This is a genomic window from Shewanella sp. DW31 (genome assembly GCF_015767295.1).
Lineage (GTDB): Bacteria > Pseudomonadota > Gammaproteobacteria > Enterobacterales > Shewanellaceae > Shewanella > Shewanella oncorhynchi.
Window position 1 is genome coordinate 1 of the sequence record NZ_JADWMP020000003.1, and the last position, 57,671, is coordinate 57,671.

The window sequence follows — 57,671 nt, forward strand, 5'->3', positions numbered from 1 at the left end:
TATGAGTTGACCGCCAAAGAGCCTTGGGCACTGGTGACTAACTTGACCATGGAAGCCATGTCGCCTCAAAAACTGGTTAATATTTACCAAAAGCGGATGCAAATAGAAGAAACCTTTAGAGATTTAAAAAGTCCCGCTTATGGCTTTGGTTTACGTCATAGCAGAACACGTTACGCGGCGAGGATGGATATACTGCTATTGATAGCATTATTGGTGCAACTGGCATTTTGGTGGGTAGGATTATACGGGGAAACACAGCAATTACAGCGGCACTTCCAAGCAAACACGATAAAGAAAAGGAATGTGCTATCAACAATCAGGATGGGCAAAGAACTGCTGCGGCGACGGCATGATTACCCCATATCAGCAGATAATTTGCTTTGTGCTGCGAAGAAACTAGCTGAACTCTCATTAATTCATGGTTGTTGGGGTTATGAATTATGAGGGGATCCTACAGCGTCGAGCCCTCATGGATGAGTTCACGGCGAGTCACTGGAATGATAGTGCTTAATGTCTAACTTGGAATAACGTCAACAGCCCAATAAACCCTGTCTTGCTTTGTATAACTGCTTTCTGTTGTTTAAAGAAACGAAGCTATTTCCCCATGCACTCTGCTAACAGTTTGACGAAAAAGTCGCTGCCTTTGCGTTCGCAAAAGGCGATATTGCGCTCTGGGATGGTTTCGGGATCGTTGTAGTTAGCAAGGGCTAACTCCATGCTGGCTTCGCGGATGATGTGCAGGGTTGGGTAGGGCGCGCGGTTGGTGAAGTTGGCTGCCCCGTCCTGTGGTTCGCCATCGAAACAATAGTCTGGGTGGAAGGTGGCGAGTTGGTAAGTGCCTTCGTACTCGTGTTCGATAAGCGTATCGGTTGCCATGTCGATAAGGTCGAGATAAGCATAAAACCCCTCAAAACCACGGGGTAGAATAAACAGTGTGGTTTCGGCTTCGGGGTGGGCGTCGAGGTATTGGCATTCTTCAATCAATGCCTTGAGTACGAGTTTGGCTTTAGTTTGTTCCACCACCAAATACCGAATACTGCCGCGTTCGACTTCTTGTCTGGCGAAGGGGCAAATATTGTATTTCATGATCACTTTTTTCACCCAGTCGTCGGTTTGTTGAGTGATCATGTCAATTTCGTTCATGGCGGTCGTTTGCTCGTGCTTAAAAATTAGGGGGCGATCATAGGGATGATAGACGCCACAAGCAAGAGCGCCATGCTGATATTAAAAATCTTCTGTTGGCGCTCATTTTTTAAAATGCGTTTAAGGGCCACACCAAAGCCGAGCCAGACGATAGCGCAGGGAAAGGCGACGCACAAAAATACCGTTGCGATAGTGATGACCTGCGGGGTCAAATCCTGCTGTACTGACGTGAACGTCGCAATCGCGCCCACGGCCATGATCCAGCCCTTAGGGTTGACCCATTGAAAGGCCGCGGCTTGGATAAAACTGAAGGGTTTAGCAATGGCTTTGCCTTCCATCTTGCTACTGCTGTTGGCAATCAACCAAGACAGATACAAAAGGTAACCTATGCCGACGACTTTAATCACTTGATGGATGATAGGATAGCTTTGGAATAGGGCGCTCAAGCCCAAACCTATCGCGAGGATCATAGTCGGGAAGCCAAGGCTTATTCCCATAAGATGCGGAATACTGCGTTTTACGCCAAAGTTTACCCCTGAGGTCATCAGCATAATATTGTTAGGCCCTGGGGTGATCCCCGATGAAAAGGCAAACAACGCGATAGCGAGTATTAACTCCATAGATAGATCCACACCTTTTATTTTAGTTTTATGGCATTGTGATTATTTGCCGCATTGAGCCTGCGATTTACTCATCTGACGTTACGCAATACTGTGTTGCTATTATTTATAATTGCGACATTTGATTGCAACGCAGGCGAGGCATTCTAGCGATTAAATGTTGCCGCGCCTATACGACATAGTGAGTTTATAAACTAAAAAGAATAACAAAATATGTACATGCCTCGATGGGATTAATGGCGTGAGAATAGGGCTAGCGCAGTTTGATGGTTTTCTGTGTTAGTACGAAAATCAAGATATATTGGAATATGCTGATTTAACACTATGATGGATATCAGCTTTCAGTTTTAGTAATAGCAACTATCCTTAGACAGCATTTTATAGATTGAGGTAACAGGGCATGATGAATCCATCATTAAATAGTGAGCTAAGTGGAGTGCTAAATCGACAGTTCAGTCGAGTTCCTTGCTGGGCTCCCGACCGAGTGTTAAGTCGGTATTTGAGAGTGTTAATACTGCTTTTTAGCAGCGTTTTAGGTCTTACTGGGTGCGTAACTGTGACGGATAACGCGGCGCAGCCGTTGCGAACCACAATCGTGATGTCTGGTGATCTCAGTGAATTACCGTCAACGGCAATGACATTCACTTGGCATCCTAAATTTCAAAAAATCATCACAGATAAACGCTTAGATCCGCAGCCAGTGTTGCAACACATGCAAGCCGTATTAAAGCAAACTTTGCAGAGTAAGGGATATCGCTGGGTTGAAGATCCACTACTGGCGGATTTTCAGGTTGGCTTTGGCGTCGCTATGGGAACTGAAATGAGCGATGAACAAATTTTGGCAGTGACAGGGTTAGTCGCTGGGCTGTCAACCGACGGTGTGAATACCCAAAAGTATGACAAAGGTACCGTGGTGATAGCGCTCTTTAAACCCACTAAAATACAGGGCGTTGATGAGCCAATTTGGCGAGTGCTTGCCCAAGGTTTTGGCAACATTAAAAAGATGGATGAGCTAACCGAAAATTTCGACAGTCTCATTGCCAGTATGTTGGCCAATATGCCGTCGGTTAATGTGGCTCCTTAGCCAGCGTTTGAGCTTTAGTTCAGTTCTAAGTGAATTGAGTCAGCATTTTGGTTGGAGCATTCGCCAGATAAACGGGATTAGTGCTTAATTGAGGTGTCTTGGTCCCATGTTTGTGGTGCTAGCTCCCATTTTTGAACTGTGGGACATGGTACTTTAGTGACAGCCATCTCAATAAAGGGCGCGGCAGTGAAAACTGCCGCGCTTTTTCATTTTAATGGAGGGAAGTTCCATTTTGATTTCAGACTGTTTCAGTCGTGCTCGACTGTGATCTCGTAGGATGAAAACTTACGAATGTTAATCACGCCCGTATCAAACATTAAATACTGCCCTTTGATCCCCTGCAAAATTCCGCTGACGACCACATCTTTATCGAAATTGTGCGAAGTGATCTTCTTCGGAAAGGTGTCAATTGGATAATGAATTGGCTGAATCGTTTCGTGCAAACGCTCGATACTGTAATCGCCTTTTTGCATGCCGATTTCGTGTAACTTAGCCTCAATTTGTGGGATCAGTTCCGAAGCCTTAGCATTTAAATCAATATCGTCGGCATGGCCTTTTAACATGGCTTGCCAATGGGTTTTATCATTAACCAGTTTTGCCAATTCTACTTCGACTAAGCCTGAGAGCTGCCTTGCTGAGACTTTAAAAATCGGTAAACCTTGGGTAGCACCTTGGTCAATCCAACGGGTGGGCAGTTGAGTGTGGCGGGTAATGCCGACTTTAACGCCCGAGGTATTTGACAAGTAGACATAATGCGGCACAAAACAGTGGCTCTGGGCCCACTCTGGTTCGCGGCAAGTGCCTTGGTCGTAATGACAAGTTTCCGGCTTCATGATGCACATATCGCAACTCGCCAACTTTTGCATACAGACAAAACAATGGCCCTGCGAGTAACTCTTCTTGCTCTTTTTACCACAGTTGCAGCAGAAGATATTACCCGTGTGGGTCAAGGTTAATTGCTTGCCTATCAATGGATTGAGCGGGAGTAACTCATCACCAACAACGAGTTGATATTGCACTTGTTGCGCGTCATCTAACTGCACGCGCATCTTTTTTAGCGTTCCTAACATGGTCATCCTAATGTGTTGCGTTCTGGTGCAGCTTAGTCGCTCATTATGCGTTCTAGTGCACGCTTTCGTTATATCGTCATTGCGTGGCCGTCAGTATACAAGATTATCCAAGTCAGTTTAGATAGGAATTTTTGCTAAGTGAGTCGATTGACTGAGTGCACCTAAACCTCTTTTGTTTTACTTAACCATTTGTACACTAAGGCAATAATACCGAAAGTAAGCAAGGCTACTGGTAAGTAAATGATTATGCTCATAAATTGTGTTTGGTATTTTGTTGCTAATTGGGTATGGCTAATGAGATACCCAAAACCAACAACGGAAAAAATCCACACCATTGAACTGATGAAGTTAATGAGTAAAAAACGACGGGAAGAAATACCCGTTGCACCTAAAATATAGGGGTAAACGGTACGAACAAAAGGAATATAACGTGCGAGTAGCAGGGTTATCACTCCATAGTTATCAATTAGGTGGGTCGCTTTTTTCTGATGTTTGATATCAATATTCGACAGCAGTTTTTGGTAAATTTGGGTATGCCCTAAAAATCGACCCTGTAAATAACCTATAGCTGTACCTGTAAAGGTTGCTAGAACCAATAACGGCATAATACCGATATGAAGAATATCTTGATAAATCAGCACTCCAGTGAGAAAGAGTAGGCTATCTCCGGGTAAAAATGCGGTGGGAATAAAGCCATTTTCTAACACTAAAAAGCCACAAATTAATGCGCTGACCATGAGGGCGATTTTAGGATTGGCTAAAACCGCCAGATCATTGTGTATCATGGCTTGGGCCAGTTCGTATAACTGCTCCATACGTACTACTCCCTAAAATAATTGATAAAACATAAAGATGGTAAAGCTCGAAAGCGGCAATTTTGAACCTGAGCTATGGTGTTTCGTGGGTTATTCTACCAAGGGAGCATGAATCGAAAGGCAGTTACAACATTAAATTTTGTTGGTGTTAGTGTGTTTATGGTTCAGTAATCGGGTTTTGTGGGCTTTTTATAGTAAAAATATTAAGCATTATTATAGGGTTAATAAATTTTAAATGATGACATCAACTTACAAACCCACTTGCCAGATTCCTATGCGCATTCCAACTATCCAGTATTGATTGCACTGGCTTAACTTAATTTGAACACCTTTCCGCGAATGTCGGTTTTTAAGCATTGTTTTTAAGCGCACTTTAAGTGCTGTTTGAAAGTGCTATTGCGAGTGCGCTCTCTAAATATATTGGTGTGCTAAGTGTTAGCTCGCCGTAAAAGTAAACAAGATTAACGGCTTAATCTATCGAGCACGAGATCATCCCCAAGAGCATAGAGGGATTCTACCAGTTGATCTTCTTGGGCGAGATCTGTGAGTCCAAGGCCAATGGTTGCCCGAAACAAAGCTATGCCTGTGTGGCCTGCGGTTTCATATTGACTACTAAACTGCTCGACATTGATGCCAATTGCATTGATTTTATTGGATATATCGAGCACGAGTCCGGGTCTGTCATAGGCCACTAGGTTGTAACTTAAGCGTTTGATGGGCTTAAGAGCGACCGAGGTTTTGGAGTAGGTGAGGGACAGGCTATCGATGCATTCTAGGGCCTCAATGAGCTCGTCCATGCGCAGTGACGGCACTTCGAGTAACAATATCGCGGCAAAGACACCGTCAATATGGCGTAATTCTGAGTCGAGCCAGTTGCCGCCATGACGACTCACAGCATGGGCGATTTGTTCTACTAATCCTTTTCTATCAGGTGCTTGTAATGTGATTAAGTATCGTAGCATAGTGACTGACTCCTATTTTTTGTAAAAGGCACCTGTTTTAAAACGGGGTGTAACACAACTGTCATCTTTGCGTCATATAATCCAACGCACTTAGAATAAAGGATGTTGTTATTGCTCAGTTTACGTTCAAACAGTGTAAGCATAGCACTCGGCAAATCCTAGCGAAAAAACTCGCTAGCTATTAATAATAGAGGTTCTTAATGGAAAGTCAGGTCACTCAACCTGGTTCTGCATCGCACAGTATGCTTAAAGGCGGACGCTCGAATCGCAGGGCATTTAAGGATAAAGCGGCGCAAATCAGCGTCACTATCGGCGGCACTATGGTATTTGTCGCCTTATTGTTGATCTTCTTTTATCTGTTGTATGTGATTAAACCCATTTTCGACAGTGCTGATGTCACACCCGTTAAGAGTGTGAGCTATCAACACGCGGATGTGCCGACCTTAATGGTGGGTGCTGAAGAGCAAAATGAGGTGATGTACCGTGTGAGTGTTCATGGTCAAGTGGACTTCTATACTGTTGCCGACGGTAGCTTACTTTCTAGCTTTACCCCGACGTTACCAGCGGGTGTTACCGTCACCAGCGCCGCCGTTGCTGTACCGAGCGAACAACGTTTTGCGCTGGGATTAAGTAATGGTCAGGTCATAGTGGCGGGCCTAGAGTTTGGTTTAACGTACCCCAATAACAAACGTTTAATCACACCTAAACTGCGTTATCCCGCAGGTGAAACCCCCATTACCGTCGATGAGACGGGCAGCGCGATTCATAAGCTGACCTTCACTTATAGCTCAGACAAAATGAGTTTTGCTTATCAAGATGAAAGTGGTGTTTGGCGCCTCACTCGTCTCGAAGGGCAAGAGAACATGATGACTGAAGAAGTGGAGTGGGTTTCTACGACGTCACAAATTCAAGATGCGCCGAAGAAAGTCTCCCATGAGCTGATGACGCCCGATCAACGTCAATTGATGTTGCAAACTGGCAATAAAATTTTCGTGTATGACATCCGTGATACTGACAGCTTAGATCTGCTGCAGGTGATTGATGTTGAACGTGCTAAGGCACAAGTCAATAACGTGGCTTTGCTGGCGGGAGCGAGTTCATTACTGGTCAGTTATGACACAGGTATTGTGGCGCAGTACTTCCAAGTTAATGGTGAAAAAGGGCGTTTATATCAAGAGATTCGTCAGTTTGATGACTTACCGCCCATTAGTTCGATTGCCTCTGAGTTTTATCGTAAGAGTTTCGCGACAGTGAGCCCTGAGGGTGAGCTAACACTACTCTATACCACGAGTCATCGTGAACTGTTTGATGCAAAGTTTGACCTTAAAAACCCCGGTAAAATGGGCTTTACCCCACGCTCAAATGGCATAGTCGTTGAGGCGGACAAAAAGCTGCATATCTTCAGTGTGGAAAACTCCCACCCAGAAGTGTCATGGAGCGCTATGTGGGACAAAGTGTGGTATGAAGGTTATCCAGAGCCTAAATATGTATGGCAATCGACCTCAGGTTCTGACGATTTCGAAGCTAAGCTGAGCTTAATGCCATTGGCCTACGGCACAATGAAAGCGGCATTTTATGCCATGTTATTTGCCGTGCCTTTATCCGTTGCTGGTGCGATTTACACTGCTTACTTTATGTCGCCTAAAGTGCGCGGTTTCGTGAAACCGACCATTGAAATCATGGAAGCTTTACCAACGGTGATTTTAGGTTTCTTGGCGGGTCTGTGGTTAGCGCCACTGATTGAAGAGCATCTCCCCGGCATTTTAATTCTACTGATCTTATTGCCGACCTCGATACTCACATCTGCCTATGGCTGGAGTAGGTTGCCGGGTAAGTGGAAACAACGTTTACCCGAAGTGTACCAAGAGCTGATGTTGATCCCTGTGGTCTGTTTCGTGGGGTGGTTCTCTTTTGCGGTCAGCCCAATCATCGAAGTGGCGCTGTTTGATGGTAATACCCGTCAATTCATCACTAACGAACTGGGGATCACCTTCGACCAACGTAACGCGCTGGTGGTCGGTATTGCCATGGGCTTTGCGGTGATCCCAACGATTTTCTCCATCGCTGAAGATGCCATTTTCTCTGTACCGCGTCATTTATCTAACGGCAGCTTAGCCTTAGGTGCGACGCCTTGGCAGACATTGACACGCGTGGTGTTGTTAACCGCCAGTCCGGGAATTTTCTCGGCCATTATGATGGGCCTTGGCCGCGCCGTTGGCGAGACCATGATCGTACTGATGGCCACTGGTAACACTGCCATCATGGAATGGAGTGTGTTCGAAGGGATGCGAACCTTGGCGGCAAACATTGCGGTTGAAATGCCTGAATCGGCTATCGGTAGCTCGCATTATCGTGTGCTCTTCCTTGCTGCGTTCGTACTATTCATCTTTACATTCTTCTTTAACACCATTGCAGAAGTGGTGAGACAGCGTCTACGTGAACGCTATAGCTCGCTGTAACGGGGATAAGACAATGACATTAAATACTATTTCGCCAGTGACCTTGAGAGGTTTGTGCAATGGGTAAGTGGGTAAAATCAGGCTCGCCATGGATATGGATGACGGGCGGTGCCGTGAGCATCAGTTTGATTGCCGTCTTAGGCTTATTATTGTTAATCGCATGGCGCGGCTTAAGTTACTTTTGGCCTGCAACCGTTTACCAGTGGGAGCTTGAAGATAACACGGGTGTACGTTCGACCTTAATTGGTGAGGTTTACGATAGGGAAGAAGTACCGACTGAGCGTTTGATTGCTGCTGGACACGTGTTTAAGCAACATCCGGGCGAGTTTGTGACCCGTTACTTAGTGAAAACCGGTAACCGTGAATTTGTGGGTTTGGATTTCCGCTGGATATTAGGTACGGACATTGTTAGCCGTTCTGTGCCAAGCGAGGTCGCACTGATCGAGCGGGCTAAAAACGGTAACTTCTACGGTTATCCGATAGCTGTGATTGAAAATGGCAAGCGTCTCGATTTAGTGAATGATGCGATTGAATCTTCCTTAATGGAGCATATCGAACGCGCAGTTGCCTTATCGGACAAAGCGGTCGATTTGCAGAAGCAAGATATTGGCTCGATTAACTACGCCATTGAAAAATTGCGTTTGCAGGAGCGTCGTTTCGAGCTGGATGGGGAACTGACCGACAGTATTAAAGCTGAGTTGGTCGCCAAGAGAGCTCAACTGCAAGAAGATTACTTAGTGCTTGAAAAAGCGTTATTTGCCCTGCGTGATGATGCGGCGCGTGACTCGGTTATTGTCCGAGATATGCGCGGCGAAGAAGTTGAACTGAAGCTCGATACCGTTCTTGATGTGACCTATGTGAATCACTTAGGACTCATAGGCAAAATTGGTAAGTGGTTTGTCGGTATTGGACGCTTTATGAGTGACGATCCGCGTGAAGCCAACACTGAGGGCGGCGTGTTCCCCGCGATTTTCGGCACTGTATTTATGGTGATGTTGATGGCGGTTATCGTGACGCCATTTGGCGTGGTTGCGGCGGTTTATCTACATGAATATGCTAAGAAAGGCCCTATTACTAAGATGATCCGTATTGCGGTAATCAACTTAGCGGGTGTGCCCTCGATTGTGTATGGTGTATTCGGTTTAGGTTTCTTCGTGTACATGATGGGCGGTTCCATCGATCAATTGTTTTACGCTGAAGCTTTGCCTGCTCCTACCTTTGGTTCGCCAGGGGTGATTTGGTCGGCATTAACCCTCGCGATTTTGACGCTGCCTGTGGTTATTGTGTCGACTGAAGAAGGGTTAAGTCGTATTCCAAGCGCAGTACGTCAAGGTAGTTTGGCATTGGGCGCGACTAAGGCTGAAACCCTGTGGCGGATTGTGATCCCGATGGCGAGTCCAGCGATCATGACAGGTTTGATTTTAGCGGTCGCTCGTGCTGCCGGTGAAGTGGCACCACTGATGTTGGTGGGTGTCGTGAAATTAGCGCCAACATTACCACTGGACTTTAACTTCCCGTTTGTGCATTTAGAACGTAAGTTCATGCACTTAGGGTTCCATATATATGATGTGGGCTTCCAGAGTCCTAACGTTGAAGCGGCACGTCCTCTGGTGTATGCGACCTCTTTCTTGCTGGTGTCTGTGATTGTGGCACTCAACTTGACGGCCATTAGCGTGCGTAACCACTTACGTGAAAAATATCGTTCGCTTGAGCACTAATCAGCGATTATCCTGAAAGTATTAGGACTAAATATGATTTCTATAGATTCGACAGCAATGAAAACCAATAACTTTGATTTAGCTAACTTAAGCCAGAACGACACCGCGCTGGAGATCCGTAACTTAGATTTGCGCTATGGTGATAAGCAAGCGCTGTTTAATGTATCGATGAAGATCCCCAAGAAGCAAGTCACTGCCTTTATCGGCCCCAGTGGTTGTGGTAAATCGACACTATTGCGCTGTATTAACCGCATGAATGACTTAGTTGATAATTGTCATATTGGCGGCGAGATCTTGCTGCACGGCCAGAATATTTACGACAAGAAAATCGACGTCGCGGCCCTGCGCCGTAATGTCGGTATGGTGTTCCAACGCCCAAATCCTTTCCCTAAGTCGATTTACGAAAACGTTGTTTATGGCTTGAGATTGCAAGGGCTGAATAACCGTCGTGAACTCGACGAAGCGGCTGAGCGTTCATTGCGCGGCGCGGCGATTTGGGACGAAGTTAAAGACAGATTGCACGATAACGCCTTTGGTTTATCTGGCGGTCAACAGCAACGTCTGGTGATTGCCCGGGCGATAGCCATTGAGCCAGAAGTGTTATTACTCGACGAACCAACATCGGCACTCGATCCGATTTCGACGCTGACGATTGAAGAGTTAATCACTGAGCTTAAGACGAAATACACTGTGGTTATCGTGACTCACAACATGCAACAGGCGGCGCGGGTATCGGATCAAACGGCCTTTATGTATATGGGTGAATTAGTTGAATATGCTGATACTAATACGATTTTCACCACGCCGAAAAAACGTAAGACTGAAGATTACATCACAGGACGTTACGGTTAATCGCTTGAGTATCGGATAAGGCCACCACGGCTTGGTATGGGTCAACAGTTAAGTAACAGGTTGGAACGCAATGGAAAACATGAATTTAAGTAAGCACATTTCGGGTCAGTTCACCGCTGAGCTGGATGATATCCGTAATCGAGTGCTCGCCATGGGTGGCTTGGTTGAACGTCAGCTAGAGCAAGCGATTGATGCCTTAAGTGCCCTCGATGCCGAGTTAGCTCAGCGGGTGATTGCAGGCGATCATAAAGTCAATGCGATGGAAGTCTCCATTGACGAAGAATGCACGCGTATTATTGCTAAGCGTCAACCTGCGGCCAGTGATTTACGCTTGATTATCGCTATTTCAAAAACTATCGCCGATCTTGAGCGTATTGGTGATGCCTGTGTGCGGATTGCAAAAGCGGCATTAGATAAACGTTTGAATAATCAGCAGCCTTTGTTAGTTAGCATTGAAAATATGGGGCGTCATGCGACTCGGATGTTGCATGCGACTTTAGATGCCTTGGCCCGTATGGATGCCGATACCGCGTTAGAGCTGCATAAAGAAGATGCTAAGCTTGACCGTGAATATGAAGGCATTATTCGCCAGTTAATGACCTATATGATGGAAGATCCGCGTTCAATCCCAGACATACTCGACGTATTATGGGCTGCACGCGCAGTTGAGCGTGTCGGTGACCGCTGTAAAAATATTTGTGAATACATTATCTACTACGTGAAAGGCAAAGACGTTCGCCATACTTCCTACGAAGATATGGAAAAGGACATGAAAGGCTAACACAAGTATTAATCTGCTATTGTAATGCCATTCGCTGAATACAACGCTCCGCAGTCTCTGTGGAGCGTTTTGCTTTTAGGGCTTTTAAATGCGGCTTAATAAATGCCGACTGCTTTTATAGACTGATTTGACAGTACTAATAGCAATGATGAGTCAATTCGATTTGGTAAAAACGCATTGGGAAATTCTGCAGGCTAGTATAGCTGAGTGAACTGTCATTTTAGTTGCTAGGCGTTGGCTGGTATCCACACATACAGGCTTGCCATGGTACTTACTCACCGACACGGTGAATAGAAACCTAGGGTTTCTGAGCTTATGAACGAGAGCCATGGACGGCGAACTGGCTGTTAAATAGGGATGTTGTTCAAGTCCGTCCTTGGATGCTCGACCGCCCCGTCCATGGGGCGGACGGTCGTCTCGCTAATCACCATGGCTCACCTTTTGTGCATTCGTGTAATCTGTAGATTTAAAAGACATACGCAACATGCTTTTGGATATTTCCGAGTTAGACTTTTAGATCTAATTCGTGAGTTTCGGATTAGAATTTCTATGGATTAACGTTTGGTTAAGGGACGGACTTTAGCCCGTCCCAGTGAGCGCAGCTAGTGGTTTGAACCAGTTATTAGGCCTTGTCGTAGGCCCTATGAATTTCAGCCAGCGAGAATGGACGAGAGATTCGCTCTTCATCAAAGGCATCAGCTTGTTCAAATGTATCGTGGGATGACCCGCGTAGAGTCCTTGTTACACCATTCGGGAATATCACCTGATAGTTTGGCATGATGCCTTGTCCTGTTTTACCAAAACGTACTGTTGATTTGGAATGTCCGCGCATGTGATCAATCACATGTCGAAGAAATACCCTGCCAAGGGTTGGCACGGTTTCTTCATTCCACTCGATTCCTGACATAGTTACTCCATATTGTTTAGGGCAGTTTTAGGCGTCTGCGTGGAGCCGTTTGTTAGAGTTTAATACCATCTTAGGTTGGTCAATATCTCTTTTTGATAAAGTTCGGCTACCTCTTCATACCTTTCGTATTGACCTCCGAACATCCCAGCTTTTATAGGTCCCCAATCATTTCTATGCTGAGCCGCCTCATTTCTCAACTTTTGAAAAGGAGAAATACGACCCCTGCGATTTTTCCAACCAAACCTACCTATTGGCCCCCAAAAATGGCTGTCTTCTTGTTTCCTGAGGTCAGCCACAACTAACGCGAAAAGGACCTCGAATTCGTCAAAGACATCCTCATACCCCTTACCAAGGAAAAGCATGTCGTCTAGTTCTGGCTGGACTAACTTATACAGGTATTCACTCAAGGGGGTGTATTGGCGTTCGTGATCAGGAATTTTTTTGAATGCATCTGCCAAATCACCTGCGGCATTGCCGGCCTTGTGTACAAAATATGAAGCGCTGCTGTCGTAATCAGTTGACCCCAGCTTTGTAAAAAAAATTGAAGCTAAGCTTTTGTAATTTTTTCCCTCTAAAGCAGCAATTCCAGCATGGTACATTACTAAAAGAAGTGGATACCACCTTAGGTTTACCCAAATCACCAATCCCCCGCGGCTCTCTAATAAGCGGTCGCAAGATCTAGAAATAATCTTTGTCAGTGAGTTTAATTGGATCTCGTTTGCCCAGTGTGAGAGACAAGCCACTATCATGGAGAGATCTTTCGAATAAAGCTCATAAGATGATATACGCTCCAAAAACTCTTCTTGAGAGAATTGGCCACTAGTAGCAAAGCTATCTTCACTAGTGGCAGATAAGAAGCGACGAACTTCTTCTATTGCAAAGTCATGGAGTTTAATTTGTGAATTATTTGAAGATATAAGTTCTTTAACGTATCCCACTTTTTCTTCAGTTGTTTTTGAAGATCTAACTTCATCTACGTACTGAATGGTGATTAGCTCATCGGTATCTTTCGTTCCATCATTTTCAACAGTTTCTTTTACTGGTACTGAAATTATAAAATCACCGTCACCATCAAACTGGCCGTAATGCGGTGTTTGATCTGAATTTATGTCATTTGACACTTTTGAATAAACGTAAGCCATTAAACCACTCGCAGTGATAACGCCGTATTCGTTTGAAGCTTTACCTCTAATTCCTTCGATAAAATGGCCCGTAAAGACCGAATGGTTAGGCAGCGGACCACCAGCATCGGCGACAACTTCATTAGCCTTTCCAGCGGTAATTACCTGCCTTGAAAATCTTTGATACATATCCCTTAGGAATCTGCTGCTGCCTGGCCGCAGATCCCTGTGAACGGCGAGACCGCCATAGCATGCATCCATTACGAATAAGATATGCTTTGCCCGAACTAACTCGGCGTTTCTAGTTAATTCGTCCCAGCGAATAAATGTAGAATAGTCAGCCATATCAGCGTCATAGGGAACTAGGTAGCCAACTTCACCCTTTACTCCTGATCTTGTGTGGCCGTGGCCTGCAAAGAAGACAAATAATCGGTCATCTACTTTTACATCGTCGTTTGAAAACCGTAGAAATGATTTAAGTATGTTAGATTTTGTTGCATTTTGGTCTACAAGGTATGTGACATTATTCTGTTCGAAGCCAAGTTCTTCTACAAGAATCTCACTGACTTCACGAGCATCATTTACTGCATAACTCAAAGGCGAAACACTCTTGTATTGGTTTATGCCAATAACTAACGCTCTACTTGTTTCATACTTTTGTTGAAGTATAAATTTCAAATCACGCACTGAGTTTATTCCTTATGTACTCTAACGTCTTAGTATTTATGCGTTGCGCTGTTTGCAGGGCATAAATCACTTCTTGGCTCAATCTCAAATATGGCCGCTGCCACATCCATGTCAAATGGTATAAATGATGCTATAGGAATTTGCTTTTTTGCGGTAGCGGTTTTTTATACAGTTTGATGGGTAATCACTTGATATTGTTTTAGCTTTCTTATTTCGCTTGCTTACTTTTTTGCTGATTAATTGCGTTCTAATGACTCAAAATCCCAAGGAATACGCCATCCCCTCGGAGTGCCGCAGGGCGAATAGAGCTCTTGATTAAAAAATTAAAATGAAGTTTTGAAAGCTTAACGTCGATATTCCTCGTACTCGCTAGAACTATATAGAAACTAAACTTTAATAAAAATGAAGTTTTTAACTTCGCTTACCCAGTGCAGGCGGGCAGATATTCTGATAACTCAAGCAGGTTATAATCTGGGTCGCGGATATAGACAGAGTTTATCCGGCCTGTGGCACCGGTTCGTAGCACTGGTCCTTCAATGATTTCAATCTGAAGTGCGTTTAAATGCGCGATCACTTCTTCTATGTTGTGGCTGACCACAAAACACAGATCGGCACTGCCGGGCTTGGCTGCTGCGGCTTTAGGTTCAAATTCTGCCCCCGCTTGATGCAAGTTAATCTTTTGGTCGCCAAAACTTAACGCAATACGCTGATTGCCAAATACCACTTTTTTCATCCCGAGCACGGTTTGATAAAATTCGACGCTGACGGCGATGTCTTTTACGGTTAAGACCAAATGATCTAAGCGGGTTACGCGCATTTTACTTTCCTTAGAATGGCTCAGAGTGGGCTCTGAATTTGAACGCTATCTCTATGCTTGAGACTATTACTGTCAGATACCTTACATCATGTGCTGGTGCAAAAGTGACTCTGTGGTAGCATTTGTGGCGTTTTTTTGCGTAAATATTTTATGCCTTCTGTATCCCTATGACTGAATGAGAGTGTGATGAAAAAAACCTTAGCCCGCGGCTTAATGAATCTATTACCTATGGCCTTGAGTTTGTGGCTGTTTTGGTCGTTGTTTGTATCGTTAGATGGTTTAGGAATTGTAATTTTAGAGTTGGTAGGGATAAACCAACACTTTGTCGGCGCGGGATTTATGCTGGTGGTGGCATTAGTTTTTGCCGTGGGCCTGCTGTTTTCGGTCAGCCCGATTGTGTGGCTTTATGGTTGGCTTGAGCGCCAGTTGATGCGTTTCCCATTGTTTAAATCGGTTTATGGCAGTATCCGTGATATCGCCTCTTTGATGAATCGTGATGGTAAGCCAACAAGCCAAAAGACAGTGTTAGTGAAACAGGCGAATGGCAGTTTTGTGGTGGGCTTTATTATGACGGATACGCCGCCACAGCCCTTGTTAGATGCGCTACCAGAGGGCGATTGGGTGCCTGTGTTGTTCCAATTGAGCTATCAAATGGCGGGCGTGACGAGCTTAGTTAAGCGGGATGATTTAATTATGGTTGATTGGTCGTTTGAGGAGGCGATGCGCTTCAATTTAACTGCTGGTATCTCGCAGTCACCGACTAAGTAATCCGATGAAGGTTTGTGCGTTTTAGCGTTTAAAATTAAATTTGATGATTTTTGTGGTATAATTTTTTGGCGACCAATATGGTCGCCATTTTTTATGCTGAATATTCTAGTAATATATTTGTTTTATGCTAAAGGTGGGTGTTAGCTGCCTTAGTGGTGTTAATTCTGTTTATCCATCAATCATTGGCTTAAAAAAGTCGAGTGTTGTTAATCCCGTTGTTCAGATCCTGTCGCGTTTAGCCATAGCGAGTCGTTGCCATGATCTTTGGGATTTCCCCCATACTGGTCATAGATGAGCCACGCAGTATTAACCAAATTTTAAGTATAAGTTTTGTCCTATCTCGCCGTTGGTATGTTGAGATATTTGGAGTGTGAACCCGCTAGAAATAGGGAGAGTCAATGTCAATCAAGTCTAGTATTAATCCGCCGGTATTTTATTCGTCGGTCTTTTTCATCATCTTGATGGTGATGATTTGCGCAGTATGGCCCACAGAGGCAAACACCTTTTTTAGATCAATGCAGTCATGGATAGAAATGAAAGCCGGTTGGCTTTACATTCTAAGTGTGGCGTTTTTCCTGATTTTTATCATATTTGTCATGGTCAGTCGCTTCGGCGATATCAAACTAGGACCAGATCATTCAGTGCCTGACTATAGCTATAAAAGCTGGATCGCCATGTTGTTTTCGGCGGGTATGGGCATAGGTTTGATGTTTTTTGGGGTCGCTGAACCTGTTATGCACTATCTGGCGCCGCCGGATGCAACCCCTGAGAGTCTTATTGCCGCAAAAGAGGCAATGAAGATCACTTTCTTCCATTGGGGACTGCATGCTTGGGCGATTTACGCTGTGGTGGCATTGAGTCTGGCCTATTTCTCTTATCGACATAAGTTACCGCTACTGCCGCGAAGTGCGCTTTATCCCTTAATTGGTGAACGCATTTATGGTCCTATTGGCCATACAGTGGATACCTTTGCTGTGCTTGGCACTATGTTTGGGGTGGCGACATCACTGGGCTTTGGGGTGTTGCAGGTCAATTCTGGGTTGAGTTATTTATTCGAAGGCTTACCCAATAATGCTGTGGTGCAGGTGTGTTTGATTATCGGCATTACTTTATTGGCGACATTATCGGTATTTTCTGGTCTCGATAAAGGCGTGAAACGCTTAAGCGAACTCAATCTGGGTCTCGCGATTATTTTATTGCTTATCGTCTTGATCCTTGGCCCTACGGTTATGCTGTTGCAGGCTTTTGTGCAGAACACCGGTAGTTACTTAAGTGATTTAGTCGGCAAAACCTTTAACTTGTACGCTTATGAACATAAGGAAGATTGGCTCGGCGGCTGGACCTTGCTCTATTGGGGCTGGTGGATTTCTTGGTCACCTTTTGTCGGTACCTTTATTGCGCGCGTGAGCCGCGGCCGTACCATCCGTGAGTTTTTGATAGGTGTGTTATTTGTGCCATCGGCGCTGACCTTTCTGTGGATGACGGTATTTGGTAATACGGCGATTGATTCGATTATGAATCACGGCGCGACCTATCTTGCCGAGGCGGTGAATACCGATGTGTCAGTGGCCTTGTTTGTGTTTTTCGAGCACATGCCGTTTCCTACATTACTTTCTGGGATTGCGATTTGTTTAGTTGTTACTTTCTTTGTGACCTCGTCGGATTCGGGATCCTTAGTGATTGATAATCTAACCTCGGGTGGTGATAACAATGCCCCCGTATGGCAGAGGATCTTTTGGGCACTGTTGCAAGGGGTCGTTGCTTCGGTATTGTTGTTAGCGGGTGGGTTACAGGCGCTGCAAACGGCGGCAATCGCCAGTGCTATGCCGTTTTTAGTGGTGATGCTATTCATGTGTCTGGGCCTATTTAAAGCCCTGAAAAATGATTGGCTGAAGATTAATAGCGTGCAGTTACACAATACTAGTGTGCAATACGCCAAAACTAATATGAGCTGGGAAGAGCGTATTGGGGTTTTAGTCTCGCATCCTACCCATGAAGAAGCGCAAGTGTTCTTGAATAATGTGGCTACGCCCGCTTTATCTAAGGTGTGTCAACACTTTATGGCTAAAGGCATAGTGGCCGATCTTGAATACTTAGATGGCCGCGTGCGACTAGTGATCAGCAATGAGGTGAATTTGCCCTTTGTTTACGGTGTACGAACGCGTTGTTTTGACATCACTAACCCAATAGGGACTGAAATCGAGCAGGGCAATACCTTGTATTACCGCGCCGAAGTGTACCTTGAACAAGGTGGTCAGCATTACGATGTGATGGGTTATACCGAAGAGCAAATCCTCGCGGATGTGGTGACTCAGTATGAAAAATACTTACATTATTTGCATCTGTCGAATGCCGATCATGCCCACGTAAGCTAAGTAACGTAAGTTAAGTAAACTAAGCCAGTAACCTAGGTCGGCTTAACCATTTACGTCTACAAATCGCGCACCATTAACCCGCAAAGTGCGGGAGATATTGCCCCAAGTGATAACTCGGATTATCCTTGGGGCAATTTTTTTAGGGTTTGTTTTAGGGATTACACTATGTCATCAGTGCCAGGCCAGAGTAAGTTAGATAAAGTATTAGCCGATGCGCGGGAGTACAAAGCTAAGCGTGAGAGCGGTTACCGTGAGCAAGCGTTAAAACTCTATCCTTGGGTGTGTGGCCGCTGTACCCGCGAATTTACCCCAAAAAACTTAAGTGAACTGACTGTACATCATAGGGATCATAACCACGATAACAACCCGTCAGACGGTTCAAACTGGGAATTATTATGTCTTTATTGCCATGACAACGAACATTCTCGCTTTGAAGAATTGATCCGTTACGGTAGCACCACAGAAACCAAGCAAGCGGCGGCGACCTACAATCCCTTTGCTGACTTGAAATCAATGCTGAAAAAATAGTCTTGCAGGCTTTGGCTGAATAAGATTGCGCAGAGGGTGGCGTTAGCGGATGGGGTTTAGTCCTTGTCGGTTAAACGCGCCTCGGCAGCTAACCATTTATCACGACTTAAAATATGCTGATTTTCACTGCCTTCAAATAAAGCTTTACGGGCGGGAAGTTGCTGACAAATGGCTGCTTGTTGTGCTTCGCTGCTCGTACGCCAACTGACGATTTCATCGATATGTCGAAAGCAGCCCATGCAGTAGTCTTCGTCATTTAAACCGCAGCGTGCGACGCAAGGTGAAAGCATAGGTGTCCTTTGGAGCCTTATGGCTAGTTAACCGATGCTAGTTAATAGAAGCTAGTTAACCGAAGCCAGTTAACCGAAGCCAGTTAATCAAAGTTCGTTAACCTATGCTCGCTAACGCGTGTATTCAGTTAACGATATGGTTGAGTGTTTAAAGGCCGCGATACTAACATTTTTTCGCATAAAGTCATCTTTAGGGCGCATTCCCTTGGCCTAAGGTGAGACAAGTATTTTTTACACTGGGCATGACGTGAACCAAGATAACCTGCAGCGACAACTTACTTACTCACAGCGATTTAGCGAAATTAATCAACTGCTTGAGCAGAGTGCAGCCCTGTGGCAAGTGCGTGCATTTGAAGTGAACGCTTTACCTTGGGCACAGGATTTTCCGCAGTTGGCCGAAGCTGTGTGGGCGCTGGCTGATGATGAGCTTGATGGACTCGATGCCGAACAATCTTTGCTGGTCAAGGCACTGTCACCGGCATTAAGTCACGATCTTAGGGCATTAGGCCAATATTGGGACTTGTCATTGCTCACCACTGCCATTGCTGATATTGGGATTACCGATACCACAAAGGTAGATAAAGCGCAGGACCGCGGTTTGTCCTTTGATGATGAGGCGCACTTTAGTGCTCACATTAAAGGCCGAAAATGGCAGCAAATTACCGCCTTTGTGCAGCATTTACCGCAGCTTAATTTACCTGTGCTGGAATGGTGTGCGGGTAAAGGGCATTTGGGCCGCTTGATCGCTAAAGCTCGCGGCGCCGAAGTGGTGAGTTTAGAATGGCAAGCGCCGCTGTGTGAAGCAGGGCAGGCCTTTGCTGATAAGTGGCAGTTATCGCAGACTTTTATTTGCGCCGATGCCTTTGCTATTGGCGCTGAGCACAGGGCTATAGCCACTGTCGAAACACCAGTTGAACATCCCTCAGCAGCGAATCCGTTAACAACTAACCCCTTAACCGCTCAGCAGCAAGCGGTTGCTTTGCATGCCTGCGGAGATTTGCATGTTCGGCTGTTAACGCTAGCAGCCGAGGCGGGCACGCAGGCATTGGCGATTTCTCCCTGCTGTTATCATTTAATTCAAGCGAGCCATTATCAGCCGTTATCCATTCTTGCTCAGCAGAGCAGCCTAAAGCTCAGTCGCCATGATTTACAGTTACCGCTGCAGCAGAGTGTGATCGCTAATCCCAAACAGCAGGCGCTACGCCATCAAGAAATCGCGTGGCGTTTAGGCTTTGATGCACTGCAACGTGAATGTCGACAAATAGACGAATATTTGCCTTTACCCTCGTTAAAACAGAGTCAATTGAGCGGCAGTTTTACGGATTTTTGCCTGTGGGCGGCCGAGACTAAGGCCGTTAATCTTGCGAAAAACAGGGATTTTGAAGCTTGGCTTGACGTTGGGCGACAAAGACAACAATTAACTCGCCGTATCGATTTAGTCGCGCATTTATTCCGCAGCGCACTGGAGCAGTGGCTCATCTTAGATCGCGCTTGTTTTTTGCAGGAACAAGGATATGGTGTTTGCGTGGGTGAATTTTGTGCAAACAGCGTTACACCAAGAAATACGCTGATTTTAGCGCAAAAAATGGCGGTATAATTTTGCGCGTCTAAAAATATGCTGTACTGTGATGTTTTTTATGAATTATTTCTATATTAGCGCATTTAAGTTTAGTGATAGTGAATTCAGGGCCGTCGTGTTTGGAACCTGCGCTGTGAGACAAGTCTTACACTCAAGATGGTTTTTTATTGAATCATCGGGCTTTTCTTGTTCAAATGTCGCATTAATGACGAATAACAACTGAAAGCTGACCTGCTGGTCAGTCATTCTAGTGAGCGAATAAAACAGTTTCATGAAATATTCCCGCGTATTTATTAATAGCCTGGCCTATGAACTGGCGCCTGTTGTGGTTTCCAGTAGTGAGCTAGAGTCTCGTCTTGCTCCTTTGTATCAAAAGTTCCGTATTCCTATGGGACAGCTTGCCGCATTGACTGGGATTACCGAACGCCGCTGGTGGCCAAAAGGACATCAATTGTCCGACGGTGCGATTAAAGCTGCCCGTAAAGCCATGGTTGAAACTGGGATTGATGTCGCCGATTTAGGTGCTGTTGTCTATACCGGCGTGTGCCGAGATCAACATGAGCCCGCGACCGCGTGTCGTATTGCTGCCGAATTGGGGGTGTCAAAAGACACTGCGATTTACGATATCAGCAATGCTTGCCTTGGGGTGTTATCGGGCATTTTAGATATCGCAAACCGTATTGAGTTGGGTCAAATCAAGGCGGGTATGGTGGTGTCCTGTGAGTCGGCGCGGGATATTGTCGATGTCACTATCGATAACATGTTGGCCGATCCGACCATGCAGAATTTTGCCCAGTCACTGGCGACCTTAACCGGTGGCTCTGGTGCCGTGGCGGTGATCCTTACCGATGGCAGCTTGCCGCTGACAAATGTGCGTCAGCATCAATTGTTGGGTGCATCGCACTTATCGGCGCCTGAGCATCATCAGTTGTGTCAATGGGGTCTGCAGGAAGTGGGGCACAATCTGTATCGCGAGTTTATGCGTACCGATGCGGTGACGCTTCTCAAAGAAGGCGTTGAGCTGGCTAAACACACTTGGGAGCATTTCCTTGAACAGCGTAATTGGCTGGTGGAGCAAGTGGACAAAGTAATTTGCCATCAAGTGGGCGCCTCAAACCGTAAGCAAGTGCTTAGCGCGCTCAATATTCCCCCCGAAAAAGAATTTCCAACGTATCAGCTACTGGGCAATATGGGCACAGTGTCGTTACCTGTGACCGCTGCGATGGCGCACGATCAAGGCTTTTTACAAGCGGGCGATCAAGTGAGCTTTTTAGGCATAGGCAGTGGATTGAATTGCATGATGTTAGGTATTAAGTGGTAGGGTGCAGTGCACCTTTTCACGCCTTTGCTTGATGGCTGGCATACATTCGAGTCAACCCAGTAAGTCCATGATTCAGTTGATAGCTCAGTCTTTAGTTCAGTCGATAAGCTAAGCCAGCTGTACATAACCCGTTATTCGCTCTCATAAAGAATCAAGATAGGAAGCGTCATGTTAGACACTCTGTTGCCTTTTAAACGTCATTTTCTTAGCCGTAATGGCAACAAGCTACATTATATCAACGAGGGTCAAGGTGAACCTGTGGTGATGGTTCACGGCAATCCTAGCTGGTCGTTTTACTACCGCAATCTTGTTAGCGCCTTAAAAGACACTCACCAATGCATAGTGCCGGATCATATCGGCTGTGGCCTGTCGGATAAGCCAGACGACAGTGGTTATGACTATACCCTTAAGAACCGTATCGATGATCTCGAAGCCCTGCTCGATAGCCTGAATGTGAAAGAAAACATTACCTTAGTCGTACACGACTGGGGTGGCATGATAGGTATGGGTTATGCGGCGCGTTATCCTGAGCGCATTAAACGCCTAGTGATATTGAACACGGGCGCTTTCCATTTGCCCGAGACTAAACCATTCCCTTGGCCGCTGTGGATTTGTCGTAATACCCTGTTAGGCACAGTGTTGGTACGCGGTTTTAATGCCTTTTCGTCTATTGCTTCCTATGTGGGTGTTAAGCGCCAGCCGATGTCGAAATACATTCGCGAGGCGTATGTCGCGCCGTTTAACTCTTGGGCCAATCGCATTTCGACGCTGCGTTTTGTGCAGGATATTCCACTGCGTGAAGGCGATAGAAATTATCAATTAGTCTCTGATATTGCTGCGAGTTTACCTAAATTTGCTAAAGTGCCGACCCTGATTTGCTGGGGTCTCAAGGACTTTGTATTCGATAAGCACTTTTTAGCAAAATGGCGTCAGCACATGCCCCATGCGACAGTGCACGAATTTGCCGATTGTGGTCACTACATTTTGGAAGATGCCAGCGATGAAGTGATTGCCCATATCAAAGATTTTATGGCTGACGACCACGTAGAATCGGCGCCGTCCGAACAGGCCGCAGGTTAATGTCGACCTTGCTTGAGACTGAAGTGGCTCCTTTGGTTGCTCCTTTAGTGACGCCGTTGGAAACGTCACTTTTAACGGGCACTTCTGCGTCAGCAACGGTCAATGATGCCAATATTTGTCGTCATCTCAAGCAAGCCGCCCATGCCATTCCCCATCATCTTGCGGTAGCAGTACAAAGCGCTCAGGGCGCTTCTGTGGCGAATTTGCGTTACAGCGAGTTGGACTTTCTTAATCTAGATAGACAAAGCGATGCGATAGCCTTTGCGCTGAACGCCCATGGCATTAAGCGCGGCATGAAGGCTGTGCTTATGGTCACGCCGAGTTTGGATTTTTTTGCACTTACTTTTGCGCTGTTTAAAGCGGGGATTATTCCTATCCTAGTTGATCCCGGCATGGGGATCCGCAATCTTAAACAGTGTTTTGCTGAAGCCGCGCCCGATGCCTTTATCGGTATTCCCAAGGCTCATATTGCTAGACGTCTATTTGGTTGGGGAAAGGGCAGTATTAAGTCATTACTCAATGTTGATGACGACAAAACAGGCTTAGCGGCAAAGTTAATCCGTATCGGTACTGGTGCGATAAGTTTATCGACTCTGCTGCAAAGCACCTCAGTACAATCTTCTGCTTCAAAGTCTGAATATCCCATGGTGATGCTTAAATCTGATGAGATAGCGGCGATTTTATTTACCAGTGGCAGCACTGGCACGCCTAAGGGGGTGGTGTATAGCCATGGTATGTTTGAGGCACAAATTCAAGCGCTAAAAAACGATTATGGCATTTGCCATGGCGAGCGCGATTTAGCCACTTTTCCGCTGTTTTCACTCTTTGGTCCCGCACTTGGCATGGCGTCTATCGTTCCAGAAATGGATGCCAGCAAACCTATTACTGCTAATCCTGAATTTCTATTTGCCGCGATTGAGAAATATCAATGCAGTAATATTTTTGTTAATCCTGCTTTGCTCGAACGTTTAGGCCGCGCAGGTGAACAAAAACAGCATAAACTGCCCAGCGTACAGCGGGTGATTTCCGCGGGTGCGCCAGCCACCATTGCCTCCATCGCCCGTTTTAGTAAGATGCTGAGCCAAGGTGTGCCGATTTTAAATTCCTACGGCGCAACCGAATCTTTGCCTATTAGTATGATTGCTAGCGATGCGTTATTTGCCACGACTGACACCACAGATAATGGCGGTGGTATCTGTGTCGGTCGCGCTATCGATGGAGTGACGATTCGCATTATTGCTATCAGCGAAGAGGTTATTCCCGAGTGGGATGATGCCTTACAGCTGAATAACGGTGAAATCGGCGAGATAGTCGTGCAGGGGCCTATGGTGAGTCAGTCCTATTATCTAAACAATAGTCAGCACGCTAGCCAAAACGAAAGCCAAGGCAAACGCGCGACTGCGGCGGCCAAGATTTGGGACTCGGCAACCAATACCGTTAGACACCGCATGGGCGATTTGGGGTATCTTGATGATCAAGGTCTTCTGTGGATGTGTGGTCGTAAGGCCCACAGAGTCGACGCTACCCTTAACGGATTGTTTGCTAAACGTTATTATTCCATTCCCTGCGAGCGCATTTTTAATACGCATCCCAATGTGAAGCGCTCCGCTTTAGTGGGAGTGAAAGTGGCGAACGAGATAGAGCCGTTAATTTGTATCGAACTCGACCAGTCATTGGTGTGCAATAAGAGTCAGCAGTTGTACCAAGATTTGATCGCCATTGCCGAGCAATTTACGCAGACTCAGGGTATAAGGCGGTTTCTTATTCATCCTGATTTCCCTGTGGATGTGCGGCATAATGCCAAGATTTTTAGAGAAAAATTAGCTGTTTGGGCACAATCACAAACGAAAGGTTGATTTAAAACTCCACGGCTTTTTCCTGCATTTTTTACGTTATATTCTGTGTTCATTTGAACAAACTCGCTTATTTTTAAGCCCTTGTGCTTATTTTAAACTTATTACACCGACTTTAAGTTCGTGTAAATGTGCTGAAATGGATACCCTTAATGACGAAAGACCCAATCAAGAGCACGACGCTTGCCCAATTTGATGCGGCTGAACAAACTGCACTCGCGCAGCTCGCGCTTAAGGTGCGACACGCCTTTGTCACGGGGGCGGGGGGATTTTTAGGTAAAGCGATTTGCCTGAGATTGTTAGCCGCGGGCATTAAGGTCACAGGTTTTGCGCGTGGGCATTATCCCGAACTTGAAGCGCTGGGCGTAGTCATGCTGCAAGGGGATTTAGTCAATAAAGATCTGCTGCAACAGGCGATGCAAGGCTGCGATATCGTATTCCATGTGGCGTCTAAAGCGGGTGTTTGGGGGGACAGAGACAGCTATTTTTGTCCGAATGTGAAGGGCGCTGCCAATGTGATTGCCGCTTGTAAGGCATTAAAAATAGGTAAGTTAGTTTATACCAGTACCCCGAGTGTGACCTTTGCAGGGCAGGATGAATCGGGTATTGATGAGTCTACTCCCTATGCTACAAGATTCCTGAATCATTATGCCCACTCTAAAGCCATCGCTGAAAAGATGATGCTCGATGCCAATCAAGTGGGTGACATGCCACTTGAAAATCCTGATGTGACCCAAGTATCTAGCCAAGTGACGATTCAAGCCACTGCACCCTATGCGTTAAAAACCGTCGCACTCAGGCCGCATCTGATATGGGGTCCTGGCGATCCCCATCTAGTGCCTCGGGTATTGTCGCGCGGGCGTTTAGGTAAGCTTAAACTGGTTGGCCGCGAAGATAAGCTAGTCGATACCATCTACATAGATAACGCTGCCTATGCCCATGTGTTGGCGGCGCTGGAACTTTGCCAAGCAAAGCCTAAGTGTCAAGGGAAAGCTTATTTTCTGAGTAATGATGAACCCATCACTATGGCCGAGATGATCAATCTGATTTTGGCCTGCGATGCTTTACCGCCAGTGACTAAGCGTGTGCCTCAATCTGTCGCCTATGTAGCAGGCGCAGTATTGGAAAGTGTACATTACCTCCTAAAGAAGCAAGAAGAGCCCATGATGACGCGTTTTGTTGCACGGCAGTTATCCTGCAGCCATTATTTTGATATCAGCGCAGCTAAACGAGATTTAGGTTATCGTGCGCTCGTCTCTATTAATCAAGGGATGGCAAGGCTTAAAGTGTCGCTTTAGTTTTAGATATATTGCCATCATGGTATTGGGGATTTATGAGTTGCGGTGATTGTAAAACGTCAATTTTCAGGCAAAAGATTGGTCGCTGCAAACGCTGTATGTGGCAGCTTACGGCTTTATCGGCCATCGGCTGGCCGCTGTGGTGGTGGCTTTATCGTGATGCACCTAGGGATGTAAACTCGATTGCATTACTGTTTTTCTGCGCGGCTTTTACGGGGTTACTTGCTTTGCACCTTATCGTCTTGGCTTACCGTCGCCTCAGAGGGCGAAAGTAAGTCAACCGACTTTTTGTTTGTGTGCTTAAACTGAGTGAGTAGCCGTTTTCTCGTGCATCATTTTTTTCATTAATGGCGCAAGGGCAAAGAAGACTAATGCCATCACCACGCCAATTTGCGCCGAGAAGATAAACAGTTGCTCGTATAGCGCCATTGCACTCGGTACGTCACTTATCACGCCGCCTTGGGTATCAATTGCTGCCAGTTTATTTAATTCGGCGGCTAAGATTTCAGAGTATGAAGTGCCGAGGAACCAAGCACCCATCATCAGGCTGAGTACACGCTTTACCGAAAGCTGAGTCACGGCAGATAAGCCTATGGGCGACAACAATAACTCCCCGATTTCTAATACAAAATAAGCCGCGACTAAGAACCAAATACTCACTAAGCCACTGCTTAGCGGCATCTGGATCCCGAGCACAAGTACCATAAAGGATAAACCCGCGAACAAAATACCGAGTGCGGTTTTAACTGGTTTACTTAGGTCGCAATTTCTACGGGCGAGGGCAGGCCACAGCCAAGCGAAGATAGGCGACAAACTGATCACAAAGAAGGCGCCGAGGAAGGTCAATTGTCCGGCACTCCATTCGAGGCCGAACATGTTACGGTCCATCACACGGTCCGAAAATGCTACCCAAGAGCCATAGGTCTGCTCATATAAACCAAAGAAGACCAAACCCGCAACGATGAAAAGCAGCAAAGCCGACATCTGTTGACGTTCAATCGGATTACAATGTTTCACCATGAACCAGCCAATACCAAGGGCAAGCACTAGTGATACTGAGTGCAAGAACCAAATCACTGGGCTCACTGCGGGTAATAAACTGCTAATCGAAAGTACGAGGGAGTGGGTTTGAATTAACCCCCAGACTATGATTACGCTGCCAATTGCGCTTAAGTAAATCCATTGTTCTGTCGTTATGCCGGCGGTTTTCTTTAAAATCCGCGCAGGATCTCTGGGTTCGGCGAAGCCTTGCAGATGTTTTTTGCCACGAATAAACACCAATAAACCCGCTAACATCCCCAAACCTGCCAAACCAAAACCGTACTTCCAGCCATAGGTTTCACCTAAATAAGCGCAAATTAGCGGGGCTAAGGTGGCGCCTAAGTTGATGCCCGCGTAGAAAATGGTAAAACCAGAATCTCGCTTAGCGGATGATTTAGGATAAAGCTGACCGACTATGGTGGAAATATTGGGTTTTAAAAAGCCCACACCGACAATGATTAAGGCGAGGGATAAATAGAATACTTGCAGCGCTTGTTCATCCCGTTGAACTTCACCCGCAACGATAACCGCTTGATGGCCTTCAAAGGCCATACCTAAGTGGCCGAGCACCAATAAAATACCACCAAAGATCACCGCTTTACGCATGCCGATATAGCGGTCGGCCAATAAGCCACCCACTACGGGCATGGCATACACTAAGGCTCCGTAAGCACCAATCACGTTGTAACCAAATTCATCGGTAAATAGATGATATTTAATCAGGTAAAGAAATAGTAATGCTTTCATACCGTAGAAAGAGAAGCGTTCCCACATTTCGGTAAAAAAGCAGACAAATAAGCCTTTAGGATGCCCAAATAGCATTTCAGCTGGGGGTGAGCCTTGTGGGCCCTGCATTGCGTGCGGCGGGTTTTGTTCTATTGACACTTAAGACTCCCATTGCTGGCACTTTATGCGCCGAGCAGCTAATGATTCATTTTATCGTAATGAATTTTATTAATTATTTTTCATTATTTGTGATTATCGCGGCGCTTTTGATCGCTAAAAGACAGCGCTGTTGCAGCAGTTAATCACACTCGGATGATATGGAACAGCCAAGGGTCTTGAAAGTGATGAATATTTTGTATAACTAACATTTTTAGCCGTTCTTTAAGGCTCGCTATAGCAATACTAAGCGGTTAAATTAATTCATTTTCAGTTAAGAAATGAGTGCTAAATAGTGGCCATAATTCAACTGTGGCAGTTTTATCTTAGCGGCTTTAGCCTTGATTTCGCTGTAGTTCGTCGTTTAATGGATAGTGTAAGTTTTATGATTGATAGCAATTTTGCATTATTGGTAGAGCATCTACGCGCTTGTTCGAGGCTGCTATCTAAAGGAATGTCACGAATGGGTGGGTTAGATGATTTTCTCAGGGAAGCGCTGTGATTGAGAAGTACACTTATTCGAAGCATAAGTATAAATAAGCACCATAATCATATTGATTGTAAAAGAATTTTAATCTTGATAGTTGCATTTTTCATATAAGATTTCACAGTTTATATTTCTACAATGAGTTAATGTCTATCTGCTCAACTTTACTGATTTAGATCAGTCGTTATGTGTTACTAAGGAGACTTATGGAGTTTTTTACCACCCTATTTGTGGGTTACCCGCTTTGGGTTTGGTTAATGTTTTTCGGTTTTGTGCTGGCGTTATTAGCCTTTGACCTTGGCGTATTGCACAAGGAGCAGCATGAAATTACCGTGGCTGAAAGTTTAAAACTTTCAGCCTTTTATATCTGTATGGGCTTATTGTTTGGGGCCTGGCTCTGGTGGTACAAGGGTTCAACTGCCGGTATGGAATACCTAACGGGCTATCTGATTGAAAAATCACTGTCTATGGATAACGTATTTGTTATCGCGTTAATCTTCAGTAGCTTAGGTATCCCACGTTTATACCAACATAGAGTGCTCTTCTGGGGCATTATGGGCGTAATAGTGTTGCGCGCCATTATGATCGGTCTTGGTGCCGTGCTTGTTGCCCAGTATCAAGGTGTACTTGTGTTATTTGGACTCTTCTTGATTTTCACTGGCGTGAAAATGCTCTTCTCAAACGATGAGCACGGTGATATCCAAGATAATAAGTTTTATAAATGGTTACGCACTAAGATGCGTTTTACGCCAACGCTGCATAAAGAAAAATTCTGGGTACGTGGCGAAGATCATCAGTTAACAAAAGGATGGTGGGCGACGCCGTTATTCTTGGCGTTGATCTTAGTGGAAACCGCGGATTTGGTGTTTGCAGTCGACAGTATTCCAGCTATTTTTGCGATTACCCAAGATCCTTTCATCGTTTATACCTCGAATATCTTCGCGATTCTGGGGCTACGTGCTTTGTATTTTGCGTTGGCTGCTATGGTGCACCGTTTCGAATACCTTAAATATGCGCTGTCAGTGGTATTAGTATTTATTGGGGTGAAAGTGGGTTTAGTGTATTTCAATCACGAGGGAATAGTGGACTTTACTATCCCAACAGCAGTGTCCCTTGGTGTGACTTTTGGTCTGTTAGTCTTAGGTGTCTTGTATTCGCTGTGGAAGACGCGTGGGCAAGAAGTTGAGAAATAGCTTGGACGGCTAGTCCAATAAGTAATATGTTTCGGCCGTTTAGTCATACTAAACGGCCTTTTTTATATCCTTAATATGTGAATCGTTAAGCTTTACAGAAGATGTTAAAAATTAGTCTATGCTTAATTCGAGCCGTTGTTAGTTTTGGGCTCACAAAGGGAGTTTTTAGGACTAATACTCTTCAAGGACGATATTATGAAACTCAACATTACCGCCATACTTCTGCTCACCGTTTGTTCATTGACAGCAGTCAACGTAAAAGCTGCAGATAAACAATCGACGAACATTACATCTAATGCAAACTCAACCTGTACTGGAGCCTATCCAAGTTACTTCCAAGATCCTGCTTTTGCAAAAACAGGCATGTGGGACAATCAAGTCATTATCAACCAAGCTTATTCTGGCTGGAAGGGGCCTATTTTTAGCCTCAGTGATGCTTATTCGAGTGCTAAACCAGATAGCGCTGCACCTTGGCTTAAATTCAATCCCTTCGATAAAAATCTGAGTGAAAGTGATAAAAATACCCAAGCTGAGCAATACCTCTGGGCTGTGATGAAGTACATCCAAGAGGGAAACATCGACAAAGGCGATGTCAGTAAAGACTGGGATCTGTGTAATAACAAGGTGCGCTCTTGGTACCATATTCCCTATCAGACCTATGATCCCATGAGTGGGCGGGAATTTATCCATGGCTTGACCCGAGAAGCCCCCGTTACTATGGAGATAAAAGGCCAAGGCTCCCTTAAAACCACTATGTGGGCGGTGGGTTTTTATAATCCTCAGGCGGCAAACAGCATTGGCAAGGTATGGACGGGGGCACCATCACCTGTGATGCCCCAGCAAAATTTTGCATTTAATGAAGGCAGTGTGATTGGCAAGTTACTGTTCACTACCGCAACGCCTAATAACTATCCTTTCCTTGAAAATGTACCTGTTTGGCAAGCCAATATCAGTGCCAGTGATTTCTGTGTATGTAAAAACGCCGATGGCAGTGCCTGTAGTTTCCAACAGGAAACAGAGCAATGCCCGCGCTCTGTTGCCGATGTGTACTTATTGCAGTTTGATATTGCAGTGCGCGACAGCCGTTCACCCGTGGGCTGGGCCTATGGCACTTTTGTCGCCGATGGTCAGTTTAAAGCGAAAGAGAAAAATCCTTGGGATCGTATTTCACCTCTGGGATTAATGTGGGGGAATGACACGCCGCCAGCAACAGTGGGAGCGGCAGCATTCCCTCAAAACCCAATCACAGGGCTTAAGGATAGCGCCGTATTTCAAGAGGTCGTTGGCCGTTTGAATGAGCACACCAATGCGGGACACTTAGGGTGTAATGGGCGCCTAAATGGCCCTGCGGATAATGCATTAAGTAGCTGTTTATCTTGCCATCAAACTGCTTCAGTTCCTGATAGTACCAATAATACACCGGCAATCCTGTACCAATTTGCCTCGTATCAAGAGCCGGGCAGTGGCCAATGTTTAACATCGCCCAGCGCCCTCGATTTATCGATTGACCAAGTGTATTTCAAAACCTTTATGTGTTCTGCATCCTTCGTTGGACCCAGTAACATAGTCCCTGCACCTAAATATACTCAAGGGCAAAAACAGTGGATTTCTACTGATTTTTCATTGCAGCTCAGTATCAGTCTCACCCAGTGGCAAGAATGGCAACAAGATCAAGATAACCTGAAAAAGAATATCAAAGTACGTGTATTTGATGGCACTTTACCCTCGCGCTAATATTGGCGTTTATGTAACTAATTGTATTTAGTACGCCATATTTTAATTCGTGGCATATTTTTACTTTTATATTGTATTTCAATAGCAAGGGACTCAAATAGAGTCCCTTTTGCTATTTTAGGGATTAAGAATATGTAGTTTGTTTTGCTGGCTAGCATTCTGTAAGTACATGAATATCTTGATAACTACTGTAAAGGTTAATTTTATGTGATAGTTTGTCGGTATTTTGAACTCACAGACGCAAGAGGGAAGCATGCTGACTATTTCTAATCTCACTAAAACCTATGATAACGGTGTTAAAGCACTCGATGGTGTTGATTTAACGATTTCCAAAGGGATGTTTGGTTTACTCGGACCCAATGGCGCGGGCAAGTCATCACTCATGCGTACCATTGCCGCCCTGCAAAGTGCCGATAGTGGCAGCATAGTGTTTGACGGTATTGATGTATTAGCCGACCCTCAAGCGCTGCGTAAAACCTTAGGTTATTTACCTCAGGACTTTAATGTTTATCCGCGTATTAGCGCCTATGACCTGTTAGATCATTTAGCCATTCTTAAGGGCATTAATCAGAGCAAGCTGCGCAAAGAAGCGGTTGAAGGATTATTGGCACACACCAATCTTTATCAGCATAAAAATAAAGCCGTGAGTGGTTTCTCTGGCGGTATGCGTCAGCGCTTTGGTATTGCTCAGGCCTTACTTGGAGATCCTAAGTTATTGATTGTGGATGAGCCTACCGCGGGTCTCGATCCCGAAGAACGTAACCGTTTCCATAACTTGCTGGTGAGTTTAGGCGAGGAAAAAGTGGTAATCCTCTCGACTCACATTGTCGAAGATGTGTCTGAACTCTGCGCTAATATGGCGGTTTTGGCATCGGGTAAAATTCTGCTTCAAGGCAATCCACATCAATTGGTGGGTGAATTAACGGAAAAAATTTGGACTAAGACTGTGAGTCAAGCACAGGCGCAGGAGCTTGAAGCGCAATTACCTGTGATTTCTAAGCGTTTATTAGCGGGACGCACAGTACTGAATGTGATGGCTGAAACTTGTCCTGAAGGATTTACCCCTGCGACTGCTGGGCTTGAAGATCTGTATTTTTCGACTTTACTCAGTCACCGCCGTCAGGCTGCCTAAGGAGATATCAATATGTTGTTATCAATGCTTAGGTTTGAGTGGCGTTATTATTTGCGTCAGCCATCCTTTTATGTTGTTTCTTTTCTATTGTTTTTAATGAGTTTTCTATCAGTCGTCTCTAACAATATTCAAATTGGTAGCGGCGGTGAGGTGATGAAAAACAGCCCATTTGGGATTACTCAAACCATGTTGATCATGGGACTCATTTCCATGTTTGCCGTGGTGAATTTTGTGGGTAGCACGGCTATCCGCAATCATCAGCATTTGATGGAAGAGCTGATTTATAGCAAACCCCTATCACCATTTGCATACCAATTTGGTCGATTTCTCGGCAGCTTTGTTGTGGTGATGATGGTATTTGCGTTTATTCCCATAGGGTTAATGCTCGGCTCTTTTATGCCATGGGTCGATGCTAGCCGTTTTGGGCCTTTTGCGTTATCGAATTATCTTGTGCCGTATTTTTTACTCGCCATGCCGACTTTGCTGCTGATCTCGACTCTATTCTATGCGATGGCAAGTCATTTTCGTTCCTTAATGGCGCTCTATCTGACCGCTGTAGCCATGTTGGTGCTTTATACCTTGACGGGCGAAATGGCGAGTCAGCCACAATATCGTACTATTGCTGCTTTGCTTGATCCCTTTGCGCTGCGCACCTTTGCCGAAGTGACCCGTTACTGGACCATTAGCGAGAAGAATAGCCAGTTAATTGAATTCTCAGGACTCGTACTGCAAAACAGGGCGATATGGTTTGGAATTGCCTGTGTATTACTGGCCGTTTCAGGGATTTTCCGTCAGCCGAGTTTGACTAAGAAACGTGAGAAAAAATCCGATAAAGCAGGAAAAGTTCCTAGCTTAGTGCCTTTGGCACAATTGGCTATGGCAACTGAGCCTAATGGTCGCCAGCAATTTTGGACGCGGGTTAAATTTGAAGTACGGCAAGTACTATTTACCGCGCCATTTGTGGTGTTAGGTGTGCTGACTATTTTCAATTTAGTCGGCCCCATGTTCGATGATTTTGGTTGGTACGGCACATCTAATTGGCCATTAACCCAAGATATGGTGAATAACATTGCCGGCGCGACGGGGCTATTGATGGTGATAGTGCTGATTTATTACAGCGCAGAAATCGTCTGGCGTGAACGCAGTTCAGGAATGGGGGATATCGTCGATAGCGTTCCTGTATCAAACTTAAGCTTTTGGGGCTCAAAGTTAGTGTCTGTGGTCATAGTGATGACCTTGCTCTATGTGCTCGCAATGTGTACCACAATTGTATTTCAATTGATAAAAGGTCAAACCAATCTTGAGATTGCTCAGTACCTTATTCGACTGGGATTTTATTACCTCCTGCCGCTGTTGATGACCGCTGTGCTGGCGTTTTTCCTGCAAGTGCTTAGCCCAAATAAGTACGCAGGTATGGGACTATTTGTTGCTTATTATCTAACGACATTTGTTATGGCAAGCTGGGGATTTGGCCATAGCTTATATAACTTTGGTCAATCACCGACCTTAATTTACTCGGATATGAACGGCTACGGTTGGGGTTTATTAAGTCATGCACTCTATATGATTTACTGGGGGGCTTTTAGCCTTATCCTGTTTGTTTTAGGTTATGGCTTGTACCATCGCGGACCGCAGCAAAGCCTTAAAACCCGTATGGGATTACTGAGTTATCAGCTCGGTTTTAGTGGCAAAGCCATTGTAAGCGTTGCTTTGGTGGTGTTTTTGGGCATGGGCAGTTATTTGTTCTACCAAACAAAAGTGTTGAATCATTATTTAACCCAAGATGAAACCACAGATCTGCAAGCCGATTATGAGAAGGCCTTCAAACAATACCAAAGCATGCCGATTTTAGTGGCCACTAAGGTCAATGCGAATATTGATATTTTCCCTGAAGAGCGAAAAATTGTTGCTAAGGTGATATTAGAATGGCAAAACAAGTCAGATAAACCAATCGAAAGGATGTTAGTGCAGTGGCCCGAGCATACTGAGGCCGAAACGGTAAAAATCAATATCCCAAATACAAACTTAGGTGAGTTAGATAGCCGCTATCGCAATGCTTGGTTGACCTTTTCGACACCTGTGCAGCCTGGGCAGGTGGTGCAAGGGGACATTCAATTAGTACGTCAGTCTGTGGGTATTGCTGAAGCTGGCTTTGATATGTCTGTGGTTGAAAATGGCACCTTCATCAACAACTTCGAACTATTGCCCCTCTTTGGTTATCAAGACGGCTATGAGCTGATGGATCGCCACGAGCGCGAAAAGCGCGATTTAGCCGAAAAAGCTCGAGCGAACAAGCTTGAAGACAGCCGTTACTACACGCAAAACTTCTTTGGTGTCGATGGTGATTTCATTCAGTTTGAAGCCACTATTTCGACAAGTGCAGATCAAATTGCATTAGCGCCAGGGTATTTGCAAAAACAGTGGCAGCAGGATGGGCGTGAGTATTTCCATTATTCAATGGATAGCCCTATGGTGAATTTCTACGCGATTATTTCGGGCCGTTATCAGGTGGAAAAAACTGAGCACAATGGTGTTGCGGTTGAGGTTTACTACCATGCGGAGCATCCTTGGAACGTTGCGCGCATGATAGAGTCGGTTAAAGATTCTATCGATTACTACACACAAGCATTTGGGCCTTATCAGCATAAGCAAATGCGAATTATGGAGTTTCCGGGTTACCGTAGTTTTGCACAAAGTTTTGCTAATACAGTGCCTTACTCAGAGCGTATTGGTTTTATTACTGATTTACGCAATGAGGATAATATCGATCCTGTGTATTACGTCACAGCCCATGAAGTGGCGCATCAATGGTGGGGACACCAAGTGGGCGCTGCGAATGTGCAGGGCAGTGCTGTGATATCCGAAAGCTTGTCGCAGTATTCGGCGTTGATGGTGCTGGAGAAAAAGTATGGCGATAAAATGATCCGTAAATTCTTGAAATACGAATTAGATAGATATTTACGCGGCCGTTCATCTGAATCCATCAAAGAAATGCCTTTGCTGCGCAGTGAAAATCAGCAGTACATTCATTATCAGAAAGGCTCAGTGGTGATGATGGCTATTAAAGATGTGTTAGGTGAAGCGAAACTCAACGCTAATCTCAAGGCATTCTTAGCACGTTATCAGTATCGTAACGATCCTTTCCCAACCACATTGGATTTAGTGAGTTACCTTGAGCAAGGGACAGATGAAGCGCAAGCTCGCTTTATCGATGAGTCTTTTAATGACATCACGCTCTACGATCTTAGGTTAACCAATGCGGTCATGACCACTCTGCCCGATGGTAAGACGCAAGTTGACTTGAGCATTTATGCCAGTCGCAAAGTCGCCAGTGGTAAAGGTGAAGAAACCGAACAACCTTTAGATGCCATCATCGACATCGGTGCCTTTAGTGCCGATCCCGATAAGCTAAAGGATGACAAACAGGTATTATTGATTGAGAAGCACAGGCTGGTGAGTGGTGAAAACAAGCTGACGATCACTTTGGCTGAAAAACCCAGTTATGTGGGGGTCGATCCCTTTGTGAAGCTCATCGACAGAGATACGAAGGACAATATATTTAAACTCTAAATCCTTTTTGAAACCAGTTTGTTAAAACCAACGCACTATCTGGCATGACCTGTTAGATAGTGCGTTTTTTATGGCAATATCCATGGCTCATTTTGAAATTAATGCAAATTAGCTTGTTCTTCTACGTGCTTTTTCCTAAGGTGATTGCAAATGATTTTCAATGAGGCGTGATATGAGTACCCATCTACAGTTACAGGTAAACCATTGGCTTGAAAATGATCCAGACCCTCGCACTCAAGCCCAGTTACAAACCCTAATTGATAGTGGCAATGATGCCGAACTCGCAGCGCGCTTTGCGGGTCGCTTGGAGTTTGGCACCGCAGGATTACGCGGTGTCGTCGGTGCTGGGCCTATGGGGATGAACCGTTTGGTGATCCGCCAAACCTCTGCTGGTCTTGGTGCATATCTACTTGATCAGATTAAAGATGCAGCCGAGCGTGGCGTGGTGATTGGTTATGATGGCCGCCACGACTCATTCAATTTTGCCCATGATGCGGCGAGTGTGCTCACCGCTATGGGGATTAAGGTGCGCTTAACGTCCAAAGTAGCGCCAACGCCGTTGGTGGCCTTTGGGGTAAAACATTTTAATGCGGCAGCGGGCATTGTGGTGACCGCGAGTCATAACCCGCCGCAATACAATGGCTATAAAGTCTATTGGGAGAATGGCGCGCAGATTATTCCGCCCCACGACTCTGGTATTGCCGCGCAAATTGAGCGCGCCGCAAATCAAGCGATTCCGTTTTTAGAGCATGATGACGCGGTAAAACAAGGTAAGTTAATTATCCTGCAGGACGATTTTTACCAAAGCTATCGTCATGGCGTACAGCAAGCTGAGGTGCTGCAAAACCATACCGCTCCTGAAAAGGTCAGTTTAGCCTATACCGCCATGCACGGCGTGGGTGCTGAAATGGCCGAAACGGTATTGAAAGATGCAGGTTTCACCCAAGTGTATTCGGTTGCCTCCCAGCGTGAACCCGATGGCGATTTCCCGACGGTTAACTTCCCAAACCCTGAAGAAAAGGGTGCGATGGATTTAGTGATTGCCGAGGCGAAAAAACACGGCGCTATGCTCGCCTGTGCTAACGATCCCGATGCCGACCGTTTTGCGGTTGCAGTGCGTAAAGAGGATGGCGAGTATCAGATGCTGACGGGCGATCAAGTCGGTGTGCTCTTTGGACATTACTTGCTATCTCACGCTAAAGATAATCAACGACTTACGGGCACAACGATAGTGTCATCGAGCCTGTTATCTAAAATTGCTCAATGGTTTGGCACGCAAAGCTTTACCACGCTCACCGGCTTTAAGTGGCTGATGAATGTGGGGATTGCAAAAACTTCGCCTGAGGATCAATTCCTGTTTGCCTATGAAGAAGCCCTTGGCTATACGGTGGGCAGTATGGTGTGGGATAAAGATGGCTTGTCGGCGCTGGTGGCATTTGCCCAATTAACTGCCGAGCTGGTGGCGAAGGGGCAAACGATTTGGGACAGGCTCGAGCAAATTTACCGTGAGCATGGCTTCCATCTCAATGCGCAGGTGAGCATTGCGCTAAAACCTGACACGCCCAATATTGGCGCCTATTTGCGCGAGCATCCACCGGTGAAGATTGGTGAGTTAGATGTGCTTTCAACCGATGATTTAAAGGCACTTGAGCGTCGTTTTGCCGATGGTCGGGTTGAGAAAATCGACTTGCCACCGAGCGATGTATTAACCTACTGCTTAGCGGGTGGCGCTCGGGTGATCGTTAGGCCTTCTGGCACTGAACCCAAAATCAAGTGCTACTACGAAGTGGTCGAAACTATGGTTGATACAGATACCTTAGCCAGCGCTCAGGCGAGGGCGAGCAAAGCTATGGATGATTTTATTCAGGCCCATCAAGCCAGTTTGCCAAAGTAACGTTTTAACTAGGCCAAAACCCTCAACATTCACTTTTATTAAAAGGCTACTGACATCATGCTGTCAGTAGCCTTGTTTTATTCTTGTTGTCGCCCGTTAATGATTCAGTCCTGAATTTTATAAATAAGGTTTTGAATCATTGATATTTTTCAACAAGGAGAAAGTGAAAATGTTATCTATTGCACCGTTAGTTTGGGGTGAAATTCCTGTCAGTGACATGAACCGTGCCGTTGCTTTTTATCAGCAGCATTTTGGGGTTGAGTTTAAACGTGACGATATGGAAGACATGGAATATGCGACCATAGTCACTGAGGATGCGAGTGCGGCGAGCATAGGGCTAGTCAAATGCAGCATGAGCCAGCCATCGGTGCATGGCAGCACAGTGTATTTGCATTTCAGCACCCACTTACAACCGCTAGTGGATAAACTCGCTGCCGCCAATGTGAATATTTTGCTGCCAGTGACGCCGATTAATGGTGGAGAGTGTGGTTACATCGCGTTATTTGCCGATAGTGAAGGCAATAAAGTCGGTCTGTGGTCTAAGGATAAGTAGTCTCGAGTGTTAAATTTTTAGCGTCGTGCCCTTAAGGCACGACGCTAACATTAACCTATTGGTTTAGATATCTATGGAAGAAACAAAGATGGATGTGGTTTATATTGATGCTCGACCGTTACTTGGACTAAGCACCCGCACGAATAATCGGGCAGAAATGTCTATCGATAGCGCTAAAATTGGCAGTTTATGGCAAGCCTTTTTTGAATCATCCCAGCTGACCGCTATGCTCAATTCGCCCATGTATGGCGTGTATTATGACTATGAGTCAGACATGAATGGCGAGTTTTCTGTGCTGGTGGGTAAGGCAATTGATGCCCCTGTTGATGCAAGTCATTTTACGCCATTGGAGCTTAACGCGGGCAAGTACCTAAAATTCACCGCTCAGGGTGATATGCCCCAGTGTGTTATCGATCTTTGGGGACAAGTTTGGGGCTATTTTAGCGCGGCTGATTGCTCTCATCAGCGACGTTATCAAACTGATTTTGAAGTCTATCTCAGCGCCACAGAGGTTGAGATCTATATCGGGATTTTATGATTTAAATCGTACTATCACTCAAGTGAGTATCAGGACATGTCAGTGATTTATGTAAACTCACAATGCTTAATCAACTGATAGGCAACTAAAGGATTGAATCAGAGTCAATGCGCCGCGCCGACCGCCTATTTCAAATAGTGCAAATTCTTAAACATAAACGCCTGACCACAGCCCAAGAGTTGGCTGAACGGTTAGAGGTTTCTACACGCACGATTTACCGTGATGTGCAGGATTTGTGTTTAAGTGGCATTCCTATTGAAGGGGAAGCGGGTGTCGGCTATTTGTTGCGCCACGAGGTGAATGTTCCGCCCTTGATGTTTAACGAAGCCGAACTCGAAGCGATTCAAGTTGGCATGCGTATGGTGCAAACTTGGGGTGGTAAGGAGCTTGGTAGCGCCGCGAGGCAGGCGATAATTAAAGTCGAAGCCGTACTACCAAAACGACTACAAGCCTATCAATCCTTGATGTTTTCACCGGATTTTTACCTCGATTCCAATGAGTTTCAATTCCTCGATCCCTTGCGTAATGCGGCTCAGCGCCGCGAATACGTCAAACTCTTCTACCAAGATGTCAAACTGGATGTCACCGAGCGGGAAGTTAGGCCGCTCGCCATCTATTTTTGGCGTGGTACTTGGACCTTACTGACATGGTGTGAACTACGTGCTGATTTTCGTAATTTCAGGGTCGATCGCATCACAGGTCTTGTGCGGTTAAACCGTCATTTTGATCTCACTCTTGGGCAAGAGCTTGAAGATTATATTTGCCTGATGGATGAGCAATCGAAGGCGCGAGCAGAAGCGAAAGAAAAGCCACTCGAATGAGTGGCTTTGTATTACATTTCTAATTTGCTAGTAACGGGCTAGTTGTATCGAGATCTCTCTGATACTAGTGTCATAGCTGTTATTGAGAGTCTAAGTTCACCGTTTTTAATTGTTTAACATGACTTCGCTTGATTGCGAAATATTCAGTTTTTTGATTAAACCATCTTCATCATTGTTTTGGAGCTCGCCGACGGCAACCTGAATATTGCGACTCAGTCCTAATTTTTGAGCGCTTTTAGGACGATTAGCAATGTCTTCATCCGTTAGTGGATAGGATTCACTGGCATCGATATTAAATTGACTCGAATCTATTGCTGTAAATTTACCGTTGATAGGTGCGCCATGTTGTCTAACAATATTCGCCAATTGCCACTCAAAGCCACTTTTTGACTGTGCCGAATTAATCGCTGCAGGCCAATCCCATACACCATAACCGTTTATATCTTGATGAAGATATTGATCGACTAAGGCTTCTGGTCCATTCAGATTATTCGCATTCGCTCCGCCAAAGGTGTAAGGGAAGTTAGGTCTATTTGTCGGATGATTAATATGCGCATTACCTCCCCATTTTAAGAAGTTCTCATATTTTATATCGTACATCATATATAAACTTGAGGTGTATGGGACATCTGCCTTTTGTTTAAATAGGGTGATTGAGATATAACGTTTGCTGCGAGGCGGCATAATTGCTCGGTACTGCGCCTGACTCGAAATCGTTGTACTTTTGCCGTCGGTTTCACTCCAACCTTGGCTGGCAGAAAATTCGGCGCTGATTTCAGAACTCGCTCCACCTATTCCTGGAATACCCACTTCATATTTATTGGTTACGCCAATTTTCTCGGAGAAGGAGAAATTATCGGTTTTGGCCCAGCTAGTGGTGTAATCATAGTTTAGGGTGGCCACACCAGTATCTTCGGTATCGCCCCAGTTATAGATAACCACGGGAGCAGTATAAATAGCTTCACGATCATAAACTTGAGGTGAACCTAACTTTAGACTTTGAGGATTAGTGACGAAATGAATATTTTGTAAATTTACCTTCAAACGTTCATTCGCTCTGTAGCCGCTTGCATAAGGATCATTGCCGTTATAGCGGGCTCTAAGACTGTATTCGTTGCTCGATTCTCTTCTGACTTCGATGTCTTCACCAACATACTGGGATGCTGTACCGCCAGCCCATGCATATCCAAGATGGTGTCCTAAGGAGAATAACGAGCTGATAAACGAGGGGTCGTTAATTGCATCATTTTTAAGCGAATCAAGATCAGGGGCAGCGTGTTCTACCATTGACAGTTTTGGAATAGTATTCGGAATAGCAGCTTCGGCCAACAAAGAAACAGTTCCAAGTGCGGTTAAACAGGATAAAGTTAATATACCCAGGCTAGATTTTGTTCTCATGATTGTTCCTTTATTTTAATAAAATACGTCCTTTCATTGAGAGCGCCGATGGCAATTATATGTAGTTCTAAATCATATAAATAATCATTACTGCTAGGCACATCTAAAAACTAGCACTTTTATTTTTATTAAACAAAACAAAAATGAATTAATTTAAGGTGTGTTTCAATCTGGTTAAAAATGTTAATTACTTTATTTTTAAACGGTATTTAGAACTTTATAATATAGTGTATTTACTTTAATTTTTAGTGGGTTGGTTTTTGAATGTGGATTAATATTTATGCGGCATTTTATTATGTAAAACTTTTTAAATGGACTCTTCATTCCGAGAACTATACCGAGAAAAATACTAAGATTAGTGCCGTAATAGATGCTGTAAATAACATTTCTGAATGGACGTTTTAGAGACTAAATAGTTTGAATATGGTTAGGTTAAGTATTTTGTTTTTATTGTTTGAGTCTTTGTTATTGCTGATAAATATCATCACTCTTCCATTATCGTCGATGTGTAAAATACCGTTAAAGCCGATACTGTTAGTTGTACAGACATAAGAGCCTAAATACATGAAGATTGTGGAAAATCAAGATAACGTGGAAGTAATTTTCTAGGGGGCGATGTCTCAGAGGGGGGGTAGGCTGTGTAAAAAAGTGGTAGGGACGGTGTCAGTGATTGATGCAAGAGTCAGTGCTGACTCTTTGTTGACTTAGTGGATAAAGAAAAACAGTCCCATACTCAGCACTGTGGTCAGTAAGGTATTACGGGTGACGAGCGCCAACACAGTAGCGACTACGGCGCAGATGAGATAGCTGTTGTCTAGGCTCAGATCGAGCTGACCTTCCTGCACAAACACTATGGGCGCAAAGATCGCAGTGAGTACGGCAGGGGCTGAGTAACTTAAAAAGGTTTGGGTGCCCTTACTTAATCGCAGCGGTAGTTTAGGCTCAAGTAGTAAATGACGACTGATAAACACAACCGCCGCCATTGAAAAGATCATTAACCAAATCATGCTTTTTCTCCTGACAATGTTTTTGTCTTAATGTTAGTCCCAACTCCAGTATCCACTTCTGTTTTGGTCTGTGCGCTTGCTAACTGACTGGCGGATTGTTCTGCGCGTTCCGCTTCCTTGGTCACTTTGGCGTAAAGTACACCTGCCGTCATTCCCGCAATGGCGGCAATGAGCAGTCCCGCTTGAATTTTAAAAACGGCGCATACCACTGCTAGGGTGAGCGAGACTAATACACAGACGAGAATCGATGGTTTTTTTATGGTAGGAACGACCAGAGCGATGAAGGTGGCTGCGATGGCAAAATCTAATCCCATCTCATCTAAATTCTCGATCGCATTGCCCGCCACTATGCCAAGTAGTGTGGCTATGTTCCAACCGATATAGAAACTCAAACCGCCGCCAAGGGCGTACCAAGGGTCGAACTTATGTAACTTGCCTTGATTGGCGATGGCAAACAGTTCATCTGTGAGCAAAAAGCCCAATGTTAGGCGCCACTTTAACGGCAACGGACTGATTTGACTGCGCATCGCCATTGCATATAACAGATGGCGTGAGGTGATGAGTAACGTCGTAATTAAGATACTCCACAGACCAATACCAGCTTTCACCATGCCGAGCGCCACTAATTGAGCCGCGCCCGCAAAGATAATCGCCGACATGGCTTGGCTCTCAATGGGCGTTAGCCCAACCTCAATGGCGAAGGAGCCCGCTAAAATTCCCCAAGGTACAACCGCTATCGTCAACGGCATCATGGCTAATGTACCTTTTAAAAATGCCTTGGATTTCGATGGATGCACAGGATAAACATCAGGTTCTATAAGCTTGTCGGTGGTCACTTTGGCTCCTAAAAATAGCGGCGACGGGGTTGCTGTTAAACAATAAATGCTTGGATAAGGTTGCTTGCTTAGTCAATAGAGGAGAAAGCAAGAATGAGCATGGCAGATTAACTTAAAGTGGTTGTTTAGGCTTGGATAATATTGCGGCCTATTTCTTTGGCAAATTGCCCCGGCGTAACACCGACTGTCTTCTTAAAATGTCGATTCAAGTGACTTTGATCGTGAAAACCACAATCGAGGGCGACATCGAGTAGCCGTGTGCCTTCTTTGATTTTTCCTTTGGCGAGTCTCACTCTGGCCTGAATTTGATAAGCGTGGGGCGGTAAGCCGTAATAACGCTGAAATTGCTTCAGCAAATAATAGGGGCTTAATCCCGCGAGTGTTGCCAGCTCTTCAAGGGAGATGTCGGCTGCAGGATGATCGTCGATAAAGGATTTCACCAGTGCTAACGCAGGTTTAGCGATTACAGTGAGGTCATCGCTTGGGCGATTCTTGCCATGGCGTGTCATCAACTGTGTCAAGCTTGAATAGACCAAGCTTTCGCGCAGTAAGCGATTATCCGATGTATCTAAGGTATTAAAGGTGAAGCGCAGTAATTCGGCTAATTCAGGATCGTACACGACGGGCTCAGGGAAATAGGGTGCACCGCGGTTTGATGCTAGCTCACGGTTAATATTGGCAAACTGCGCGGGTACTGGATACATGGCACGATAGGACCAACCGCCCTCGGTGGCGCTACAACCATTATGGACTTCGTCGGCGTTGACGAGAATGATGCTGTGCTTTGGCGCCACATGGTTGCCACCCGTGCGATAAAAACGCTGCGCCCCCGTTTCAATGACGCCGACTGTGTAACCTTCGTGGGTGTGCCGACTAAAGTTTTGTTTATGGTAGTGGGCATTGAGTAACTCGAGGCCACCTAATTCATCGGCAATCTGGTAGGCCGCATGTTCTGTGTTCACACTAGGCCTCCGAGTTTAGTGCATAAATGGGCGGGTTGTGCCTGATAGTAACCCAGAAACCCTCAGTGCTTTTGTACAAAATTGCGCATATTGGATTTTGTTTGCGTTTAATGGCGTTTTTTTTAATGTTTGTTGCTAATGCTTGTCGCTTGAGATTTTTCGTTCAGTCTTGCTCGCGACAGGCGTTATTTAGGTCGCCTGCTGTAATGTTGTGAGTTCTGCACCCGCGATAGCCTCTAGGTGTTGAGTTATTTTCTCTATCGGCCAATCCCACCAAGCGATGGCAACAAGCTCATCTATGACAGTTTGCTCGAATCTCAACTTGATCACTGTGGCAGGATTACCGCCAACCACAGCGTAGGGTGGTACATCTTTTGTTACTACGGATTGACTGGCAACAATGGCGCCGTGGCCAATTTTCACCCCAGGCATGATAGTGGCGTTATAACCAATCCACACGTCGTTACCGATACAGGTGTCGCCCTTAAAAGGTAAATCTTCGGGCTTGGGCGCCGCTTTCTCCCAGCCATTGCCGAAGATATAAAAAGGATAAGTCGAGAAGCCAGATACTTGATGATTGGCGCCATTCATAATGAATTTCACGTCTTTCGCAATGGCACAGAATTTACCGATATTCAGTTTATCGCCAATAAAGTCAAAGTGATAAAGTACATTCGACTCGAACCTTTCAGGACCAGCTGGATCGTCATAATAAGTGTAATCACCGACAATAATGTTCTCGCGGGAAATAAAATTTTTAAGAAAGCCAACCTGAGGAAAGCCTTTCATCGGCGCTTTATCGTTGGGATTTGGACCTAACTGCGGGTGAGTGTGGGTACTTGGCATGAATACCTCCGTGCTTAAAAGAGTTGTTTACTAGGGTAATGCATTGTCTTTTTTGAATCGTCGTACTTTGGTACGCATATTCTTCATCGGGGAGTAAGTATTGAACTGGATCATACGGCCCAGAGTCCATTTATCGTACCAAGTTATGCCGTACAGTTGCTGATCACTGAGACTCGCAATCAGCGTTGACAATTTTTCCATTGTCATTTCATATTCATCAAGTAAATCAGTATATTGCCATTGGCTATATTCATGATGAAATCGCTCTGCTAATAATCCCAGTTGATTCCATTTATAACCCGTATCGGGAAAATCAACGGGGAGTGCTTGCGATGTTAACTCGTACCATTTGAGCACTAATTTACCCCAGCCAATAAGGTAAGCGACTGTATCACTTACACTCATTTGTGTACCTTTGATGTTTCCTTCTATGCTGCACACACGGGACATTTGGGCTGGGATTGAACGATAGTCAGCTATCAATTTGGGGAAAACTGAATAAATAGCCAATTCAAGTTCTTGTTTTGATTGGGGGATAGATGACATCACTACCTCGTTTACATTAGATGCTTAGGCTGAGTTTAACATCATCTATTGGGCTATTTAGTATTCACCTGTCACAATAAGCTCTTGTTCAATAGATTCAACAACTAAGGCAAGTGTACTATTTTCTTGCTTAAAGCCGACAGAGCAAATTGCCATCGCGCCGTTACCACAGGTTATTTCAGGGTAATCTTCTGTCATTGGCGTTTCATCTTCTGCTACGGGCGTTAATACCCAGCCAGCAGTCAATAAACTCGATTTCACCTCAGCGTATTTTTTACCCCATAACGCGCTGGTGTCTTGTGCTTGAGCATATAGAGGCAATGCGCCAAGACTTAGCATGATCAGTGGGAGAATTATCTTTTGCATGGAAAACATCTCAGTTCCTATGTGGTTTCGGTTGGTCGCTTAGCGCTTGTGAGCGTGTTAACAGCATATATTATTCATGGTCCCTCTGCGCATTATCCCTATGTGCATTAGTTGGGGGAATTATGGCTGTTCTTGTTTCTTCGTTTTACTGAATATTTTTTCATACAGTATCTGTGTCGATATAAAAATAACAACGAACACACCCGTATCAATAATAAATTTCAATGGTTCAAAAGGATCGCTAAAAATATCGTAGTGAAAATCGAAGTATTTGAATAATAATTTTGAACCAATAAAAGCAAAAATAAAAGAGGTGAAGAACTTCAATGGTTTTTCCTCAAAATATGTTGATAAATTAACCATTCTCTTTGATGCGTTTGTACTCTTGTTGGGATTGATAAATTCCCAGAATGATCAGGCCAAATACGAAATAGAACAATTTTTGCGCTGAAAACTCGATTGTCAACGTAGGATGTTCTAGGTGGCGGTATAGAATACTGTGAGAAATTGCCTCTGTTATCGTCAGAATAAATGGATAGCTAATTAATGCGATAGACGATATTTTCGCGAATTTGTACGTTTGAGGTTGTTTAATGAATTTTGCAATAAATAGTAACGCAAATGATAGCGTCAGATTGCTTATCCATAAAATAGCCGCCGTAATTCGTACTTGAGTATGACTGGCTTGTTCCGCATCGGGATAAACCTCTAATATCTCCTGCAAGTAGCTTGCTGGGCTCACTAATCCCCAAACAGGGTAAAGGCATAGCAGCACGGCAGTGAGCATTAAAATATATCTGATAAACATCCTTTTTCTCCGACAGATTCTGCTTAGAAAGCTATACTTTTTATACGAATCATTACATTAGCATTGTTTTTTACAAGTGGCGATTGCTTTGGCTAAACTAAATTATTGTGACAAAAGTTTTTAATGGATAGCTAAGTTTAAACATGAACTAAATATTTCAGGCTTAAAGCAGCAAAAAATAGCCTTAGGCCATAGACGCTATGTGTCAGTAAACTTAGCCACCGAGCTTTCCATGGTGAAGGTGTTTTATTTGCTGCAATCCCAAATCCAAGACGAGATTGAATGACATAGAAAGGAAACACTATGGTAACAAAACCAGTCATTAGTGCAGGTGTCAACGTTGGCTCAAATAACCACATCTCCCCAAAGATTAATACATGAATTAAAGCAATAATAATACCGATAAAATAATGCAGAAACCAACCCAGAAAGGTTTCTCCTTTAACAGATGGGGTTGCCATAATAGGTCGATGAACCAGCTGACCTCTGTAAATAAACCAACGTCCCACAAATGTATAGTCAAGAGTTGGATTATGAAGTATGTTTTTTTGCCACCATGACCATGACCATGAATCCATTATTAATGTGGCACCAATACCCACTAATATTGACTGTAGCCAAATAGAAATCTCCATTCAGTTTTCCCTCTTGGTATTCTTTCCTGATATTGATATAGTTCAGGCATGGTACAACTTGAAGTCAACTTTAAGTCAAGAGTGAATGTTATGGATATTGCAGAGGTATCACGCGAATCAGGATTAGCTCCTTCAACATTGAGATTTTATGAAAAAATTGGACTTATCCAATCCATTGGCAGAAAAGGACTTAGACGCCAATATGCCCCTAAAATCATTAATAAATTGAATGTTATCTCACTTGGACGTATTGCAGGTTTATCATTAAACGAAATCACTACGATGTTTAATGAATCGAATCAATTGACCATTGATCGTAATTTACTGGCGCAAAAAGAATCTGATATTGATCTCAACATTAAGCGGCTAAAAGCAATACGAGATAGTCTTAACCATGTAGCAAGTTGCCCACAATCAGATCACTTAGAATGTCCATCATTCCAAAAACTAATGAAATCGGTAAAGTCTTTTGAATCTTAATCAGTGATAGAAATCAATCACTCGCTATGCGTATAAGGAATATTGTGGTTACTTAAATTTAGCAATTGAATTCGACACACAAAGGAGTGAATGATCAGTACTTAATCTTGGCAATAACGTTTAACTTATTTTGTGCTAATCAAACTTATTTAAAATAGATGGTGCTTTAAAACAATGGGTGCTACAAGATCTGATGTGCTTATCGTCGAACACCCACCATGCCTACCTTGTATGATGGAAAAAAAATTTATTCTGAAAAATATTTAACCCAAATTCAACCAGATACTGCCCAATAAATGGATAAGTTTCATATTAGGTCTAAGCTAGTTAATTTTAGCCTTAGTCCATCATATATAGTATTAGATTGTTAATTCTTTCTCGAAGAAAGATAAGCCATCACAGCTATCATGCTCCCAATTACAATACCTGTAATTCCAAAAAATAAGCCAGCTTCTTGTCCATATATAGCACCTGATTGTAGCAGTGAATAGACAGGTGAAAGACCGAAGTATCCCCCAATCACACAACCAGTTACAGAAAGTAAAAGACCAACCTTAGTTCCAATGTTCATTTTATAAAATCCTTTTTTGGTAAAAATTTACTGGCACATAGATATTTCTATTCTCGGTGCAAATGCCTGCCTTCGTGTTTTTCGTGGATTAGTTAAACTAAAGTCTGAACTTCCCGTCCAGCCGCAAACAAGCACTGGAGCAACGTAACATATATAAAAATAAAATAAAACTAACAAACTTTGGTTTGATTTGTTCAAAGGGAAAGACCATAGACACTTAGCCTTAGTGGCGCGTAAGCTAATCTCACTAAAGAGTGAGACACCTACACCCTTGGTGTTTTTCAAGCTAGTTTTCACTCTTATGTGTGGAGCATGACTGCCTATGTGATAGTGGTATGTATTTTTCCATATGCAGCAGATTACGCAGAAATTAGCAAAGGCGAATTCAGCTGTTGACGTGACTTTCGATGACATGGATGTCATCGCAGAGCCGCCATGGATGGCTTCACAGCGTGCCACGGAGGCAGTTGAATTCGGCGTACCCGCTACTGATGCAGAGTGCTTTTTCTTTGTTATTTAACGTAAGGTTTCGCTAATTTTGTGCTGTAAATAAAAACAGCCGCAAAGATCTTTGCGGCTGTTTTTACGATTTGAAACTCTCTATTTAAAACTGACTAGCCGCAACACACTATTCACCAAAGGCTATTCAGCAATCATCGCCATGAGTGCGGGTAAAAACTCGTTATCTAGTGCGGCTATTTCACTTTGCTCAACCAGCACTTGATTGAGGATGTCATGGCTGGTGAGGGGATTTGCGAGTACTACGCGAAACACTACGGTCGCTTGTCTAAAATAGCGGGCTGGCTGAATGCGGGTGCGAGAGACGAAGGATTTACCCTGTTCGCGTTGGTGCTTTTGAATAAACTGGGTGAGACCATCGAGCAGCTCGTTAAAGCGCGCAAGTTTTACTGTGTCAGCTTGCTCAATAGCAAACTGCATGGCGGCTTGGACACTGGCGGGCACATAACGATAAGTCAGCAGACACAGTTCTGGTTCAGTGACCAGCTCAAAATCCTCATGGGCTTTGATTTTTTCCGCAAAATAACGCGCTTTTTCAAGGCTGTTATTGATTAAGATTTCATAGCCATCGCGGCCGATGATCTGTAAGCAAGCGTGCACTAACATCGCCATGCCGGGGCGTGAACCTTCGAGCGTTTGGCTGCCTAAGTCCTTAGAACCGCGGCGCAGAATATATTCGGCGTGATGGGCAATGGCGTGGGCAAACTCTGGGTCTTTAAATAACACCATACCTGCGCCCATGGGCACGTACATTTGTTTGTGGGCATCGATGGTGACTGAGTCAGCAAGTTCGATACCTGCGAGTAAGTGGCGGTATTTATTGGATAATAAACTTGCGCCGCCCCACGCTGCATCTACATGGAAATGACAGTTTAACTCTTTTGCCAGCGCAGCTAATTCTGTCAGTGGGTCAACATTACCGGTTTCTGTGGTGCCAGCTACGCCAACAATCGCCAACACTTTGATGTTTTTATTGGCAAGTTCAAGGGCGGCTTGGCGCATTTTCGCGACATCGACCTTGTTATCGCTGCCCGTGGGAATGCTGATGATATTGTCACGGCCAATGCCAAGCAGATCGACGGCTTTGCCCAGCGAGTAGTGGCCTCGCTCCGAGACTAAAATCGCTAAATCGTCATAGCCATAGTGGCGCAGCGCCTTGAGTAAGCCTTCGCGGCTGACACCTTTAAACTCACCATCGGCCTTCAATAATTGGTTACGGGCAATCCACAGGGCCGTGATGTTGGCCACTGTGCCGCCGGAGCAAAATGCGCCGAGGGAATGATTGGCGCTGTGCATCCAGCTTTGATAAAAATCCGCATCTTGGTCGTAAATCAAATGGTGCATCATGCCGAGCACTTGGCGCTCAAGCGGCGTAAAAGCCTTCGAGGTTTCGATTTTGACCAGATTTTGATTGAGTCCCACCATCATTTTCGACAGCGGCAACACAAAGTAGGGCAGTGCCGACGTCATGTGGCCGATAAAACTGGGTGCCGCTGTGTGTACCGAATGCGCCACCAGATTTTGCATAATTTCGTCGGTGTAATCGGAGACAAAACGCGGCTGAGTTGGGATCTCAAAGGCTTGAAAATCGGTTTCGATTTCCGACAAGGGTTTTTCGAGCGCGGCGATACTGTCACCCAAAAAGCCTGCTAAGTCCTCGGAGAGCTTTTGCTCGATAATACTCAGCGTTGAGCTTGCATCTTCCGGTGCAGTAAAAATGCGCAGCAAACTTGCTTCGGATGCGGTGGCTTGGCGAGGGAGTTTCTGGGTCATGGGGCTTGCCGTCTATTAATTTTTATAGTGAAACCGCAAATTTGCTCGTAGAGTATAACCAAATCAGTGACTCTCAAAATGTTCAATCAGCGGAATACCAAAAAGGGAGCTCACTTTACTGCAAGGCCTTTTAGGCATCAAGCACTAAAATTTTGTGTATACCAATCACGTTAAATATCTAATCAGTTCAGAGCCTCACAGGCATCTCAATCCAAGGCGCATTGACGCAGAAATGGTTATTCCCTTTTAAGTCAATGCAACACGGGAGTGGGATGCCTGTGAGGCTCCCGAAGGGCGGCTGATGTTCACGACATGGCAACGCGCTTTATACTGCGTTTAAGGCTTTCAACAGAGCACCACTATGCCTTCAAGCCTTCGCCTTGTCTAAAGCGCGTTGAACTCCCGCTGAATGAACAGATATTTAATACGATTGGTATTACCAAAGCGTTGCAGCCTAAATAAGCAAAGGCGCCGTTATGGCGCCTTTATGTTTTACTCGACGAGCCGCCCATCAAGCCTGAGCATGAGTCCTAAAATTCATGTTAGCCCTAAAAATTAGCGTTGGCCTAACATGAGTACCGCGCCGATATTTCGGGCGGTATTGCAAAGGTTTAGCTTGGCATTGGCCAGTACATCATCGAGCGGACTTAAGTGCGGAATAATAGGGAAGATTGCCGACATACCGTGATCCAATATGGCATCGGCGTTGTCACCCAGACAGCCCGCGATACCGATAGTGGGAATACCCTGCAGTTTGGCTTGCTTTAATACGCCCATTGGGGTTTTACCAAACACGGTTTGCCCGTCGATACGGCCTTCACCTGTGATCACTAAATCGGCGCCACGGATTTTGTCCGCAAGGCCAACGGTTTGCATCACAATCTCGACACCGGGTTTAAGCTCAGCATTTAAAAAAGCCATCACGCCAAGACCCATACCGCCCGCAGCGCCTGCTCCCGCATGTTCACGGTGATCTGTCATGCCATTGCTGACAATTACATCGGCATAATGGGATAGCGCCGTATCGAGCTGCTTAACCATCGCAGGCGTTGCGCCTTTTTGCGGACCAAAAATTGCCGAGGCACCCCGCTCGCCGCACAGTGGGTTATCAACATCGCAGGCAACTTCGAAGCTGCACTCACGTAAAAGTGGATGAGCGTTTGATACATCGATTTGGGCGAGGTTCGCCAGCGCTGCGCCGCCAGAAGGCAAGGTTTTACCTTGGCCATCGAGCAATAAAATATCCAGCGCTTGGGCCATACCCGCGCCGCCATCGTTGCTGGCACTGCCGCCTAGCCCCAAAATGATGTGCTTTATCCCCCGATTAAGCGCATCACAAATCAGCTCGCCCGTGCCATAACTTGTGGTAAGCAGCGGATTACGTTGCTCCCTCGGCACATGGTGCAAACCTGAGGCTGAGGCCATTTCAATCACGGCAATCGCGCCTTGATGTGGCGATTTGCTCGTTGGATCTGCACGTGAAACTGAAGCAGAACTTGTATTGATCGCAGCGCCGAGAATGCCTTCACCAAGAATGCCATAGTGTGCTTGCACTCTATGCCCCAGTGGCCCCATGACCTCTAAGCTGACAATACTGCCGCCCGTGGCGTCCACCATAGATTGCACTGTGCCTTCGCCACCATCGGCAACGGGTATTTTGATTATGTCGCAGTCGGGTATCACTTGTTTTAAGCCTTGTTCGATGGCGTTGGCCACTTCGAGCGCGCTTAAGCTTTCTTTAAATGAGTCGGGGGCGATAACTATTTTCATTAAAAATCCTACAGCTAAATGGGATAAAACAGGGCTCAATGTTGAACACTAAACCCAAGGCCACTTACGTTGGGCGCAACAACATCCCTGTGCTAAAACTGAGGTGATATAAGGGCATTTATATCCATCACTGGCACATTAATCTGTTGCAATTATTAGGGCGTATAACAGAGATATATCTTGGGCACGGTATGTGCCCAAGGGACAATATTGAATCAAGAACTCATTAATATTAGAGCAACACTAGGCTTAGCACATACACAGTTACCATGGACGTTACACCTTGGATTAGGGTTGCCATAGTTTGGGCTTTATAGGCTTGTTTGACGCTCATGCGGCTAAATTGGGTGACGACCCAAAAGAAGCTGTCATTGGCGTGGGAAACGGTCATCGCACCTGCGCCAATTGCCATTACTGTTAACACTCGGCCCATATCACTACCAAGACCAATATCGCCAAGCATAGGCGCAACCAGTGCAGAGGTTGCGACTAACGCTACCGTCGATGAACCCTGCGCTGACTTAAGCGCTGCAGCGACGATAAATGGCATGAAGATACCGATACCCAGTGCCGACAGTGATGTGCCCAGAAAGTCACCGATAGGCGTGGCTTTTAATACCGCACCAAAGGCACCGCCTGCACCTGTGATTAAAATAATCGGCGCGGCAGTGACGAGCCCTTGGCTGATGCGTTCGCTAAATTCACTGATCTTATTCTCACCCTTTAACAGCAGCAGGGATAAAAACAGGCCAATCATCAGGGCATTAACGGGCTGACCGAGGAACACGAGCGCATCAAACACACCTTCTTTACCCAAAGGCGCTGAAGGGAAGTTAGCGATAGAACCTAAACAAATTAATACGATAGGCACAAAAATCGGTGCGAAAGCTTTTAATGGGCTTGGTAACGTGCCATAGCTTTTTTTCAGCGTTTCATAGTCACTGGCCTGCGCTTTAAGTTCTTCTGCGCCTTCACCATCTGGCTCAACATCGGCAAAGCGGTTTGCCCATAACATACCCGCGAGTGCCGCAACAGCGGCCACAAAGAGACCCACACCGATCACTAAGCCTAGGTTGGACTCTAAGCCTAAGTTGCCTGCGGCGGCGATAGGGCCTGGCGTTGGCGGTACAAAGGTGTGAGTGGCGTACAGACCTGTGGCTAAGGCAACACTCATGGAGACACTAGAGACCTTCATGCGGTTCGCCATCGATTGTTTCAGTGAGTTTAAGATCACAAAACCCGAGTCACAAAAGACCGGAATAGACACGAGATAACCGATAATTGACATAGTGAGTGTCGGGAAGCGTTTACCTAATATCTTGATCACCACATCGGCCATGGTGATGGCGGCGCCGCTTTTTTCCAGAATAATCCCTATGATAGTGCCTAAGACGATCACTAAGCCGATATAGCCTAAAATATTGCCAAACCCTGTAGTAATGGTTTTAGCGATTTCTCCGCTCGGCAAGCCATAGGCGAAGGCTGCGATAAAGGCGGCCAGAATTAAGGTTAAAAAGGGGTGGAGTTTAAATTTTGAGGTCGCGATAACAATAAATGCAATCACGCCGATGAGAATAAGCACTAAGTTCATAGTTTGTCCCGTTCAGTTCTTGGCTGAAGTTTTTGAGTAAGTTTTTTGACTTATATTGTAGGGCGCAGTGCTTATTTGGGCCTGAGTCCAAATGAGGGCTGCTTTAAGGTCATCCTATTATTGTGCAGGTATGTTTGAATAGCTTTGGCTAAATCCACGGAATTACCGCGTTATGTTTCGCCATTTTTGTGCTCATGCACAAAAATGCTTAGGTGAATTCGAATGCAGGAGGAGGCGTTTTGTCGGTAAAGGAGGCGCTTGTCGATAAGGATTGGCAAATAGGGCTATTTGCCAATCCTAAACAGGAGGGACTTAACTCGACATCTTTATTGACGACGAATAAAGGATTCTACATAGGCTGCGGTGCGGGCATTGAGTATGGGATCGGCAGATGCAGTAATACCCTTAGGTAATAACAGTGGGTTAAATATGCCTTTATCGCACTGTTGAACTTGGGGATCGCTGTCTCGCTCACCGTTAATCATCACTTGGCCTACCAGTAAACGCTGGCGAGTTTCAGGCCAGATCACAGTTGGGTCATTAATCTCATCCCCCATTTCGGCGAGTTGAATATAAAGGTTCCATTGTGCTGGCTGGGTTTTAATGCGCTCGAGTAATTCTGCCTTTAAAAAATCATCACTGAGATTGGCAAGTTCACTGGCTGACAGCGCGGCAGTACCTGCGACAGGTTCAAAAATCCATTTACCCGCGACCGTTTCACCTTGAAGAACACTGTTTTTTTGCGTGCTGAACAGGAAACTATTTACACCAAAGTAGCGGCTGTTGGCAAAACTTGGGCTGGGAGGCAACTGTTTAACGTAGTCGAAAAAAGCTTTGGCGCTGGGTTGATTATCAATAAGCCACTGTTTACCTTCAGGACCTTGTTTCACTTTGGTCTGAAAGTTAAAAAACTCTTCGAGATTTTTGGCAAAGAAAACGGGAACGTTAGTGGTGACAAAGTTAAGATTTTCTTTATCGCCGTCAATTTTGAGTGACATAAAGCGCCCAGCGGTTTTATCTGAGATCTGCGGATTTGTACCGCCGAGGGAAAAGCGGGCTGTGACCTTGATACTATCTTGATTAAAAAATGGAATTGCCAACGTTTGTTGTAATTGTGGATTCGGTTTAAAACTGCCCGAGGTACAAAATCCCTTAGTGTGATTACGCAGTTTGACATTTTTACCCGCCTCGCGACTTGCCGCATCGGGTGTGCCGTTGACGGCATCGACCAGTTCGGGAATGGTTTTCTCGGCCGCGATTAACGAAGGTGAAGTTAGCGCAATGCCGCTAATGAGACAAGCTTTGGCGAATAAAGTCAGTTTGATTGAGGTCATTATCATTCCTTTCAATGGACTAAGTCGAGAGCGCTAGCATATCGACGCGATACTATATGAAAGGATAGGAAAGGGGATACGGTATAAATCTTTCAATTAATTTTTTAGTACAGGCTAAGTTTTACTCAATTGATCTGGTCATCAGGTCGGCGCCGTCATCTGCGGGCTTTTTTCTAGCTAATCTGTTGAGTTGCTAAGTCATTTGAGCGTTAAGTTAAGCGAGTCGAAGTATCAATTAATTGCCCAAGATACAGGCTTAATAATCCATGCAGGGATTGAATGTCGGCTTGGGTGATTTGCTGAATTTTATCAAGGCGATATCTCAGTGTATTGCGATGAATAAACAGGGCATTCGCGCATTGCTGTGCATCGCCAAAGTGGGTGATGTAAGCCGCTAAGGTTTTTCGTAATTGGCCGTTTTTATCCGCCTTGGCGAGTTGCTGATAGGGCGTTGCCAGCGCCTGACCGCGCCAGTCATGTTTCAGCCCTGCAAGTAACACTTGTAGGGAATAATCTTCAAACAGGTATTTATTCCCTTCTGCATTGAGCTGCTTACCTAGGGCTAAGGTTTCTTGAGCCGTTTGATAGGAGCGCGCTATCCCGCCTTTTTCGGGGAAGAAATGGCCTAGGGCAATCTTAAAGTTTAAATCCATCTGGGCGGGTAAGCGCTGCAACAGCTTATCGATACGCTGATTTTCAAGCTCAGGATCCCATTGTTTTCCATCTAAAAAAGCAGGCTTTAGGATCACCAACTGCGACATTGAGGTCATGGCAATCAAGTTACCACGGTCAGGATATTGCAATAGATGCAGCACTTGCTTGAGGGTTTCACTGACTCTGGGGCTGCGTTCATCGGCGGGCAGAGTGGATGCCTCAGCTAAGAACAAGGCCGATGGGGTTGTGTCGGTTTTTAAATGGTGTTTCTGGATGTTTTTCTCGCTGATCTCAATAATGGCCGCGACTCTTGGCAGGCTGATATCAATGTCGAGCTGTTTTGCCCAGCGGTGCAACTGTGCATCATCGGTTTCAGCTTTGATCAGTTGCAGAATAAACTCTTCACGCTGGCGATTCTCCCATTGCAATTTATCCTGCAGGTTGGCTTGTTCAACAATCATTTCGGCGGTCATTTTGAGTAACTCACCATAATGGGTGAGCTCACGTGGATCACCGGTAATGCCGACAACGCCGATAATTTGTCCTTGATAATGTAAGGGTAAATTGATGCCTGGCTTAACGCCATGCAGCCCTGAGGCGACTTCTTGACTGATCTCAACATTGCGATTTTGGGCAATCGCCAGCAGCGCGCCTTCGTGGGTTGACCCTATACGCTTAGGGTCGCCTGAGCCTAAAATCACTCCTTGGCCGTTCATCACATTGATATTGTGGCCAATGATTTTCATTGTGCGACTCACAATTTGCTTAGCAATGGCAGAATCAAGTAGATACATACAGGCGCCTAGTGGGGTTGAAGGTTTAATAGGGATGCAATACGCATTCTTAATCTGGGTAGCATATCGCGTTCAAACTCAGGATGCTGCTTAAGCCAAAGATTATTACGCGGGCTTGGGTGCGGCAAGACAAGATACTTAGGCCAATATTGCTGCCATTGCGCGCATGCTTGGGTCACTGTTATTGGTTTCAGTTTGGGGATGACTGTTACTTTAGCGCTGGTCGAAATTTTACTGCTGGTTGTTTGATGCTTAGTGATCGGCGAAGTGAGGTTTACGGCCTCGGACGATTCGCGTGGTAGATGATAGTCGATGGCATATTGGCCGAGGATCACAATTAGCTCTATTTGCGGCATTAGGGCGAGCAAGGCCTGATGCCAAGTGGCAGCACATTCGGGGCGCGGTGGTTTATCACCCTGCTTTTTACCGTTTTTTTCGATACTGCCCGGAAAACAAAATCCCATAGGGATAATGGCAAAAAGATTGGGGTCGTAGAATTGCTCCCGCGTGACATTCAACCAAGTGCGCAGCCGTTCACCGCTGGCATCGTCAAAAGGTATGCCTTTATGGTGGGTTTTCACGCCCGGAGCTTGGCCTGCAATCAAAATCCGCGCTTGGGTACTGGCCTGCAATATCGGCTTGGGCGCTAAGGGTAAATGGGCCTTACATAAAGTACAGGCGTTGATTTTTGCCAGCAGTTTGGCCATTGATGCCGAGCATGATGGCGATACAGTTACGCACAGTGGCGATGGCGTTTTAGTGAGATTCGTCTTAGTCAATTTAATCGCTAATTTTATCGTTGCTCATT

50 protein-coding genes are annotated in these 57,671 nt (G+C 45.2%); 24 read left to right on the plus strand and 26 right to left on the minus strand.

The annotated features are described in order from the left end of the window. Positions 1-444, plus strand: a 444-nt coding sequence (locus GWI56_RS03520) for an IS4 family transposase (RefSeq protein ID WP_198572152.1), incomplete at its 5' end; no start/stop codon positions are given. A 150-nt stretch (positions 445-594) separates the two neighbouring features. On the opposite strand, the gene GWI56_RS03525 is transcribed toward GWI56_RS03520, so the two are convergent. Together GWI56_RS03525 and GWI56_RS03530 are read right to left on the minus strand one after the other, a co-directional pair. Continuing rightward, a complete protein-coding gene (locus GWI56_RS03525) occupies positions 595-1,143 on the minus strand; it encodes a DUF1415 domain-containing protein (RefSeq protein WP_198572153.1) in 549 nt (182 codons plus the stop codon). Between the two features lie 26 nt (positions 1,144-1,169). After that, complete coding sequence (locus GWI56_RS03530; RefSeq protein WP_113938904.1) at positions 1,170-1,763, minus strand: LysE family translocator; 594 nt, start codon at positions 1,761-1,763, stop codon at positions 1,170-1,172. Between the two features lie 400 nt (positions 1,764-2,163). Between GWI56_RS03530 and GWI56_RS03535 the strand changes: the two genes are divergently transcribed. Then, positions 2,164-2,847 carry a DUF4136 domain-containing protein gene (locus GWI56_RS03535; RefSeq protein WP_198572154.1) on the plus strand — a complete coding sequence of 228 codons (684 nt, stop codon included), beginning with the start codon at positions 2,164-2,166 and terminating at the stop codon, positions 2,845-2,847. A 248-nt stretch (positions 2,848-3,095) separates the two neighbouring features. On the opposite strand, the gene GWI56_RS03540 is transcribed toward GWI56_RS03535, so the two are convergent. From GWI56_RS03540 to GWI56_RS03550, 3 genes are all read right to left on the minus strand, one after another. Beyond that, complete coding sequence (locus GWI56_RS03540; RefSeq protein WP_198572155.1) at positions 3,096-3,917, minus strand: DUF2797 domain-containing protein; 822 nt, start codon at positions 3,915-3,917, stop codon at positions 3,096-3,098. 161 nt (positions 3,918-4,078) lie between these two features. Continuing rightward, a complete protein-coding gene (locus GWI56_RS03545) occupies positions 4,079-4,732 on the minus strand; it encodes a DedA family protein (RefSeq protein WP_198572156.1) in 654 nt (217 codons plus the stop codon). A 461-nt stretch (positions 4,733-5,193) separates the two neighbouring features. Continuing rightward, the gene (locus GWI56_RS03550; RefSeq protein ID WP_198572157.1) at positions 5,194-5,694 is read right to left on the minus strand and encodes an ACT domain-containing protein; all 501 of its coding nucleotides are present in this window, start codon (positions 5,692-5,694) and stop codon (positions 5,194-5,196) included. Positions 5,695-5,894: 200 nt separating this feature from the next. On the opposite strand from GWI56_RS03550, the gene GWI56_RS03555 reads away from it, so the two are divergent. From GWI56_RS03555 to phoU, 4 genes are all read left to right on the plus strand, one after another. Next, the gene (locus GWI56_RS03555; protein ID WP_198572158.1) at positions 5,895-8,153 is read left to right on the plus strand and encodes an ABC transporter permease subunit; all 2,259 of its coding nucleotides are present in this window, start codon (positions 5,895-5,897) and stop codon (positions 8,151-8,153) included. A gap of 59 nt (positions 8,154-8,212) precedes the next feature. Further along, positions 8,213-9,871, plus strand: coding sequence for a phosphate ABC transporter permease PstA (gene pstA / locus GWI56_RS03560; protein ID WP_028760532.1), 1,659 nt, complete (start codon positions 8,213-8,215; stop codon positions 9,869-9,871). A 33-nt stretch (positions 9,872-9,904) separates the two neighbouring features. Continuing rightward, positions 9,905-10,723 carry a phosphate ABC transporter ATP-binding protein PstB gene (gene pstB, locus GWI56_RS03565; protein ID WP_028760531.1) on the plus strand — a complete coding sequence of 273 codons (819 nt, stop codon included), beginning with the start codon at positions 9,905-9,907 and terminating at the stop codon, positions 10,721-10,723. Positions 10,724-10,793: 70 nt separating this feature from the next. Continuing rightward, entirely contained in the window at positions 10,794-11,504 is a 711-nt protein-coding gene (phoU, locus tag GWI56_RS03570) for a phosphate signaling complex protein PhoU (protein WP_028760530.1), read from the plus strand. A 622-nt stretch (positions 11,505-12,126) separates the two neighbouring features. On the opposite strand, the gene GWI56_RS03575 is transcribed toward phoU, so the two are convergent. The 3 genes from GWI56_RS03575 to GWI56_RS03585 all read right to left on the minus strand — a co-directional run bounded on the left by GWI56_RS03575 (position 12,127) and on the right by GWI56_RS03585 (position 15,036). Then, entirely contained in the window at positions 12,127-12,411 is a 285-nt protein-coding gene (locus GWI56_RS03575; protein WP_198572159.1) for a hypothetical protein, read from the minus strand. Between the two features lie 59 nt (positions 12,412-12,470). Continuing rightward, a complete protein-coding gene (locus GWI56_RS03580; protein ID WP_198572160.1) occupies positions 12,471-14,219 on the minus strand; it encodes a caspase family protein in 1,749 nt (582 codons plus the stop codon). Between the two features lie 421 nt (positions 14,220-14,640). After that, entirely contained in the window at positions 14,641-15,036 is a 396-nt protein-coding gene (locus GWI56_RS03585; RefSeq protein WP_028760528.1) for a VOC family protein, read from the minus strand. 186 nt (positions 15,037-15,222) lie between these two features. Here GWI56_RS03585 and GWI56_RS03590 point away from each other — a divergent pair, with 186 nt between their 5' ends. From GWI56_RS03590 to GWI56_RS03600, 3 genes are all read left to right on the plus strand, one after another. Continuing rightward, a complete protein-coding gene (locus GWI56_RS03590) occupies positions 15,223-15,804 on the plus strand; it encodes a DUF502 domain-containing protein (protein ID WP_028760527.1) in 582 nt (193 codons plus the stop codon). 398 nt (positions 15,805-16,202) lie between these two features. After that, complete coding sequence (locus tag GWI56_RS03595; protein ID WP_105249669.1) at positions 16,203-18,179, plus strand: BCCT family transporter; 1,977 nt, start codon at positions 16,203-16,205, stop codon at positions 18,177-18,179. Between the two features lie 165 nt (positions 18,180-18,344). Continuing rightward, entirely contained in the window at positions 18,345-18,707 is a 363-nt protein-coding gene (locus tag GWI56_RS03600; RefSeq protein ID WP_028760525.1) for a YajD family HNH nuclease, read from the plus strand. 56 nt (positions 18,708-18,763) lie between these two features. Here the strand turns inward: GWI56_RS03600 and GWI56_RS03605 are convergent, their stop codons facing one another. Further along, entirely contained in the window at positions 18,764-18,997 is a 234-nt protein-coding gene (locus tag GWI56_RS03605) for a DUF1289 domain-containing protein (RefSeq protein ID WP_006085323.1), read from the minus strand. Positions 18,998-19,244: 247 nt separating this feature from the next. Between GWI56_RS03605 and GWI56_RS03610 the strand changes: the two genes are divergently transcribed. The 6 genes from GWI56_RS03610 (at position 19,245) to GWI56_RS03635 (ending at position 26,403) form a co-directional block, all read left to right on the plus strand. Next, the gene (locus GWI56_RS03610; RefSeq protein WP_198572161.1) at positions 19,245-20,594 is read left to right on the plus strand and encodes a methyltransferase; all 1,350 of its coding nucleotides are present in this window, start codon (positions 19,245-19,247) and stop codon (positions 20,592-20,594) included. A gap of 253 nt (positions 20,595-20,847) precedes the next feature. Then, the gene (locus GWI56_RS03615) at positions 20,848-21,897 is read left to right on the plus strand and encodes a 3-oxoacyl-ACP synthase III (RefSeq protein WP_028760522.1); all 1,050 of its coding nucleotides are present in this window, start codon (positions 20,848-20,850) and stop codon (positions 21,895-21,897) included. A gap of 168 nt (positions 21,898-22,065) precedes the next feature. Next, positions 22,066-22,977 carry an alpha/beta fold hydrolase gene (locus GWI56_RS03620; protein WP_198572162.1) on the plus strand — a complete coding sequence of 304 codons (912 nt, stop codon included), beginning with the start codon at positions 22,066-22,068 and terminating at the stop codon, positions 22,975-22,977. Then, positions 22,977-24,833: an olefin beta-lactone synthetase gene (oleC, locus tag GWI56_RS03625; RefSeq protein WP_198572163.1), complete on the plus strand. Its 1,857-nt coding sequence runs from the start codon at positions 22,977-22,979 to the stop codon at positions 24,831-24,833. The genes GWI56_RS03620 and oleC overlap by 1 nt, the downstream gene beginning before the upstream one ends. Before the next feature lie 149 nt (positions 24,834-24,982). Further along, a complete protein-coding gene (gene oleD / locus GWI56_RS03630) occupies positions 24,983-26,128 on the plus strand; it encodes a 2-alkyl-3-oxoalkanoate reductase (protein ID WP_198572164.1) in 1,146 nt (381 codons plus the stop codon). 35 nt (positions 26,129-26,163) lie between these two features. Continuing rightward, complete coding sequence (locus GWI56_RS03635) at positions 26,164-26,403, plus strand: DUF3624 domain-containing protein (protein ID WP_105249662.1); 240 nt, start codon at positions 26,164-26,166, stop codon at positions 26,401-26,403. A gap of 25 nt (positions 26,404-26,428) precedes the next feature. Here GWI56_RS03635 and GWI56_RS03640 read toward each other — a convergent pair whose 3' ends face one another. Then, on the minus strand, positions 26,429-28,054 hold the full coding sequence (locus GWI56_RS03640; protein ID WP_198572165.1) for a peptide MFS transporter: 1,626 nt from the start codon (positions 28,052-28,054) through the stop codon (positions 26,429-26,431). Positions 28,055-28,744: 690 nt separating this feature from the next. Between GWI56_RS03640 and GWI56_RS03645 the strand changes: the two genes are divergently transcribed. From GWI56_RS03645 to GWI56_RS03680, 8 genes are all read left to right on the plus strand, one after another. Further along, positions 28,745-29,731 (plus strand): TerC family protein, encoded by a 987-nt coding sequence (locus GWI56_RS03645; RefSeq protein WP_131525740.1) that lies wholly within the window; start codon positions 28,745-28,747, stop codon positions 29,729-29,731. 195 nt (positions 29,732-29,926) lie between these two features. Continuing rightward, positions 29,927-31,465, plus strand: a complete 1,539-nt coding sequence (locus tag GWI56_RS03650; RefSeq protein WP_198572166.1) for a hypothetical protein — start codon at positions 29,927-29,929, stop codon at positions 31,463-31,465. Positions 31,466-31,718: 253 nt separating this feature from the next. Then, positions 31,719-32,597 carry an ABC transporter ATP-binding protein gene (locus tag GWI56_RS03655; RefSeq protein ID WP_028760513.1) on the plus strand — a complete coding sequence of 293 codons (879 nt, stop codon included), beginning with the start codon at positions 31,719-31,721 and terminating at the stop codon, positions 32,595-32,597. 12 nt (positions 32,598-32,609) lie between these two features. Next, a complete protein-coding gene (locus GWI56_RS03660; protein WP_198572167.1) occupies positions 32,610-36,167 on the plus strand; it encodes a M1 family aminopeptidase in 3,558 nt (1,185 codons plus the stop codon). Between the two features lie 172 nt (positions 36,168-36,339). Beyond that, a complete protein-coding gene (locus GWI56_RS03665) occupies positions 36,340-38,061 on the plus strand; it encodes a phospho-sugar mutase (protein WP_198572168.1) in 1,722 nt (573 codons plus the stop codon). A 169-nt stretch (positions 38,062-38,230) separates the two neighbouring features. Next, positions 38,231-38,614 carry a VOC family protein gene (locus tag GWI56_RS03670; RefSeq protein WP_173496485.1) on the plus strand — a complete coding sequence of 128 codons (384 nt, stop codon included), beginning with the start codon at positions 38,231-38,233 and terminating at the stop codon, positions 38,612-38,614. A gap of 88 nt (positions 38,615-38,702) precedes the next feature. Then, complete coding sequence (locus GWI56_RS03675; RefSeq protein WP_173497884.1) at positions 38,703-39,152, plus strand: GyrI-like domain-containing protein; 450 nt, start codon at positions 38,703-38,705, stop codon at positions 39,150-39,152. Between the two features lie 107 nt (positions 39,153-39,259). Then, positions 39,260-39,973: a YafY family protein gene (locus GWI56_RS03680; protein ID WP_198572169.1), complete on the plus strand. Its 714-nt coding sequence runs from the start codon at positions 39,260-39,262 to the stop codon at positions 39,971-39,973. A gap of 105 nt (positions 39,974-40,078) precedes the next feature. Here the strand turns inward: GWI56_RS03680 and GWI56_RS03685 are convergent, their stop codons facing one another. The 9 genes from GWI56_RS03685 to GWI56_RS03725 all read right to left on the minus strand — a co-directional run bounded on the left by GWI56_RS03685 (position 40,079) and on the right by GWI56_RS03725 (position 47,377). Next, complete coding sequence (locus GWI56_RS03685) at positions 40,079-41,371, minus strand: aerolysin family beta-barrel pore-forming toxin (RefSeq protein WP_198572170.1); 1,293 nt, start codon at positions 41,369-41,371, stop codon at positions 40,079-40,081. 704 nt (positions 41,372-42,075) lie between these two features. Beyond that, positions 42,076-42,378 carry an AzlD domain-containing protein gene (locus tag GWI56_RS03690; protein ID WP_131525746.1) on the minus strand — a complete coding sequence of 101 codons (303 nt, stop codon included), beginning with the start codon at positions 42,376-42,378 and terminating at the stop codon, positions 42,076-42,078. Then, positions 42,375-43,214 (minus strand): AzlC family ABC transporter permease, encoded by an 840-nt coding sequence (locus GWI56_RS03695; protein WP_198572171.1) that lies wholly within the window; start codon positions 43,212-43,214, stop codon positions 42,375-42,377. Before GWI56_RS03695 ends, GWI56_RS03690 begins: the two co-directional genes overlap by 4 nt. A 125-nt stretch (positions 43,215-43,339) precedes the next feature. Beyond that, positions 43,340-44,176, minus strand: a complete 837-nt coding sequence (locus GWI56_RS03700) for an AraC family transcriptional regulator (RefSeq protein WP_198572172.1) — start codon at positions 44,174-44,176, stop codon at positions 43,340-43,342. Positions 44,177-44,365: 189 nt separating this feature from the next. After that, a complete protein-coding gene (locus GWI56_RS03705) occupies positions 44,366-45,022 on the minus strand; it encodes a Vat family streptogramin A O-acetyltransferase (protein WP_168823624.1) in 657 nt (218 codons plus the stop codon). Positions 45,023-45,052: 30 nt separating this feature from the next. Beyond that, positions 45,053-45,568, minus strand: a complete 516-nt coding sequence (locus tag GWI56_RS03710) for a ClbS/DfsB family four-helix bundle protein (RefSeq protein ID WP_198572173.1) — start codon at positions 45,566-45,568, stop codon at positions 45,053-45,055. 57 nt (positions 45,569-45,625) lie between these two features. Continuing rightward, complete coding sequence (locus GWI56_RS03715; RefSeq protein ID WP_198572174.1) at positions 45,626-45,943, minus strand: hypothetical protein; 318 nt, start codon at positions 45,941-45,943, stop codon at positions 45,626-45,628. 346 nt (positions 45,944-46,289) lie between these two features. Beyond that, positions 46,290-46,742, minus strand: a complete 453-nt coding sequence (locus tag GWI56_RS03720) for a hypothetical protein (RefSeq protein ID WP_198572175.1) — start codon at positions 46,740-46,742, stop codon at positions 46,290-46,292. Between the two features lie 137 nt (positions 46,743-46,879). Then, entirely contained in the window at positions 46,880-47,377 is a 498-nt protein-coding gene (locus GWI56_RS03725) for a DUF2938 family protein (protein WP_206765983.1), read from the minus strand. Positions 47,378-47,467: 90 nt separating this feature from the next. Here GWI56_RS03725 and GWI56_RS03730 point away from each other — a divergent pair, with 90 nt between their 5' ends. Then, entirely contained in the window at positions 47,468-47,857 is a 390-nt protein-coding gene (locus GWI56_RS03730) for a helix-turn-helix domain-containing protein (protein WP_198572176.1), read from the plus strand. Between the two features lie 367 nt (positions 47,858-48,224). On the opposite strand, the gene GWI56_RS03735 is transcribed toward GWI56_RS03730, so the two are convergent. The 7 genes from GWI56_RS03735 to GWI56_RS03765 form a co-directional block, all read right to left on the minus strand. Beyond that, entirely contained in the window at positions 48,225-48,428 is a 204-nt protein-coding gene (locus GWI56_RS03735; RefSeq protein ID WP_198572177.1) for a hypothetical protein, read from the minus strand. Between the two features lie 642 nt (positions 48,429-49,070). Then, positions 49,071-50,720 (minus strand): pyridoxal-dependent aspartate 1-decarboxylase PanP, encoded by a 1,650-nt coding sequence (gene panP, locus GWI56_RS03740; protein ID WP_198572178.1) that lies wholly within the window; start codon positions 50,718-50,720, stop codon positions 49,071-49,073. A gap of 555 nt (positions 50,721-51,275) precedes the next feature. Then, the gene (locus GWI56_RS03745; protein WP_198572179.1) at positions 51,276-52,490 is read right to left on the minus strand and encodes a glycerate kinase; all 1,215 of its coding nucleotides are present in this window, start codon (positions 52,488-52,490) and stop codon (positions 51,276-51,278) included. Between the two features lie 232 nt (positions 52,491-52,722). Then, positions 52,723-54,081, minus strand: coding sequence for a GntP family permease (locus GWI56_RS03750; RefSeq protein WP_113938868.1), 1,359 nt, complete (start codon positions 54,079-54,081; stop codon positions 52,723-52,725). 326 nt (positions 54,082-54,407) lie between these two features. Next, positions 54,408-55,415, minus strand: coding sequence for a catalase family peroxidase (locus GWI56_RS03755; protein WP_198572180.1), 1,008 nt, complete (start codon positions 55,413-55,415; stop codon positions 54,408-54,410). A gap of 209 nt (positions 55,416-55,624) precedes the next feature. Continuing rightward, positions 55,625-56,863 (minus strand): sugar diacid recognition domain-containing protein, encoded by a 1,239-nt coding sequence (locus GWI56_RS03760; protein WP_198572181.1) that lies wholly within the window; start codon positions 56,861-56,863, stop codon positions 55,625-55,627. Positions 56,864-56,871: 8 nt separating this feature from the next. Beyond that, complete coding sequence (locus tag GWI56_RS03765; protein ID WP_198572261.1) at positions 56,872-57,570, minus strand: uracil-DNA glycosylase family protein; 699 nt, start codon at positions 57,568-57,570, stop codon at positions 56,872-56,874. Positions 57,571-57,671 lie beyond the last annotated feature (101 nt).

Coding starts and splice junctions, on each gene's coding strand:
- GWI56_RS03690 (WP_131525746.1), bottom strand. CDS start 42,378: ATGATTTGGTTAATGATCTTTTCAATGGCGGCGGTTGTGTTTATCAGT.
- phoU (WP_028760530.1), top strand. CDS start 10,794: ATGGAAAACATGAATTTAAGTAAGCACATTTCGGGTCAGTTCACCGCT.
- GWI56_RS03645 (WP_131525740.1), top strand. CDS start 28,745: ATGGAGTTTTTTACCACCCTATTTGTGGGTTACCCGCTTTGGGTTTGG.
- GWI56_RS03730 (WP_198572176.1), top strand. CDS start 47,468: ATGGATATTGCAGAGGTATCACGCGAATCAGGATTAGCTCCTTCAACA.
- GWI56_RS03540 (WP_198572155.1), bottom strand. CDS start 3,917: ATGTTAGGAACGCTAAAAAAGATGCGCGTGCAGTTAGATGACGCGCAA.
- GWI56_RS03665 (WP_198572168.1), top strand. CDS start 36,340: ATGAGTACCCATCTACAGTTACAGGTAAACCATTGGCTTGAAAATGAT.
- GWI56_RS03575 (WP_198572159.1), bottom strand. CDS start 12,411: ATGTCAGGAATCGAGTGGAATGAAGAAACCGTGCCAACCCTTGGCAGG.
- GWI56_RS03590 (WP_028760527.1), top strand. CDS start 15,223: ATGAAAAAAACCTTAGCCCGCGGCTTAATGAATCTATTACCTATGGCC.
- GWI56_RS03585 (WP_028760528.1), bottom strand. CDS start 15,036: ATGCGCGTAACCCGCTTAGATCATTTGGTCTTAACCGTAAAAGACATC.
- GWI56_RS03705 (WP_168823624.1), bottom strand. CDS start 45,022: ATGCCAAGTACCCACACTCACCCGCAGTTAGGTCCAAATCCCAACGAT.
- GWI56_RS03545 (WP_198572156.1), bottom strand. CDS start 4,732: ATGGAGCAGTTATACGAACTGGCCCAAGCCATGATACACAATGATCTG.
- GWI56_RS03675 (WP_173497884.1), top strand. CDS start 38,703: ATGGATGTGGTTTATATTGATGCTCGACCGTTACTTGGACTAAGCACC.
- oleC (WP_198572163.1), top strand. CDS start 22,977: ATGTCGACCTTGCTTGAGACTGAAGTGGCTCCTTTGGTTGCTCCTTTA.
- GWI56_RS03550 (WP_198572157.1), bottom strand. CDS start 5,694: ATGCTACGATACTTAATCACATTACAAGCACCTGATAGAAAAGGATTA.
- GWI56_RS03670 (WP_173496485.1), top strand. CDS start 38,231: ATGTTATCTATTGCACCGTTAGTTTGGGGTGAAATTCCTGTCAGTGAC.
- GWI56_RS03755 (WP_198572180.1), bottom strand. CDS start 55,415: ATGACCTCAATCAAACTGACTTTATTCGCCAAAGCTTGTCTCATTAGC.
- GWI56_RS03765 (WP_198572261.1), bottom strand. CDS start 57,570: ATGGCCAAACTGCTGGCAAAAATCAACGCCTGTACTTTATGTAAGGCC.
- GWI56_RS03760 (WP_198572181.1), bottom strand. CDS start 56,863: ATGTATCTACTTGATTCTGCCATTGCTAAGCAAATTGTGAGTCGCACA.
- GWI56_RS03620 (WP_198572162.1), top strand. CDS start 22,066: ATGTTAGACACTCTGTTGCCTTTTAAACGTCATTTTCTTAGCCGTAAT.
- pstA (WP_028760532.1), top strand. CDS start 8,213: ATGGGTAAGTGGGTAAAATCAGGCTCGCCATGGATATGGATGACGGGC.
- GWI56_RS03530 (WP_113938904.1), bottom strand. CDS start 1,763: ATGGAGTTAATACTCGCTATCGCGTTGTTTGCCTTTTCATCGGGGATC.
- GWI56_RS03635 (WP_105249662.1), top strand. CDS start 26,164: ATGAGTTGCGGTGATTGTAAAACGTCAATTTTCAGGCAAAAGATTGGT.
- GWI56_RS03605 (WP_006085323.1), bottom strand. CDS start 18,997: ATGCTTTCACCTTGCGTCGCACGCTGCGGTTTAAATGACGAAGACTAC.
- GWI56_RS03750 (WP_113938868.1), bottom strand. CDS start 54,081: ATGAACTTAGTGCTTATTCTCATCGGCGTGATTGCATTTATTGTTATC.
- GWI56_RS03725 (WP_206765983.1), bottom strand. CDS start 47,377: ATGGAGATTTCTATTTGGCTACAGTCAATATTAGTGGGTATTGGTGCC.
- GWI56_RS03710 (WP_198572173.1), bottom strand. CDS start 45,568: ATGTCATCTATCCCCCAATCAAAACAAGAACTTGAATTGGCTATTTAT.
- GWI56_RS03535 (WP_198572154.1), top strand. CDS start 2,164: ATGATGAATCCATCATTAAATAGTGAGCTAAGTGGAGTGCTAAATCGA.
- GWI56_RS03735 (WP_198572177.1), bottom strand. CDS start 48,428: ATGAACATTGGAACTAAGGTTGGTCTTTTACTTTCTGTAACTGGTTGT.
- GWI56_RS03555 (WP_198572158.1), top strand. CDS start 5,895: ATGGAAAGTCAGGTCACTCAACCTGGTTCTGCATCGCACAGTATGCTT.
- GWI56_RS03660 (WP_198572167.1), top strand. CDS start 32,610: ATGTTGTTATCAATGCTTAGGTTTGAGTGGCGTTATTATTTGCGTCAG.
- GWI56_RS03650 (WP_198572166.1), top strand. CDS start 29,927: ATGAAACTCAACATTACCGCCATACTTCTGCTCACCGTTTGTTCATTG.
- oleD (WP_198572164.1), top strand. CDS start 24,983: ATGACGAAAGACCCAATCAAGAGCACGACGCTTGCCCAATTTGATGCG.
- GWI56_RS03720 (WP_198572175.1), bottom strand. CDS start 46,742: ATGTTTATCAGATATATTTTAATGCTCACTGCCGTGCTGCTATGCCTT.
- GWI56_RS03525 (WP_198572153.1), bottom strand. CDS start 1,143: ATGAACGAAATTGACATGATCACTCAACAAACCGACGACTGGGTGAAA.
- GWI56_RS03595 (WP_105249669.1), top strand. CDS start 16,203: ATGTCAATCAAGTCTAGTATTAATCCGCCGGTATTTTATTCGTCGGTC.
- GWI56_RS03685 (WP_198572170.1), bottom strand. CDS start 41,371: ATGAGAACAAAATCTAGCCTGGGTATATTAACTTTATCCTGTTTAACC.
- panP (WP_198572178.1), bottom strand. CDS start 50,720: ATGACCCAGAAACTCCCTCGCCAAGCCACCGCATCCGAAGCAAGTTTG.
- GWI56_RS03680 (WP_198572169.1), top strand. CDS start 39,260: ATGCGCCGCGCCGACCGCCTATTTCAAATAGTGCAAATTCTTAAACAT.
- GWI56_RS03655 (WP_028760513.1), top strand. CDS start 31,719: ATGCTGACTATTTCTAATCTCACTAAAACCTATGATAACGGTGTTAAA.
- GWI56_RS03600 (WP_028760525.1), top strand. CDS start 18,345: ATGTCATCAGTGCCAGGCCAGAGTAAGTTAGATAAAGTATTAGCCGAT.
- GWI56_RS03715 (WP_198572174.1), bottom strand. CDS start 45,943: ATGTTTTCCATGCAAAAGATAATTCTCCCACTGATCATGCTAAGTCTT.
- GWI56_RS03745 (WP_198572179.1), bottom strand. CDS start 52,490: ATGAAAATAGTTATCGCCCCCGACTCATTTAAAGAAAGCTTAAGCGCG.
- GWI56_RS03615 (WP_028760522.1), top strand. CDS start 20,848: ATGAAATATTCCCGCGTATTTATTAATAGCCTGGCCTATGAACTGGCG.
- pstB (WP_028760531.1), top strand. CDS start 9,905: ATGATTTCTATAGATTCGACAGCAATGAAAACCAATAACTTTGATTTA.